The sequence below is a fragment of the Mammaliicoccus lentus genome, assembly GCF_947036595.1.
In the GTDB taxonomy this organism is placed as follows: domain Bacteria; phylum Bacillota; class Bacilli; order Staphylococcales; family Staphylococcaceae; genus Mammaliicoccus; species Mammaliicoccus lentus.
The window spans coordinates 1-43,666 of sequence record NZ_OX344835.1 but is presented as its reverse complement, the minus strand read 5'-3'; the positions used below and the strand labels follow the sequence as shown (position 1 = coordinate 43,666).

Sequence of the window (43,666 nt, the reverse complement as noted above, 5' to 3'; positions counted from 1 at the left end):
CATTTAGCTGGTGAATACAAAGACGGGCAATATGACCCTATAAAGCAAACCTGGAAAGGTACACAATCAATAATCAGATCTTACAACTGGGGATATAGAGGATATATCTATAATAAGTCACATTCTCTTGCCTGGTCATTAGGTGGCGATATGGAAACCCACAACCTAAACTTTAGGAACTAGAGCGCAAAATGTAGGTTCAAAATAAAGCATCTGATGGTGTGGAATGGATATCCTGAAACACAGGTAAGAAACGCAATATATGATAAACCTGAAAACTAATGTGTTTTATGAAGTTACACCTGTTTATAAAGGTGATGAATTGCTACCTAGAGGGTCGCACAGTTCGAGCCTATTCAATCAATGACAATGGAAAAACTGTAAACTTGAATGTATGGATAGCCAACAAAAAGGCGTAACAATCAATTATAGTAATGGTACATATACAACAACCTAGATGTCGCATGTCGTACCGCTTCACCTCTACCGCTTCATAATTTAAAGTAAAAAGAATACTATTATAAGCTTTTTCAATCGTTCATTAAAATCTTGACGTCACCTAAAAAATATCATTGGTTGACTTGTCCGATTTAAATTTTTTTCAGTTACGCCCATCAAGAAAACCACTTGATGAACTCACCGAAAAATTTTAAACCGACCACCCAACCAATGATATTTTTAGCTTCCTTACAAGATTTTAATGAACGATTGAAAAAGCTTTTTTTTAAACCCTCAAATTAGTAATTTATTACTAAAAAACTTTACAAGTCTACTAAATTTGATATACTTGTTAACAAGAAAGGAGGTAACGGGTCGTAAAACGCTAATTTATCAAGCGTTTAAACATCATAAAAGGGAGTTTTTTATATGGCAAATGTTTGTTTTTATCACATCAGATATATTAGTGGTGATAAATCTGCAATGAAAGAATTGGCACTATATTTTAAAGGAAAAAAAGATAAATTTTTAGGTGGCGTACGCACAGATGAAACGTATTTTGATGAAAATGAATTGTGGATAGACGGAGGTTGTAAGTGGTCGGCTTACGTTAGCATGTTAGAAGGAGGCTATTACTCAACACTTCAAGATTCAGATTTAACTAATCTTGAAATACTAACTAAAGAACTAGGGTTAAAAATAAGTCTAATAGCAAATGAATTTTCTTGCGAAGTAGAAGAAGATTATCACATCGATAATGGAATTGTTTACGATAATACAATATAAGGAGTTAGGAAAATGAGAGAAAACTATATAATTAATTTTGTGAAATTCACTGCATCTTATGAGGTGACAGAAGAAGAAAAATTTGAAGTATCAGAACCAAAGGACGTTAAAACGTTCTTAAATGATTTAACTGATATAGGGTTTTTACACACAGAACATTTTGTAATGATTGGTTTAGATAGTCAAAATGTTGTAACTTGTGTTCATACAGTTCATATTGGAGGACTAATGGCATCAATTGTTGATATTAGGGCATCATTTTTTGCAGCAATTCATAATAATTGTGCAAGTGTGATTTTTGCACACAATCACCCGTCACAATCAAAGGCAAAACCAAGTTTAGCAGATATTAAAACAAGTAAAAAACTAAGTCTAAGTGGTAACATTTTAGGAATTGAAGTTCTTGATAGTATTATTGTTTCAGGAAATGACTATTATAGTATGGCAGAAAATGGCGACATAGAAGGAAGCGAAAATATAGCAGAAATAATAGAAAACTTGTAAAGTCCAAGACCTCGAGAAATCGGGGTCGCCGGCTCGTCCGGTTTAAAATTTTTTCAGTTTCGCCCATCAAGAAAACCACTTGATGACCTCACCGAAAAATTTTAAACCGACCTCGCAATAAAGCGTTAGGGCGTGAGACCTCGTCCGATAAATATATCATTCAGTTTCGTCCATCAAGAAAATCACTTGATGAACTCATAGAATGATATATTTATCGACCTCACCCTCACGCCCTAACGCTTATACACACAATATAAGGAGTAGATATATATGAATAGAAAAAGAAAAAATGTGAATGTAACTGAATTAAAAGAATTAGGAATTGCGAATAATAGAGGTGTAATTGACTATAAAAAATATAGTAAGTTTAAAACAATGCAAAGAAGTTTAGGCTATAACGTCAGTTTATCATTAGATGAAGAACACACAGAAGAAGGGCGTTTAACTTTAGACAATGAACCTACTAAATATGGTGACAAGCTACACACACATAAAATAAACATTATAGAGTAAATAAAATATAATATAAGTTAAGAAGGTGATAACCTTAAATTAAGAAAGAAGGGATATTATGACGACTTTTATATTTATAATCATGTTAATTATATTCATCATGATATTGTTTAATATAAAGCGAAAACAACAGATTATAAAATACGTTGACGATATGCGAAACACCTCACTTAAAACCGTTACTATAAGAAATATCAATCATATACTTAAAAATCGTAGAAATAATTTTGTATTAGTGTATACTTTTGGAAAAATTGAATTATTACCAGGTCAAATAGTATTTGTCCGATCTGGTGAAAGAGAGGGTATTTCGATACCACAAGCCAAAGTAAATATTAGATATAAAAAGTTGGGTTTTATCCCTTTATATCCTATTAAAATTAAAGATAAAGATTTAATGAACTTCTATCAAAGAGAATTAAAGATTTATATTACTAAAGAGCGTTTTAAATCATTGCAAATTTAAATAAAGGGGTCTTTAAGTATGAATTTAAGAGGTCATGAAAATAGACTTAAATTTCTTGCGAAATATGATGTAACACCTATATCACATTTAAAATTATTAGAAGGTCAAAAGAAAGATGGTGAAGGTGGTACATTGACAGATAGTTATTACTGTTTTTCATACAGGTTAAAAGGTGATTCTGAAAAAGTTTTAGGTACGTTTAATTGTGGTTATCATATTGCTGAAGATTTACTAAAATTATCAAATCAAGATAAATTACCTTTATTTAACCCTTTTAAAGTAATTAATGAAGGTAATCAATTGCAGGGCGTAGCAAATAAAGGTAATTTAGATACTAATAGGCAAAGAAAACAGTATAATGAAGTGGCTTTACAGCTTTCAAATGCTATTAATTTAATCATATTTTGTTATGAGGGTAATATTAAAGAACCACTTTCAACGATAAAATATGAAACTGATAAATATTATTATAGCGCACCATATGATCGTAAAATTAAAGCAGTAAATACTATTATAGGTAATTTGTTTGATAAGAAATTAGTTGATAAGATATCCGAAATTAATGGAAGTCAGGAAATTAGAAATTTTGATTTTTCATTACTTACTGAAGTAATTGAAAAATATAATTTAGTTAATTATTTTGAGTAATAAAACATACAGTGGGAGTTGTTACAAGTGATAAATACAGATACACATGAACAGATCAAAAACAAATTGGTAGATGATATTTTAGAACTTTATAAATCATACAAAGATGAAGTGTTTTATTTGAATAAAAAAAGTTTTGACGATAGTAGAAGATATACGAATAGAAATAAAAAAATAAGTGATGATGTTTCAGCTAGACGATTTAATAGAGATAAAGATTTGGAAGAAGGTAGTTTAGAATATTTTAAATTCAAATTAGAAAATGTTAAAGAACATTTTAGTTATATAGATGATTATCAAGATAGATTAAACAGTCTATATAAGGCAAAGCATGAACTTATGCTTAAGATAGATGAATTAAAAGGGTTTAATAAAGTCACAAAGAAAAAATTTAATAGAAAAAAAGATGCTACCTCTTTATTTAACGAACTACTTAATCACGGTATGAGTAAAATGGTAAGTTCATATATACGTGATGTGGAAAGTATAAATAGAAGTATTGAATATTATTTAGAAGATGAATATTTGGCTCATTTGAGAGGAATAGCTTATAAAAAAGATGAAACATTTCATATAGAAGATAATAATTTAAAAGAAATTGAAAAAGCATTTTTTGAGTTTCTTTACGAATGGACAAGAAAAGAAAATAAGTTGCTTAACGATATAGATGAGTTTAATGAAAGTAAAAATTATTTAAAATATCATTTGTTGTTCAAATAAAAATTATAAGCATAAGAATACTTTTGAAATTAAGAACGTCAAAATTTGTCGCTCAATAAAATGTATAGGATATTCAATTTAACTTCCTCTAATGACCATTATGTCAACTAAATTCAAAGACCAAATGGCTTTAAATCAAGCTTTATCGTTTTATATTTGGTTTTTGAGTATACATAAAATATACAGGCTATATTTATCAATACTTTGCACATTTTCAAGACTTTCATAAACTGTATTTTTATTCAAAAAAAGAAGGTGCATAAAATGAGAAAAAAGTTAAAAAAACATAAGTATATTACAAAGACTGGATTGTTAATATTAAGTTTAATAGCAGTTGTTTTATACTTTCGATTTATCAATATTTTTTATACTGATATCTATCTTGATATGATATTTAAATTGATTAACAGTGTAGACAATGATGTTATTCATGAAACGGCAAGTATTTTGTTGGTATATCCACCAATCATTTTATTTTATCTAATTATTCCTATTCATATTTTTAGTATGGTTTATAAGAACTTTAGAAAGGATATTTTGGGATATTAGAAATTAAAGTGAAAATGTAAAATTTGTTTTTGTCAGGTTACCAGGAAAAATTTTAGTGGGTAATTACGCGTATTTGTTTTGAATAAGAAAAATATCAATTCAATTTGGTATTTTTCTAACACATGACATGACATGTCATAGGTGTTATAATATGTTTATAAAAGTAATAGTCACAAATAAACACCAAACCCCCTTACTATGTGGAGTAGTAAGGGGGTTTTTATGGTGCTGGCTGATCTGGTGTCACCTATTTTTTTCTACGATTCTCTAGCCAATGAGAAAAGTACGCGATTGCACAACCACAAATAATGGGTGCAATGATATGAATAAAAGTAATTGTCACTATAAACACCTCCCCTCTATGACAGATTACGCCATAGAGATAGGCGACTTTATAAGTATATCATCAAGTGAAATAACGCAAAACTCAAACGATAAAATGCACCTTAAACTTGCGTTTAAGTGTGTTTTTTATTATACTTTTATCGAACATACGTTCGTATATTAGAGGGTGAATTGAGGTGTTTATCATGTATGATTACCGTGTTTGTACAGAAAGGGATATATTATGTATTGATCTTAAAAGTTTTTTTGCTTCAGTATCTTGTATTGAAAAAGGGTTAGATCCAATGACAACTAAATTAGCTGTGGTAGGTGATACAAAACGACCAGGTTCAGTTGTGCTTGCTTCTACACCACCACTAAAAAAACTAGGTATTAAAACAGGTAGTCGATTGTATGAAATACCACAACGCAATGACATATTTATTATTAACCCTTCTATGAAAAAGTACATTTCAATTTCAACGCAGATCAGCAAAATAGCTTTAAACTTTGTTGCACCTGAAGATTTTTGGCAGTATTCAATTGACGAGCATTTTTTGGACATTACAAATTCCTATCAATTATTTTGTGAAACACCTTACGAGTTTGCGCGCCTAATTCAAAATAAAATTTACGAACAAACACAGATATTCAGTACAATAGGAATCGGATCTAATATGTTGTTATCAAAGCTATCAATGGACTTAGAAGCTAAAAAAACAAGTGAAGGTATAGCAGAATGGCGATATGAAGATATTCCACGTAAGCTATGGCATATTGAACCCTTAACAAAAATGTGGGGTATTAATAAACGTACTGAAGCAAAACTAAATAAGAAGGGTATTTTTAGAATTGGCGATCTAGCTAATTATCCCGTTGAATATTTAAAAAGGGACTTCGGTATTATTGGCGTAGATCTACATTTACATGCCAATGGTATTGATGAAAGCTTTATGAGAAAGCCACATATCACAAAGAATAAATCGTTAGGGAAATCTCAAATATTAATGAGAGATTATGAATTACATGAACTTAAAACAGTATTAAGTGAACAAGTAGATGAAGTATTTTATCGCGTGAGAAATCAACAATTATATCCCACAAGAATAACTGTTAGTGTTGGCTATGCTGATGCTGGGGGTGTAAGAAAACAGTTTACCAATAAAACAGGGTATCAAAATTCTTATGTAATCATTAATCAGTTATGGCGTTATTTATCTGATCGACTTGAAAATGATAGATTATATCGAACGATAGCAATTTCATTTGGTCATTTTATACCTAATCAGATTAAGCAATTATCTTTATTTGAAGATCCTAAACAAATTAAAGCAGAAATTATTGAAAATGAGTTAGATCCTATAAGGTTTAAATATGGAAAAGATATAGTCTTTAGAGGATCTAGTTTATCTAAAAGTGGTACTTTAATTTCAAGAAAAGATAAAATCGCTGGTCATCAAGCGTAAAAAATATGAGTTTTATAAAATTTAAGATACAATCAAATTGTTGATAGTAATAAATGGGAGGGTTTAATTATGTCAGAACAAGAAAAACATCCAAATATCTTTATATCATATGCACATACAAACGAAGAACATAAAAAAAGAGTTAAAGAAATAGGTACTGAATTAAGCTATTTAGGTTTTGATGTCATATTAGATCTTTGGTCATTTAAAAAAGGTGAAGACCTTAATAAAAAGATGGAACAATACGCTGATACAAGTGATAACATACTTATAATAGGTGATAAAAATTACGTGGAAAAAGCAAATAATCGGGAAAGTGGTGTAGGTAAAGAATCTGTAATTCTCACTGATGCATATATGAGAAATTCATCAAGAGATCAAAATAATATATATTATGCATTTACAGAAGTAGACGAAGAGGGACAACCAGTAATGCCTAGATATTTAAAAGGTAGTTTTGCTTTTGATTTCACAGATAAAATTCAAGATTTTGAAAAATGTGAAGAAATTGCGAGAACGATTTATGATGAACCATTAATACCAAAACCCAAAATTGGCAAGAAACCTGATTTTGCTAATATTGTAAGTTTAAGATCAGCAAAAAGAATAGAGCGTTCTGAAGAAATCAGTAAATCATTGTTGAAAGAGTATATTGAAGATTTAAAAATGGAATTAAATGAAATAGATAAATACTTCTTAAACCGTGATATTAATACAAAACCTGATTTTGAAAAACTTCAAAGTTTAATGAAAACATGGGGAAATGTAGTTAAAAAAGTGAGTAAACCTAATGACATTTCTAAAATTATTGAAAGTTTATTACAGACAATTGATGATTTTTCATCGCAAAGTAAAGATGGAACAAAAATTTTTACAAGAATAGCTTTTGTTTATACAGTTGCTTATGCTATAGATAATGAAGATTTTGACTATATTGAAGATTTATTTAAATATGATTATTTTTATGATAATCGAGATGCAGGTTTTTATATAATATCAATGTTATGTAACCCTAACTTTATTCATGTAGAATCTCATCAGTTTGGATACATGTATTCACCTAGATACTTAGAAATAGAAGATATAATAGTAAGGGATAATGAATATAATATAGCAAATGTATTTGAAGCAGATATATTTATTGAGTTTGTGTGTAAAATGCTTGGATATGACAAATGGTATGTATTAGATTCAGATATATATTCAAGAACGAACAAGTTTTCACCAGATCTTAAATTTATTAAAAGTTTAAAAAGAGAGAGAAAAGTAAAACAGTTATTCTCAATATTAAATTTGAATGATATGAAAGAATTTAAAGAGAAAATAAATAATCTAAATTATATTAAGTTATTTAGTGTAATTGAAAAAGAAAATATTGCTACTGAAAAATAACAGAAAGGACAAAATCTTTAAAAGGTTTTGTCCTTTTCTTTTACTATTAATAAAATAAGGTTCTGAGAAACGCCCTCAGGCGCTTCGAGATAAATTTTTGTGGGTTGTTATGCGTAACTGTTGTCAGAATCGTCCTCATAGAAGCCGAAAAACTAAAACTATGCTATTGATTTATTGATTTCGCTAATAACTGTATAATTTAGTCTATACTGTAAGCTATTCAATAAATCATAAGGGGTATTTTTATGTTAGAACAAGAAAAATTAAATCAATGGGAAAAAGAAGCAAAAGATTTTACACATTCCATTGCGCAGGCACTTAAACATGAACGGAAAAAGCAAGGTGTGACACAGACACAAATAGAAAGAGATTTAAATTATTCGCGTACCTGGTTATCAGCTTTAGAAAATGGTAACTATAAAGCGAGTACAATCAAACTAGAAAATTTATATATATTAAGTAAGTATTTAAATATATCGATTGTAGATTTAATGAATAAGATTAGCGATAAGTAATTTATTACTAAAAAACTTTACAAGTTTACTAAAAATATGTTATAGTATAATCATAGAAAAAGCGAAAGAGAATATCAAATTTGATGATCTATTGAAATAAGGAGGGAATTTGGATATGGCAATTAAATATACGATTTCAACAAATAAAGGTGGCGAAGGTAAAAGTACGTCAGTTACTAATATCGCTTCAGAAATAGCAAAGCAAGGTTATAAGACAGCTATTATAGGAATGGATGCCCAGGGTAACGAATCATTAAGTTTTGGTTATAGACCTGATGATTTTAAAGACACTATATATGATGTGCTTATGGGTGAAGCTAAAGCTGAAGATGTTATTTATAAAGTTTCAGATGTAACTGACAACTTATATATATTACCAGCCAATGATGATATGGATTATTTTACAATGGATATATTACAGGAACATGGGACGGGTGAAGAAATCTTACACGTACTTAAAAATCGATTAAAAAGTATTGAAGATCAATTTGATTATATATTTGTAGATGCCCCTCCTTCTATGGAAGTTGTGCAGATCAATATTCTAAACTATATAGATAGAATTATCGTACCTTATCACCCTAGTGTGTACTCAATGAGATCTATTCAAAGGTTTATCAATCGAGTAGAAAAAATTCAAAAGACTTCTAATCTAGGACTAAACATAGAAGGTATTTTGGTAACATTGTACAGAGAAAATACAAATCTTCATAAAATTAATTTATTAGATTTATATAAATTTGCCCAGCAACGTAAAATTGATGTCTTTGAAGAAAAAATACCTCATACTATTAAAGTTGGTGAAGCACCATTAATGTATAGACAACCAGCAGTTTTAGTTGATGAATACAAACATTTAGATGCTGTAAAAAACTATAAAGAAATCGCAAAAAAAATTATAGAAATAGATCATAAGCAATAACTAATATAGACACTCTATATATATAGTATATATAGAGTATATATTTTAACTATATAGAATATATATATGTACATATATATATTGATGTATATGTATCATTTGTGATACAATTAAGTCAATAACTGGATAATGGAGGTCGTTCAATATGGCTAGAGATGATAGAGTTCAAAATCGTATGAGTTTTGAAGATACTTTAGGAAAAAGATCTAATGATAGTGAAAATAATGACTTTAAAGAATCAAATGTTGCTAGTACAGTAAACCAAGAATCTAACACAGAAGAACATAAAAGCGTTGAGAATGTAGTTAATAATTCATCTAAAAATGATGTTGAATATAAAGGTGAATTGGCAAGTGTTTTAAACAGAGAAGAAACAGAGAAGAAATATAAAGGCTGGAACATTAAAGTTAGTTCAATTAAACGCTTGAGAGAATTATGTAAGGATCAGCCAAAAGGTGCTGAAACAAACCTAGTTAATTTAATAATAGAAAATGCTTTAGATAATATTGAAAGCAAAGGCAAGCTATAAAGAAAAAAGGTGGAATACATGAAAGTATCCACCTTTTATTAATATAATTATATAATTAGTTGTAAGCGTATTTAAATAGCGTTATAATGATTGTAATAAAAAAATAAAAGAAGCTAGAAATGTTTTGAAGGTGCTGGAAACACCTGACAAACAAACGATACGTTAAAGACCTAACGTATAGACCACTTCTAACCTCTTTGATTAACTATAATTATAACACGTATTGTAATTATAGTTAATCAAAAAGATAGAATTAATCTATAGACCAGGTAACGTTATCGTTGCCTGGTTTTTTGTTTATTAAGAAATATTGCTTTAAATCAGTGTTTTCGGTAGTATTTAAAGAGTAATAAGAAAACTCGCCCAATGGACGAGTTCACAAATTATTTAAAATTCCCGTTTTAAATTCATAGTTGAAAAACGATAAACATATCTTACTGACAATAAGATATTTTCTGTTAGCTAACTGACAATTAGCTGTTCGGTCAAATCATACTGACAATATGATTTGTACCACCTAACTTAATAAACACAACTCAATAACAAGCAACTTAATAAGAAGTAACAACATAATAGGAAGTTACAACAACTTAATAAGAAGAAGCTATATATTAAGAAGGAATTTATTTATAGGTATACATTACACCTATGATTATATAGCAGACGTTTACAAAAGTAAACAAATTAATATATATAAGTCCATATATAGAGTATATATTCAACATATATATTGTATATATAGACGATATATATATAAGTAAACAAATTTCTTCTTATTATGTTGTGAAACAAACACATTTTAAGGAGGAATTTTTTATGTTTAATCAAAGTAAAACTATAGATTTAGATAAAATATATGATTTTATTATGCATGGAAGCATAGAAAAATATAAATATAATCATTCAAAATATAGTAAATTAGAGCGTAATAATTGGAAAGCGACACGCCCAGCAAACTATAGATCAGGTAGAGTTGCAGTAACTAATAGTAAAGAAATGATGGTAGCTGGTAAAGGTCATGTGGTAAGTTCTGAAGAAACACTTGTAAATGGTGCTGAAAATTACACACATTGGACACCAAACCCTTATCATTCATTAAAGCTAGATAGAGATACAGGTTCATTATGTAAGCGTACAAAAGAGAATGTTAAACAAATTAATACATTTGTAATCGATATAGACAAAGATTATGAATTTGCTGAATTAGTTTTTCAATTATCAATTTGGAGTTGTACAAATAATACACAAAACTTTATGCCTAATATGTATGTGAAAACGCCTAGAGGTTGGCATTTGTACTTTGTATTAGATACGCCATTCTATCCTTCTAAAACCAATAAGAAAGCTTTGAACGTAGCTGAAAGTATTCATCAGTCATTAATACATTCATTAAATCAAAGCGAGTATTTAACTGTCGATAAACATTGTGTATCAACAGGCTTCTTTAGATTGCCTAATACTAACAATGTTAGACATTTTGAAAATAGATACATTTCAAGTAGTGAATTAATGAAATGGAGTAAAGAATATTCAAAGAATAATGATTTAAAATTTAATGGTTTAAAGTCTGTTTTAGGCGTTGTGAACAGTAATAACACGCCTGATTGGGTTAATTTCTTAATGAATGAAGCTGATATAACTTCAGTAGGCTATGGTATTGGTAGAAACAATACTGTATTCACTCTTGCGCTATATTATAAATCAATTGGTGATACTGCTGATCAAACGCAAGCAATATTAGAACCTTTAAATAGTCGTTTCGTTAAACCTTTATCAAATAATGAATTTAGTAAAACAATTAGAAGTGCATTTAGAGGTAATTATAAAGCGCCTAGTAGGTTTCACGTTGAAAATCTATTAGAAGCCTTTAGCAATGGTGAAGTAATGTATAACAATAGTTTTGTAGCTGTGAATGGCTTTTATAAACACGCAAAGCCTAGAGAAGAACGTAAACGCAGTCATTACTATGAAAGACTAGGAGATTTACAAGAGTATTTAGAAGAAAGAACAGACATTGATAAAGTATTTATGAAAGGATCAACTACAGCTATTGCTAAAGAATTAGGTATGGCTAGATCTGTATTAGATAAGGTTACTAAAAAGGCAATTAAAGAAGGTTTATTAGTTAAATACACTAAAGGTAAAGGAAGATATGCAGAAACGTTTATAGCGCTTAAAAAAGTGTTTATACAACGTGTATTTGGCATGGTCAAAAGTATTAAAGAACAAAAGGCTGGTTTCTCTAAAGCATTGAGAAGCCTATTAAACGTGTCAAAAGACTTAAGAACGACTGTAGCACAGAATAAGGGACTGTATGAAGAACTAACAACAATACTAAGCTATATAGATGATATACAATCAGATCCATTAAACTATGATAATTCAGTCACTATTGCAACCAGGAATATTAGTTAAATTTTAATTGTCCACTGTGCCATTACTTATATACTTCAGTTTCTCGACCAGGTAAATAAACTATTAGGAATATAGATAGATTAATATAGTTTGTATATATAGAAGTATAGATAGGAATATAGATAGATTAATATAGTTTGTATATATAGAAGTATAGATAGGAATATAGATAGATTAATATAGTTTGTATATATAGAAGTATAGATAGGAATATAGATAGATTAATATAGTTTGTATATATAGAAGTATAGATAGGAATATAGATAGATTAATATAGTTTGTATATATAGAAGTATAGATAGGAATATAGATAGATTAATATAGTTTGTATATATAGAAGTATAGATAGGAATATAGATAGATTAATATAGTTTGTATATATAGAAGTATAGATAGGAATATAGATAGATTAATATAGTTTGTATATATAGAAGTATAGATAGGAATATAGATAGATTAATATAGTTTGTATATATAGAAGTATAGATAGGAATATAGATAGATTAATATAGTTTGTATATATAGAAGTATAGATAGGAATATAGATAGATTAATATAGTTTGTATATATAGAAGTATAGATAGGAATATAGATAGATTAATATAGTTTGTATATATAGAAGTATAGATAGGAATATAGATAGATTAATATAGTTTGTATATATAGAAGTATAGATAGGAATATAGATAGATTAATATAGTTTGTATATATAGAAGTATAGATAGGAATATAGATAGATTAATATAGTTTGTATATATAGAAGTATAGATAGGAATATAGATAGATTAATATAGTTTGTATATATAGAAGTATAGATAGGAATATAGATAGATTAATATAGTTTGTATATATAGAAGTATAGATAGGAATATAGATAGATTAATATAGTTTGTATATATAGAAAGAAAGCTTATGACCCTCTACTTGATCATAAGCCCCTGGAATGTCTATTCCACTTTTTATTCTAAATGATTTTATAGTTAATGTGAAGTTAATATATATAAACTATATACAGAATATATATTGTGTATATATATATTGATATATCTATACATATTTATAAACAAATATAGTACATATATAGTACATATATATTGTAATAAGAGTGTAACCTTTTTTGTACCTTAATTGTAACCTTAAATGTAATTCGTAATATAGTTAAAACATAATAATATATTGAATTATACTACATTTTATGGTATAATTACATCATAGTTCCTAATAACATTGGGACTCACCAAAGATATATCATAAATAACCACCTTATTTATTTTTATGATATATCTATTTGGACGAGTTTTTAAAATGTCTCTCCAGACGGGGCGGCGACCTGTTCTTTTACAACTTAATATATGGAGGTGCATCTTATGGCAACCAAGAAACAAGATCCAGTATATTTATTTATCAAGGACAACTGGGTATTACTTTTACTTGTTTCTATTATTGGTACAATATATTTCTTTCGAAAGGAAATACTTATCACCTTCAAATCATTTATTGATTTCATATATATATCTAACCTATTAAACTATATATTTTATGTTTCAATTCTATTTATTCTGTTTTGTTTATTTAGACATTATATGAAAAAGAAAAGAATAATATGGTGTCGATTTATGCCACATTTATCTGATGATTTTAAATCAGATGATATACATTTTATGATGTCTCAAATGAATAAAATCAGATTGAAAAGAATTGAAAGATGGTTGCTGGGTAAAGATTGGAAATCATTTATGGTTAGAACTGATATTGAAGGAAATATTTATTATTATTTCGCCTTTGATAAATCTTTGTTTATTCAAATGAAAAGTGCTTTAAAAGTTGCTTACTTAAATTCTAAATTAGAAAAAGTGGAAAAAGATGATTTACCTTTTCCTTATAAAGATAAGAGGTATGTTGGAGGGCGTATGAACTCAACAAGAAAATCAAAAAAGAGAATGTTGAGTTATAAAAGATTTCATAATGATTACTTACCTAACATTATTAATCTTTTGCCTGCAGATGCTTTTTTGAAAATAGATTTTAAGCAAAGTTTAAAGAAAAAGGCTTTGAAAAAAATTAAAGATTCAGAAGGTGTTATAAAAGAAACACAAACGAAGGAACGAACAGGAAAGCAAAAAGAAGATTTAAAAAATCTTCAAGCTAGAATGAAAGGTTCTGAAGTTGGTTTTAAAACATTGATCAGTATGGCAACTAAATCTGAAAATGGTGTACAAAGTTTAAAATCAGTTGGTGAAGCAATTTCTACTTCAATGGAAGCTGGGGCAACATTATTTTATAAAAAATATAAAAATGGTATTTCTAAGTATCCTATATTGAGACCAACGATTGAAATGAGAGATGCAGGTCTGTTGTTTGTGACAGGTTCTGAATTATCTAATGTTGTACATGTTCCTAACTACGCTGAAGAAAAAAATGAATTAATAGAAAAGTTAAGAAAACAAACAGATATGCATGATAAGACTATTGATTTACTAGAAACAGGTGTTTTTAATAATGAAAACGGTGTGAAAGTTGGTTTTGTTAAATTAGCAGACGGTAGTGAAAGGGATATTAAAGTGGCTTTAGACTCTTTGAAAGACCATGCAGCGATTACTGGTAAAACTGGATCTGGTAAATCTTCGTTTATTGTATCTATTTTAGATGGTTTGTTAAAAGAACATTTTGATGAAGATAAAAGACATAAAGCTTCAGGCTTAACATTTTTTGATCCAGGACAAGATACGGTACTCACTTTATATAATCGTTTACTAAAGTATTACAATGCTGGTGGTGAAATTGATTGGAATAAAGTTAATTATTTGAGTTTAAAGGAAACTGATTATCCGTTGGCAATGAATTTATTGGATAAAGGTATTGATCAAAATGGTGATACTTCTTTAAGCTCAATAGCTGAATCAGTATCAGATATCATTGAAACAGCAATGCCCAATGAAGCGCCAGTAGCAAAAAGGTTGTTAGAAAAATGTATTGAAACATTACTAGCAGACGAAGAAGATCATAATATTTTAGATGTAAAGCTATTAGTAAAAAATGTGAACTACAGAACACAAGTTATAAAAAGAATAGAAAAGGATCCCTCTAATTACGCACTGATCGATTATTGGGAGACTGAAGCCGAAGAAAATTTAAAAACTTCTGAAATAGCTTTGATGAACAGATTAGAAGTCTTTAGTAAATCAACGGTGTTATCAAGAATGTTTGGACAAGATCATACTGAATTTAATTTTAGAAAGATACTTGATGATGGACATATTAATTTGATTGATATGACAGGGTTATCAAATTCTGAAATGCGTATTATAAGTGGTTATATGTCATATAGATTTTATAAAGCTTCTATAGGTCGCCGAAGTGATACACGTTTACACATTTTAGGTTTTGATGAAACAAAAGTATTAGGACATATGCCTTATTTAAGCAAAATTGTAGCTGAAACAAGAAAATTTAATTTAGCTTCTCTTGTAGGTGCGCAGATGTTTGGACAACTTGATACTGAATTGAAAAATAGTTTAAAAGAAGTTCAAGATAATTTTATAAGTTGTTTGCAGGGTGGCAAAGAAGCGAAAGAAGTATCTGAATTTATTAGTGATGAATCAGTACAAATCACACCTAAAGATTTAACAAGACTCAATTCTGATAAGCGTGAAGGTTATATTGCTTTAAAAGATAAAATTCCAGGTGAATCAGGATCTAAAAGATATACGTTAAAAGTTCAGATAGATCCACCTATTAAATTTGGAATGAACGGTTTAGCAGTTGAATATAAATCATCTGAAGAAACTGAAGCATTGAATACTTGTAAATTGATAGCAAATACAAGAAGAAAGTTTAAACCAGGTATAAAACATAAATTTGAAATTGATTTTGAAACAACAAAACGTATGCAACCGAATAAAGAATGGTCGCATTTAGGTGTTTTAGATATTGTGAAGTTAAATGATGATAAAAAAGAAGCCTTACAACAAGAATTAGACGAATTAGAAATGATTAGAAAAGGTGAAATTTTAGAGGGTCAGATTCCAATATTCAAACGCTTTGAGCAGGCAAAAGAACAAGAAAAACCAGAAATAACTGAAGTGATCAAAACTGATGAAGAAATTGAAGATGTTAAAGCTAACGCTATTGAAGAAAGTGAACAGTTACCGTTAGAACTTATTAATTCAAATTTAGAAGTTGATCAGCAAGTAGAACATGACAGACAACAAGAAAGTAATAAAGTTAGAAAAGTTAAGGTCAACGAGCAGGGGTTGTTTAATTTATCAGATTTCATTGATTTAGATGAACAAACAGTTCAAGCGCAAGAAAAGTCACAAGAACTAGAAGAACCATTAAATGAATCGAATGAAATAGACGAACCTGAACAAGATATAAGTGATTCAATTAAAGAAAATGAATCAGAACGATCAAATGATGAAGTTATAGAGAACTCTACGAATAAAAAATCTCGACGACGAAAAATCAAAGATATACGTTAATATATTTTGTTTGGTTGTGGCTCCTGGAATGTCTATAAAAAAATGACAGGGGTTGTTCGAATGGCACATATAACATTAAATGATGAAGATGTGAACGTTCTATTAAACGTTCATGATTATACGTTTATAGATTTAGACATGGCAGAAAAGTATTTTTATAGTTCATATAATAATGTAGGTAGAAAGCTGAATAGTCTTATAGATGGTGGATATTTGGAAAGTTATAATGGTTTGTTTGCTAAAAATCATAGACCTAAAAAAATATACACTTTGACAGCTAAAGGCTCAAAAATGGTAGAAGAACTACAGGGGTATTCAAACTTTACAACAATGAGAAAACTACCTATTAACTATCTACATACTATAAATGTAGCGCGTACTGTATTAGCTTTTAAAGATGCAGGCGACAAGTTAAGCGATAAAATGAAAGTTAAAGAATTTGAAAATGAAAAATCAGCCTTCTTTCAATATGGTACAAGTAAAGCCGAAGTGATAAGACCTGATGGCATGTTCGTAATCGGTTTTGAAGATAGTGAAGAAGAAAACATAGGCGTTTTATTAGAAATGGAAAACACAAAAACTAAACGATCTATCTTAAAAGGCAAAATGAAAAGGTATAGTGAATTTTTTAATGATCAGGCAATTCAGGATAGATATCAAGATAAATTATCAATGTATACAGAAGTTAGAGATTGGATTGTATTATTTGTAGGCGCTGATTCAGATTTAGAAATTTATACAAAGAATTTATTGTTAAGAGAAAAGCCTAAAGATAATCAGAAAACGAATGATCGACCTGGTATTGAATTTCCGACTTTACTTTCAAACCTAGAATATATTGAAAATGATGCTTATGCTGATATTTATTTTGCTATGAATGAAGATGATACAAGTACAAGATTTAGTATAGATGAACACTTGTAAATCGAAAGGACTTGATAATATTGGGGCGTATATTTAGTGGAATATTTTCAGTGATTTTTGTAATAGCCTTATTTAAGTTTTTGGGTTTGGATACACAGATTATATTTACAGCAATTGAGTATTTTAAAGAAGGCGCTATTGAATTATATCAGAACTTAAAAGGTTTATTTTTGTAAAAACAATCTATATCAGTTATCTGATATTAAGTAAGAAAGGGTGACGTTTTCTTTATGAAAATACTAAAAAATAGTTTTAAAGCTATTAAGTATTATTGGAATAAAGGTGCAGTTGATAAAAAACAAAAGGACGAAGAAAAGAAAGCGAAATCTCGCAACATGCCCCCACAATATCGTTACTATAGGATAGGGAAAATTGCGTTTTGGGGCTTTCAAGTATTTCTGTTACTACTATTATTTATTGTTATTTCTAGTATCCGTGAAGGAGGTGAGGGCGACAGCGAACAAAAAGTTGAATTACCTCCACCTAATCAAGCTACAATGCAACCAGCAGTTGAATTTGGAAAAGAGTTTGTTTCTAAGTATCTAACTTTTTCATCTAAAGATGATAGCAGTGATAGATCTGAAGCTTTAAAACCATACTTGATTAAAGAATTGAATGATACAACAGGTGTAAGTGTTGATGAAGGTAAAGAATTAGAATTAGCAGTTAAAAGTGTGGATCTAAAAAAAGTTGAAGAATCAGGTAAAAACAAAGGTTTGTTGACATATAAGGCTAAAGTTGAACAAACAGAATATGTCACTAAAACAGTTGATAAAAAAGTGAAAGATGGTAAAAAAACAAAAACTGTTAAAGAAGAAGTTAGAGAACCTAAGAAAAAAGAAGTTACAAGATTTATTACAATTCCAACCCTTTACAAAAACGGCAAGTATGCAGTATATGAGTTACCTAAGTTTACAAATGTAGATGAAGATGAAACTGTAAGTTATTCAGGCAACAATAAATTACAATCAACAAATGATAATAAAGAGAAAGTGAAAGACTTTTTAAACACATTCTTTGAAGTATACGCGAGTGAATCAACAGATAAGATTGAGTATATGTTAGATAACGATGTAGATGTTACAACGTTAAACGGTAATCTTAAGTTTTCAAGAATTTCTGATTTAGAGACATTTAAATCTAAAGATGGTAAGGAAACAGTAGTTAAAACTAACGTAGAATTTAAAGATGAAATCGGTGTAACTTATGTATCAACTTATCACATTAATTTAAAAGCGAAAGACAATAGATTTATCGTATCAAAATTTGAAGAACAATAAAAAATTTAGGAGTGGTTTAATATGCCAACATTAGACGGTTTTAAAACATGGTTTTTTGATCAAGCAGAAACAGCTTTTTTAATTATATTTGTATGTGCATTACTATTCGCAGCTTGGAAACGTTCTATTGCATTAGGTGTAACATTTATTGTAGTGGGTATTGTTTTAGCTATTTTCGTATTCAATCCTGCTATTATCAGTGATATTGCACAAGCATTTAGAAGTAGATTAGGTATTTAAACCAATATTTAGAAGGTGACAAATATGGCAGAAAACAAAGAAACATCAAATTTCTTTGAAAGTTATTATTTAAGTAATTTTAAAAAATACACAAGAAAAATTTATCGGTTTGGAAACGTTTCTCTACCACAACCGATAAATGCAAAAGTGTTTATCATATTTCTAGCAGTATTTTTTGCATTACTATTCTTTCGATTTATACCTTATTTAAATATCACGGTACTTTGGATACCAGACATGATTTATTTTGGTTTAATACCAGCCCTAGTTGCGTATCTATTAGCTGAATTTAGGGAAGAAGACCGTATGTTTTATCATTATTTTAGATCGTATATAAACTATCTAAGACGACAAAGAAAACATGAAGCATATCAAAAAGGACAAATTATTCAAATGAATAAGATGAAGAAAAAAAGCTAAAGATTGGGTGATTGTTATATGAAGCAAGTAACTTCTGAACTTACAAAATTTCCATTTAAACATGTTGATTCAAACTTGTTATTTACTTATACAGGCGAGGTATGGGCTTTTTATAGAATCGCTGGTTTTTCGTATGATTTAGAAGGCGACAATACAAAAATGAATGCTTTTTATAATCAAATGGACTTTTTAGAAAAAAATGTATTGGACTTACAATGGTTGGCTATTCCAAATCAATCAAATGCTACAAGCATCATCAATGAACAGATTGAAAGGTTAGCATTTAAAAAGGCTCGTCAAAAATATGAATTATTTGAAAACGGTGTGAAAATGCTAAATGCATGTAAAAAAGTATTTGAAAGAAATAGCCAAACTAAAGAAAGTAGAACCTATCAATATGTATTAGGTGTCCAACTTAACCCGAAGATGAACAAATTTAAAAAGGGTAATAGAGGGAATCAACTAATCACTAATTTTAGATCATTTATAAAAGGTTTAAATTCAGGTGTTGATTATGCTTTAGATCATTCAGGGCAAACAATATTAGATGAATTGATACAAGGATATAAGAAGCAATCTAAAAACATAGAATATAATTTATCAAGAGTATTTTCAGCAGGTAAAACAGCAAACTCAAAAGAGAATAATAATAGACCTGTATCATCTTTAAAAGATTATGAAGTAGCTTACATTGTAGAGTCAAACTATTCAGCTACACCAACAGCACGAGAAGTATTATTCAGAGATGATCTACCTTATGCAGAGGAAACGCAGATCGACCATGAAGGTACAAAATTAAAAGCCTTAAAGCTAGATAAAGAAAAATATATGTCATTACAAAGTGGTCTCATTAGAGAATATGACGAAAATACTTTATTAATTAAAAAACAAATCAACGGAAAAAATGAAACAATGTACGTACGCTGTATTGTAGCAACTAAATTTGAGGATAAAACTAAATTCCCAAGTCGAGAATGGTTTTATAGAATACAAAAACGTGTTTCATTCCCTGTAACTATCAGTATGAGAACACACTTTAAATCTAGTAATAAAACCGTGAAAGAATTATCAAACGTAGAACTTGAAATAGGGAATCAAAAAGAAGAAGCTTTTAAATCAGGACATATTATTGATAGACGAGTAACAACGAATCAAGGGAAGCTACAAACAGTTAAAGAAATGATGGAATCGCACAACTTACCATCTTATCAATTTAGTGTTGTTTATAAAATAACAGCAACTGATATTGAAACATTAGATAATAGACAAGAAGAATTACAAGAACAATTAAGGAAGTTTCAAATTGAAAGTGTCGCACCTTTGGGAGAACAGCCTAAATTATTTATGGAACAGTTACCAGGAGGACAACAATATCTTACAGATTATAAACATGAAGCTGAACCTGGTTTCTTTGCTTCAGCAATGTTTGGGGCTACAAATTCATTAGGTGACGATAAAGGCTTTCCAATCGGTACGACAACAGACGGAAAACCTGTATATATCTTACCTGAAGTGTCGGCGAAGGGTTATGACAATCAAGTTAGTAAAAGTATTGGTTTAGGAACAATGATAGCTGGTCAAACAGGTTTTGGTAAATCTGTTTTAATGAACTTTATATCATGGTGGGGTGCATTAACAGGATCTTATGTATTTATCCTAGACCCTAAAGGTGATAGAAAGAAATGGGAAAACGGTTTGCCAATGATACCTAAAGAATATATTAGAGTATGGACAGTCGGGAAGTCTAAAGATGATGTAGGTTCATTAGATCCATTTAAAGTAAATGAAAATGTAAATGAAGCTATAGAATCAGCATCTAATATATTTAATTATCTGTTAAAGGCAGAATACGGGAAACATAAAGCGAATTTACTTTCAGAAGCGATTATTCATGCTTCAGAACAAAAAGATAGATGTATGGCTCATGCCTATGAATATTTAAGAAGTATGAATGATAAGGCAAATGAACAAGAAGGTTATATGATACCTGAAAAACATAACGCTTTAACTGAATTAACTGAAGCGTTTGAGCAAATACAACGTAAAGATTTCACGTCACTTTTAATTGCACAACCAGGTCAAGAAACACAATCATTAAGCTTTGATAGACCTATCCAAGTATTAATGCTTGAAGAAATGACTTTACCTAAAAGTGATAAAGCACCTAAAGATTATACACAAGATGAACATATCGCAACTGCAATTATGTTGTCATTAGGTGGTTTCTTAAGAAAATTCATGATTACAGAATATAAAGGTGAAAGCGTTAAGAGACATAAAATCGCACTGTTTGACGAGACATCAGCACTTGAAGCCAATTCAAGTGGTTCGGCTATGCTAGATGATATTGTACGTCAGGGTCGTTACTTCAATATGACACTACTCAAAGGGTCACAAAATGCTACCGATCATGGACGTGATGCACCTAACATGTCAATGAAATTTAGTTTTAGACAAAAAACAGATGAAGAAGCTGAAACAATGCTTAAAACACTTAATTTAGAACCAACACCTACGAATATAACGAAAATAATGAATTTAGGACAGGGTACGTGCTTATTCCAGGATATAAACGGAAGAACAGATACTTTAAAAGTCGACTTATTATTTAAAGACGTATTTGATGCGTTCCAAACAGATACATCATCAGAAGAAGAACGAGAATTTGAACGTAAATTAAGTAAAGCAGGTGCTAACTAATGAAAAAATTGAGTTTTGTCTTATTGGCAATGCTGGTAATTGTATTATCAGCATGTGCTGATAATACAAAGAAAAATGAAGGTTCTAAAAAAGAAGAAAATAAGCTACTTGAAACAACAAAAAATAAAGAAGCTGATGAAATAGCGCAAAAAGTGTTAGATGATAATTTAAGACTAAATACTAAAGGCATGGTCGAATATTTTAATGATGATGCAGTAATAGATTTATGTGATGCTCATTATGAAAATGAAGGTAATAACTGCAATAGAAAAGTCATTGAAAATGATTCAGATGTTGAATTTGATCCGACTGGTGAATATCAAACAATTCTAGGTCAATATAACAAAGACAAAGTTTCTTATGTTGCTTCCTATGATGGAGATTATGATCAAATGAATGAAGAAGATATAAACCAACAATTTTCCAATAAAGTAGATACAAATTTGAAAATTTTAGAATTTGAAATTAAAAAAGAAAATGGAAAATATAAAGTAAGTCGTTATTATACGTGGGATAGTCCTAAAGAAGTATTGAAAAAATATAATAATAAAGACAATGTATATGAATTAAAAGGTAATTACTCTGATCTCTTTGAGGAGTGAGAAAATGAACAAGATTTTTAAAGTATTTTTGTTACTTCTCATATTAAATCTATCTTTACCTTTGAATGAAATAGCCAACGCTGATGAACCTGATGATGCAGTAGTAACGAATGGTCAAGATGCTGAAGCTGGTCAAGATCAAGGGTTAAAGATTGAGTCTAAAAAAATGGGTAAGTACAAAAATGATAATCCTAAATATTCAATTGAAACTTTAACATATGATGATATTAAGAAAATGCAAGATGCAGAAAAAGAGAAAAAAGAAAAAGATAAAGGTTTTAAAGAAAAACTTGCTAGTGGTATAGGTAGTGTTGTAAATGTAGTCCCTAATTCATTAGATGGCGTTAAAGACGATACGAGCCGAGCAATTAAAAATCAAGGGTTGTTCGTAATGTCAAAAGCATCTAATGGCTTGATGCAATGGAATGTAATTGCTACTAATTTTACTTTGAATTTGTTTGCATGGTCTAATGATGCCCCTTTATTTAACTATATTATATCTGGTGTAGAAGATAAGATAGGTCAAATTGCTGGTATAGATAGTGGGGGTCTTACGGGTGACGGTTTATTTGGTCAATTTTTAACCTTAATTTTAGGGTGTGTAGTTGTTGTATGTATGTACTTAGCATTCCTTAAACACGCGCCTATAGAAGCTTTAAAAGGACTATTACAAACAGTTATAGTATTAACTATAGCATTACTTTTAGTTGCTAATATGGGCAGTTATTTAAGAGGTGTTAATACTATAACAACGGGTGTTATGGACGAATTAGTTTCATTTGGTGCTGGTGTTGAAGGTGAGGCAGATATGGACTCTACTGAAGATGTATTGCACAGAGCGATGGTGTATACGCCTTATGTCAATATGATGTTTGGCACTGATGATGATTCAGTCGTATCACAAGAACGTGTTAAGAACCTTATGACGACAGATGATAGTAAGAAAAGGAAAAACTTATTAAAAGAAGAATACAATAAAGGTAATAATATGATTCACCCTGATAGTGTATCTACTCAAATACTTTACGGAATTATAACGGTGATAGGTAATAGTGTTTTAGGGACGGTTGTACTTGTTATTGCTGGTGCATTTCTTGTATTTCAATTATTAATTGTGATATGGGCTTTTATTGCCCCGTTTGCGTTACTATGGGCTTGTCTACCTGGTCAATTCCCAGTTGCTTATAAATATCTAGGAAAACTTTTTGAACCATTTCTTTATAAATTAGGTTTAGGAATTTTAGTAATGGTTCTAGGTATTCTAATCGGTGTAATAGCAAGTATTAATGTTATAGATGGCATTGTAGGTTATTGTTTGCAACTATTCCTGATTTTCTTAGTATTCATAGTGTTGTTCTTATTAAGACATAAAATTATGTCCGTATTTACAGTTACTAATGAGGGTAGAATGTTGAAGCAATTGATTAATTCAAATGATTATATACCACAAACATTAGGTGCTGGTGCAAATGCAGTTACAAATAACATACCAGGTGTTAATGCAGTGACTGGCGCTATAGGTGGTGGTGTTGTATATTCAGCTTCACAATTAGGCTCTATGATGGGACAAGACGAATATGAACCAGTAGAAAGAAAAGAAGTACAGTCTGAAATGCCACAATTAAATGATTATATGGGTGAAGAAAAATCAAGCCCTGAATATGACACTACACCATTAAATGCTACAGGTAATATAGGTTATTCAGGAAACAATAATTATGATGAAGTTGAACAAGATACTAATAATGATCAATTAGAAAGTATATCAGATCATATAGAAGATACTGAAGACATTGAAGGTATAAAAGGATCTAATGAACGTATACCTACTGAAATTAGGACAAACGGTTCTGAATCAGAAGGAAACAGTATAGATAATAAATCTACTGATGATTTACCTAGCCTTAATGAATATCTAGATGATGAAGGTGATTCTACTGAACATTTAGCATCAATAGATAAAATTGATTCTATGGATCGTGAATCACTAGATGATGAATTATCAGGTCAAAAAGGTAGCTTAAAAGAACATGCAGAAAATGAAATGATTTCAGGCGCTACAGGTTTAGATGCAGGCAAACTCAAAGACTTACAAGCTGATTATAATGAACATTTTCAAGATGATGCATTTCACAGAAAGTTACGTGAAACAGCCGACACTGATTATGAAAATAAAGGTTACGGTCACGGTGACAAAGAAGAAACTATTGAAGAAATTGAACGTAATGAAGATGATTCTTTTGAAAAAATCAATCGTGATGAAGATCGTTTAGATGATGAAAATGAAGAAAAATAACAAGATGCTAGGAGTGGGCTTATGAAATCTAAAAACAAGAAGTATGCATTTGCTGGTTTAGGTTGTTTTCTCATAATACCCTTCCTAGTCATTCTTCTTTTAATAGCTGGTATACTTGGATCTTTAGGTATAGGTGGTTTATATGAATCAACCAGGAAAGAAGAAGAATCAGGATCTAGTGAATCATATTGTATTGGTGGAAATGTTTCTAAAAACAAAATCGAATCATTTTTTGAAGAAAACGCTAAAGGTGGAGGTCTTGAAGGCAAAGGGGACTATATTGTGAAAAGCGCAAAAAAACACAAGATAGATCCTCAAATCTTCATGGCAATTATTATCCATGAAACAGGTTACGGAAAATCAGAAGCAGTTAAAACACATAATAATGTAGCTGGTATGATGGGATCTGGTGATTTATTTAAGTTTGATACTATTGAAGATGGTATAGATGCAGCAGCTAAAAACTTAAATGATTTATACTTTTCTAAAGGTTTGACTACAGTAGACAAAATACAAAAAAAGTACGCCCCAATAGGTGCAACAAATGATCCAACTGATTTAAATTCAAATTGGGCGCCTACTATTAAGAAATTAATTAAGAACTTGAATGATGGATCATCATCAAAAGCGAAATGTAAAAAATCAGGTGGCGAATTTAACGATTCAGGCAAAGACTATAAAGGTAAAATACCGAGTTGGTCAAATAGCAACCCTGGAAAAATGAATCTATACGATGCAGGTCAATGTACGTGGTACGCGTACGGTATACGTCAAAAAATGGGTAAACCAGTTTCTACACTATGGCATGATGCTCATAAATGGAATGAGCGTGCAAAAGCAGAAGGTTATAAAGTTGGAAGCAAACCCAAAAAAGGCGCGCTATGGATAGCAGAACAGGGCGCTGGTGGACATTCAAATGTAACAGGTCATGTTGGTGTTGTAATAGATGTTAAAAGCGATACAGAGTTTGTTGTGACTGAAATGAATGGTAAAGGTATACCATATCAAATTGATGAAAGAACTGTAAAAATGACTGATGGATATAGCTTTATTTATTAAAGGGGTGCTAAAAATTGACTAAAAAAATATTGTTAGGAATCGTTGTAGTAATTGTTTTAGGCTATATTTCAATTAATATGTATAGCCAGTACCAGCAAACAATTAAATATGGTAAAACAGCAGATAAGTATGAAGAAGATCTACAAGCAAAGAATAATAAAATTGATACTATGCAAAAAGATTTAGAAGATAAAGAATCGTTGATTGATCGACAGAGTAAAGAGGTTATAGCGAAAGAAGAACAAGAAATCAGAAAGAAAACAGATGAATTTGTAAGAGTATTATTAAAGCAAAAACCGAAAACAAGTTTTTTAGATAAAAAAGATAAACTTAAACCATTAGTAACTGAAGGTTATTACAAAGAATTATTTAGTGATAAAACATCACAAAGATATAATTTATATGTTGAGTCAGAAGTACAAGACTTGCGCGTTTATATAGATGAATTTAAACCTGAAAAAGATAAATACAGTGTGTTTGTAGAATTTAATGAATTACAAAATGATGTTGAAGATGATAGCGAAGAAATAGATCGTAAAGGTTCAGCAAAAGTAGATTTAGAACGAAAAAAAGGTGAATGGTTTGTGAGTGGTTATCAACGTTTTACATTAGAAAGTACAGCACCATAAAAACCGATTTAGATAGAGGTAGCCAATAGGTTATCTCTATTTTTTTATAATTTATTACTAAAAAACTTTACATGTTTACGAAAACGTGATATATTATATTTAACGAAAGGAGGTAAGCAATGGTAGGTATCGCATTAAGCATTGTTGCACTAGGTTTTATGGCAATGATATACAGTTTGATTATTTGGTTTCAAAAGCCTTCAGAACGAAAGGGGGAAAAATAGAATGGATATTAGGAATGTAGATAGTATGTATTTTAGGGACATACTGAATAATCAGGTAGTTTTATTTCAATGTAAAACCACTAAAGAAGTACATTGTTGGAAAGCAGGACTTTATATTGGAATGATAAAAAAAGCTTATATAAGTAAGTATAAAAAACCATTAGAAGATTTGAAAAACAGAATATTAACAGATCATGTATTTTTAGATAAAGCTATTGAAGTCTAGCATATAAAAAACTGGTGGAATACTCTCAATATTCCACCTCCTTAAAACTAATATAGGAGTGATTAAAATGAATGATAGAGTTAAGAGTGTAAAGTTTGAAGCGCATGGATCAGAATTTATATTTAGATTAGGTAAGACGTGCTGGGGTGATGAAGGAATAGCAGTATATCAAGATGGTTACTACATTGGCTTAATTGATGTTTTAATGTCTGATGATTATAAAGACCCTTTAGAATCTGTAGCAAGAAGATTTAAAAAAGACGTATCACTTCTTGATGAAGTGTACGCCTAGCATATAAAAAACTGGTGGAATACTCTCAATATTCCACCTCCTATTATAACATTTTTAGCATATAGAATGATACCTACCAGGCTTGCCAAACTATATAGGAGGTTTTAATCATGATAAAATCTATTGAATTTGAAAAGAATGGTCAACATTATGATTTAAGACTACAAGATATACCAGGTAAAACATTAAAAGTACGTGTTTATGTAAATTACATGTTTAAAGGCATATTAGAAAAGCAAAACAATGAAACAGATCAAAACTTGCTATTGAGTAAATATGAAATGATTATCAATTCACCTCAAAAGGAGGGGATCATATGATTCATTACCATACTGAAGAAGGACTAGAAAAGTTACAACAAGTTATTGATAAATTTATGATTGAAAAAGGGATAGGTAAAACAAAAGTAATTGATGAAAAATCAATGATAATACTTGGATCAGCTAAAAAAGAAAAAAACGGTTATACGCAATTTTCATCAGTCATTTTAAATGTACGTGATCTAGTAATTCATAAAGATATTTTTAGTGTAAAACATGATGTTGTTAAATCAAAACCGTTTAATTCTGTTGAGGAACTGGCAACATATCTTGAAAATATAACTTATGATGATTTAGTAGATTTTGAAGTGTTGGATAGTTAAATGAAATACAAAGTCGATAGAGAACAAGAAATTAAAGATATGTTGATCCAGTCTATATTATTAATTGATCCTATTCATTATTCAGAAAAAGCATTAGAAAACAAAAGCTTGGAAGAAATACAAGAAGCTTTTAATTTAGCAAGAAAGCAACAACTGGAGGAGTGATAAAGATGTTAGATACATTGTTTGAAGTACGTGGTAACAAGTATATGTTCTCAAAGATTATAAACCTTTGGGGTGACGAAGAAATTAGTTTATATGAAAATGGTGAAATTTTAGGCTATTTAAAGACGGAAAAATACAGTGTAGAAGAAGCTGAAAAAGAAATATTAGAAAATGAAAACTTTAAAGAAAGCGACTTAATAATATAAGTTACACAGTGGGCTTTACTGTTATGATTAAATAAAAAAAGCAATCACGAAATGTGATTGCTTAGATGGAATAACAGATCGCTATTCACATCATAAAAGGTGATTTAATTATAACATAAAGCGAGGGAATTAATATGGAATTTAAACAAATTAAGCAGATCTTAGAACATGACAAAACAATGTATGTCACAAAAGGAGGTATAGAAATGGCTATTAATGAAGAACTAGGCTTATATATATCAAAAAATGACGGTGTATTTGCAGTAAATCAATTAGAAAATAATGATATAGATTTTATAGAATCAAGTGATAGTTATGTTGAATTAATCGGTATTAAAGAAGTTAGTGAATTAACGAATACTGGTAGAATGACGATTAAATACAGAATCGAAAACAACGTATTCAAAAAGATGCCTAAACCATTTTTTGTATTAAGACAAAGTAGAGGTGATTCTCATTTTTGGTTAAGGTCTCAATTTGAAGATAAAAAGGAGTAGTTAAATGAAAACGGTCAAAATTCTATTATCTATAATACTTACCACTATTGTTTTAGCTGGTTGTGATATAGGTGAAGCTATAAAAGATGAAGCAACAAAAGAATTAAAGACACAGTCAAAAAAAGCATTAGAAGATTTGAAAAATGAAACCTTTAGTAAATCGACACCGAAAATTAAGAATAGTAATGACGATTTAGCGCTGATAAATGCTGAAACTAATGATGAAAATTATGCGTTTATTAATGATAATAAAACATCATTATCAAAAGCAGATCAGGAACTTATTAATAAAAAGGGTAATTCTGAATTTTGGGCGTTATATTCTGATTTAGACCAATTAGGACGGGGTGGAAAAGTTACTGCCTTAGTTACACATCAAGCAGTATTAAATAATTCATCAAGCGCTAAAGAAAGACCTCAATTTGATTCAAGTGTACATTTAGCTGGTGAATACAAAGACGGGCAATATGACCCTATAAAGCAAACCTGGAAAGGTACACAATCAAATAATCAGATCTTACAACTGGAAGGATATAGAGGATATATCTATAATAAGTCACATTCTCTTGCCTGGTCATTAGGTGGCGATATGGAAACCCACAACCTAACTTTAGGAACTAGAGCGCAAAATGTAGGTTCAAATAAAGCATCTGATGGTGGTGGAATGGGATATCCTGAAACACAGGTAAGAAACGCAATATATGATAAACCTGAAACTAATGTGTTTTATGAAGTTACACCTGTTTATAAAGGTGATGAATTGCTACCTAGAGGGTCGCATGTTCGAGCCTATTCAATCAATGACAATGGAAAAACTGTAAACTTGAATGTATGGATAGCCAATAAACAAAAAGGCGTAACAATCAATTATAGTAATGGTACATATACAACAACCTAGATGTCGCATGTCGTACCGCTTCACCTCTACCGCTTCATAATTTAAAGTAAAAAGAATACTATTATAAGCTTTTTCAATCGTTCATTAAAATCTTGACGTCACCTAAAAAATATCATTGGTTGACTTGTCCGATTTAAAATTTTTTTCAGTTACGCCCATCAAGAAAACCACTTGATGAACTCACCGAAAAATTTTAAACCGACCAACCCAACCAATGATATTTTTAGCTTCCTTACAAGATTTTAATGAACGATTGAAAAAGCTTTTTTTAAACCCTCAAATTAGTAATTTATTACTAAAAAACTTTACAAGTCTACTAAAATTTGATATACTTGTTAACAAGAAAGGAGGTAACGGGTCGTAAAACGCTAATTTATCAAGCGTTTAAACATCATAAAAGGGAGTTTTTTATATGGCAAATGTTTGTTTTTATCACATCAGATATATTAGTGGTGATAAATCTGCAATGAAAGAATTGGCACTATATTTTAAAGGAAAAAAAGATAAATTTTTAGGTGGCGTACGCACAGATGAAACGTATTTTGATGAAAATGAATTGTGGATAGACGGAGGTTGTAAGTGGTCGGCTTACGTTAGCATGTTAGAAGGAGGCTATTACTCAACACTTCAAGATTCAGATTTAACTAATCTTGAAATACTAACTAAAGAACTAGGGTTAAAAATAAGTCTAATAGCAAATGAATTTTCTTGCGAAGTAGAAGAAGATTATCACATCGATAATGGAATTGTTTACGATAATACAATATAAGGAGTTAGGAAAATGAGAGAAAACTATATAATTAATTTTGTGAAATTCACTGCATCTTATGAGGTGACAGAAGAAGAAAAATTTGAAGTATCAGAACCAAAGGACGTTAAAACGTTCTTAAATGATTTAACTGATATAGGGTTTTTACACACAGAACATTTTGTAATGATTGGTTTAGATAGTCAAAATGTTGTAACTTGTGTTCATACAGTTCATATTGGAGGACTAATGGCATCAATTGTTGATATTAGGGCATCATTTTTTGCAGCAATTCATAATAATTGTGCAAGTGTGATTTTTGCACACAATCACCCGTCACAATCAAAGGCAAAACCAAGTTTAGCAGATATTAAAACAAGTAAAAAACTAAGTCTAAGTGGTAACATTTTAGGAATTGAAGTTCTTGATAGTATTATTGTTTCAGGAAATGACTATTATAGTATGGCAGAAAATGGCGACATAGAAGGAAGCGAAAATATAGCAGAAATAATAGAAAACTTGTAAAGTCCAAGACCTCGAGAAATCGGGGTCGCCGGCTCGTCCGGTTTAAAATTTTTTCAGTTTCGCCCATCAAGAAAACCACTTGATGACCTCACCGAAAAATTTTAAACCGACCTCGCAATAAAGCGTTAGGGCGTGAGACCTCGTCCGATAAATATATCATTCAGTTTCGTCCATCAAGAAAATCACTTGATGAACTCATAGAATGATATATTTATCGACCTCACCCTCACGCCCTAACGCTTATACACACAATATAAGGAGTAGATATATATGAATAGAAAAAGAAAAAATGTGAATGTAACTGAATTAAAAGAATTAGGAATTGCGAATAATAGAGGTGTAATTGACTATAAAAAATATAGTAAGTTTAAAACAATGCAAAGAAGTTTAGGCTATAACGTCAGTTTATCATTAGATGAAGAACACACAGAAGAAGGGCGTTTAACTTTAGACAATGAACCTACTAAATATGGTGACAAGCTACACACACATAAAATAAACATTATAGAGTAAATAAAATATAATATAAGTTAAGAAGGTGATAACCTTAAATTAAGAAAGAAGGGATATTATGACGACTTTTATATTTATAATCATGTTAATTATATTCATCATGATATTGTTTAATATAAAGCGAAAACAACAGATTATAAAATACGTTGACGATATGCGAAACACCTCACTTAAAACCGTTACTATAAGAAATATCAATCATATACTTAAAAATCGTAGAAATAATTTTGTATTAGTGTATACTTTTGGAAAAATTGAATTATTACCAGGTCAAATAGTATTTGTCCGATCTGGTGAAAGAGAGGGTATTTCGATACCACAAGCCAAAGTAAATATTAGATATAAAAAGTTGGGTTTTATCCCTTTATATCCTATTAAAATTAAAGATAAAGATTTAATGAACTTCTATCAAAGAGAATTAAAGATTTATATTACTAAAGAGCGTTTTAAATCATTGCAAATTTAAATAAAGGGGTCTTTAAGTATGAATTTAAGAGGTCATGAAAATAGACTTAAATTTCTTGCGAAATATGATGTAACACCTATATCACATTTAAAATTATTAGAAGGTCAAAAGAAAGATGGTGAAGGTGGTACATTGACAGATAGTTATTACTGTTTTTCATACAGGTTAAAAGGTGATTCTGAAAAAGTTTTAGGTACGTTTAATTGTGGTTATCATATTGCTGAAGATTTACTAAAATTATCAAATCAAGATAAATTACCTTTATTTAACCCTTTTAAAGTAATTAATGAAGGTAATCAATTGCAGGGCGTAGCAAATAAAGGTAATTTAGATACTAATAGGCAAAGAAAACAGTATAATGAAGTGGCTTTACAGCTTTCAAATGCTATTAATTTAATCATATTTTGTTATGAGGGTAATATTAAAGAACCACTTTCAACGATAAAATATGAAACTGATAAATATTATTATAGCGCACCATATGATCGTAAAATTAAAGCAGTAAATACTATTATAGGTAATTTGTTTGATAAGAAATTAGTTGATAAGATATCCGAAATTAATGGAAGTCAGGAAATTAGAAATTTTGATTTTTCATTACTTACTGAAGTAATTGAAAAATATAATTTAGTTAATTATTTTGAGTAATAAAACATACAGTGGGAGTTGTTACAAGTGATAAATACAGATACACATGAACAGATCAAAAACAAATTGGTAGATGATATTTTAGAACTTTATAAATCATACAAAGATGAAGTGTTTTATTTGAATAAAAAAAGTTTTGACGATAGTAGAAGATATACGAATAGAAATAAAAAAATAAGTGATGATGTTTCAGCTAGACGATTTAATAGAGATAAAGATTTGGAAGAAGGTAGTTTAGAATATTTTAAATTCAAATTAGAAAATGTTAAAGAACATTTTAGTTATATAGATGATTATCAAGATAGATTAAACAGTCTATATAAGGCAAAGCATGAACTTATGCTTAAGATAGATGAATTAAAAGGGTTTAATAAAGTCACAAAGAAAAAATTTAATAGAAAAAAAGATGCTACCTCTTTATTTAACGAACTACTTAATCACGGTATGAGTAAAATGGTAAGTTCATATATACGTGATGTGGAAAGTATAAATAGAAGTATTGAATATTATTTAGAAGATGAATATTTGGCTCATTTGAGAGGAATAGCTTATAAAAAAGATGAAACATTTCATATAGAAGATAATAATTTAAAAGAAATTGAAAAAGCATTTTTTGAGTTTCTTTACGAATGGACAAGAAAAGAAAATAAGTTGCTTAACGATATAGATGAGTTTAATGAAAGTAAAAATTATTTAAAATATCATTTGTTGTTCAAATAAAAATTATAAGCATAAGAATACTTTTGAAATTAAGAACGTCAAAATTTGTCGCTCAATAAAATGTATAGGATATTCAATTTAACTTCCTCTAATGACCATTATGTCAACTAAATTCAAAGACCAAATGGCTTTAAATCAAGCTTTATCGTTTTATATTTGGTTTTTGAGTATACATAAAATATACAGGCTATATTTATCAATACTTTGCACATTTTCAAGACTTTCATAAACTGTATTTTTATTCAAAAAAAGAAGGTGCATAAAATGAGAAAAAAGTTAAAAAAACATAAGTATATTACAAAGACTGGATTGTTAATATTAAGTTTAATAGCAGTTGTTTTATACTTTCGATTTATCAATATTTTTTATACTGATATCTATCTTGATATGATATTTAAATTGATTAACAGTGTAGACAATGATGTTATTCATGAAACGGCAAGTATTTTGTTGGTATATCCACCAATCATTTTATTTTATCTAATTATTCCTATTCATATTTTTAGTATGGTTTATAAGAACTTTAGAAAGGATATTTTGGGATATTAGAAATTAAAGTGAAAATGTAAAATTTGTTTTTGTCAGGTTACCAGGAAAAATTTTAGTGGGTAATTACGCGTATTTGTTTTGAATAAGAAAAATATCAATTCAATTTGGTATTTTTCTAACACATGACATGACATGTCATAGGTGTTATAATATGTTTATAAAAGTAATAGTCACAAATAAACACCAAACCCCCTTACTATGTGGAGTAGTAAGGGGGTTTTTATGGTGCTGGCTGATCTGGTGTCACCTATTTTTTTCTACGATTCTCTAGCCAATGAGAAAAGTACGCGATTGCACAACCACAAATAATGGGTGCAATGATATGAATAAAAGTAATTGTCACTATAAACACCTCCCCTCTATGACAGATTACGCCATAGAGATAGGCGACTTTATAAGTATATCATCAAGTGAAATAACGCAAAACTCAAACGATAAAATGCACCTTAAACTTGCGTTTAAGTGTGTTTTTTATTATACTTTTATCGAACATACGTTCGTATATTAGAGGGTGAATTGAGGTGTTTATCATGTATGATTACCGTGTTTGTACAGAAAGGGATATATTATGTATTGATCTTAAAAGTTTTTTTGCTTCAGTATCTTGTATTGAAAAAGGGTTAGATCCAATGACAACTAAATTAGCTGTGGTAGGTGATACAAAACGACCAGGTTCAGTTGTGCTTGCTTCTACACCACCACTAAAAAAACTAGGTATTAAAACAGGTAGTCGATTGTATGAAATACCACAACGCAATGACATATTTATTATTAACCCTTCTATGAAAAAGTACATTTCAATTTCAACGCAGATCAGCAAAATAGCTTTAAACTTTGTTGCACCTGAAGATTTTTGGCAGTATTCAATTGACGAGCATTTTTTGGACATTACAAATTCCTATCAATTATTTTGTGAAACACCTTACGAGTTTGCGCGCCTAATTCAAAATAAAATTTACGAACAAACACAGATATTCAGTACAATAGGAATCGGATCTAATATGTTGTTATCAAAGCTATCAATGGACTTAGAAGCTAAAAAAACAAGTGAAGGTATAGCAGAATGGCGATATGAAGATATTCCACGTAAGCTATGGCATATTGAACCCTTAACAAAAATGTGGGGTATTAATAAACGTACTGAAGCAAAACTAAATAAGAAGGGTATTTTTAGAATTGGCGATCTAGCTAATTATCCCGTTGAATATTTAAAAAGGGACTTCGGTATTATTGGCGTAGATCTACATTTACATGCCAATGGTATTGATGAAAGCTTTATGAGAAAGCCACATATCACAAAGAATAAATCGTTAGGGAAATCTCAAATATTAATGAGAGATTATGAATTACATGAACTTAAAACAGTATTAAGTGAACAAGTAGATGAAGTATTTTATCGCGTGAGAAATCAACAATTATATCCCACAAGAATAACTGTTAGTGTTGGCTATGCTGATGCTGGGGGTGTAAGAAAACAGTTTACCAATAAAACAGGGTATCAAAATTCTTATGTAATCATTAATCAGTTATGGCGTTATTTATCTGATCGACTTGAAAATGATAGATTATATCGAACGATAGCAATTTCATTTGGTCATTTTATACCTAATCAGATTAAGCAATTATCTTTATTTGAAGATCCTAAACAAATTAAAGCAGAAATTATTGAAAATGAGTTAGATCCTATAAGGTTTAAATATGGAAAAGATATAGTCTTTAGAGGATCTAGTTTATCTAAAAGTGGTACTTTAATTTCAAGAAAAGATAAAATCGCTGGTCATCAAGCGTAAAAAATATGAGTTTTATAAAATTTAAGATACAATCAAATTGTTGATAGTAATAAATGGGAGGGTTTAATTATGTCAGAACAAGAAAAACATCCAAATATCTTTATATCATATGCACATACAAACGAAGAACATAAAAAAAGAGTTAAAGAAATAGGTACTGAATTAAGCTATTTAGGTTTTGATGTCATATTAGATCTTTGGTCATTTAAAAAAGGTGAAGACCTTAATAAAAAGATGGAACAATACGCTGATACAAGTGATAACATACTTATAATAGGTGATAAAAATTACGTGGAAAAAGCAAATAATCGGGAAAGTGGTGTAGGTAAAGAATCTGTAATTCTCACTGATGCATATATGAGAAATTCATCAAGAGATCAAAATAATATATATTATGCATTTACAGAAGTAGACGAAGAGGGACAACCAGTAATGCCTAGATATTTAAAAGGTAGTTTTGCTTTTGATTTCACAGATAAAATTCAAGATTTTGAAAAATGTGAAGAAATTGCGAGAACGATTTATGATGAACCATTAATACCAAAACCCAAAATTGGCAAGAAACCTGATTTTGCTAATATTGTAAGTTTAAGATCAGCAAAAAGAATAGAGCGTTCTGAAGAAATCAGTAAATCATTGTTGAAAGAGTATATTGAAGATTTAAAAATGGAATTAAATGAAATAGATAAATACTTCTTAAACCGTGATATTAATACAAAACCTGATTTTGAAAAACTTCAAAGTTTAATGAAAACATGGGGAAATGTAGTTAAAAAAGTGAGTAAACCTAATGACATTTCTAAAATTATTGAAAGTTTATTACAGACAATTGATGATTTTTCATCGCAAAGTAAAGATGGAACAAAAATTTTTACAAGAATAGCTTTTGTTTATACAGTTGCTTATGCTATAGATAATGAAGATTTTGACTATATTGAAGATTTATTTAAATATGATTATTTTTATGATAATCGAGATGCAGGTTTTTATATAATATCAATGTTATGTAACCCTAACTTTATTCATGTAGAATCTCATCAGTTTGGATACATGTATTCACCTAGATACTTAGAAATAGAAGATATAATAGTAAGGGATAATGAATATAATATAGCAAATGTATTTGAAGCAGATATATTTATTGAGTTTGTGTGTAAAATGCTTGGATATGACAAATGGTATGTATTAGATTCAGATATATATTCAAGAACGAACAAGTTTTCACCAGATCTTAAATTTATTAAAAGTTTAAAAAGAGAGAGAAAAGTAAAACAGTTATTCTCAATATTAAATTTGAATGATATGAAAGAATTTAAAGAGAAAATAAATAATCTAAATTATATTAAGTTATTTAGTGTAATTGAAAAAGAAAATATTGCTACTGAAAAATAACAGAAAGGACAAAATCTTTAAAAGGTTTTGTCCTTTTCTTTTACTATTAATAAAATAAGGTTCTGAGAAACGCCCTCAGGCGCTTCGAGATAAATTTTTGTGGGTTGTTATGCGTAACTGTTGTCAGAATCGTCCTCATAGAAGCCGAAAAACTAAAACTATGCTATTGATTTATTGATTTCGCTAATAACTGTATAATTTAGTCTATACTGTAAGCTATTCAATAAATCATAAGGGGTATTTTTATGTTAGAACAAGAAAAATTAAATCAATGGGAAAAAGAAGCAAAAGATTTTACACATTCCATTGCGCAGGCACTTAAACATGAACGGAAAAAGCAAGGTGTGACACAGACACAAATAGAAAGAGATTTAAATTATTCGCGTACCTGGTTATCAGCTTTAGAAAATGGTAACTATAAAGCGAGTACAATCAAACTAGAAAATTTATATATATTAAGTAAGTATTTAAATATATCGATTGTAGATTTAATGAATAAGATTAGCGATAAGTAATTTATTACTAAAAAACTTTACAAGTTTACTAAAAATATGTTATAGTATAATCATAGAAAAAGCGAAAGAGAATATCAAATTTGATGATCTATTGAAATAAGGAGGGAATTTGGATATGGCAATTAAATATACGATTTCAACAAATAAAGGTGGCGAAGGTAAAAGTACGTCAGTTACTAATATCGCTTCAGAAATAGCAAAGCAAGGTTATAAGACAGCTATTATAGGAATGGATGCCCAGGGTAACGAATCATTAAGTTTTGGTTATAGACCTGATGATTTTAAAGACACTATATATGATGTGCTTATGGGTGAAGCTAAAGCTGAAGATGTTATTTATAAAGTTTCAGATGTAACTGACAACTTATATATATTACCAGCCAATGATGATATGGATTATTTTACAATGGATATATTACAGGAACATGGGACGGGTGAAGAAATCTTACACGTACTTAAAAATCGATTAAAAAGTATTGAAGATCAATTTGATTATATATTTGTAGATGCCCCTCCTTCTATGGAAGTTGTGCAGATCAATATTCTAAACTATATAGATAGAATTATCGTACCTTATCACCCTAGTGTGTACTCAATGAGATCTATTCAAAGGTTTATCAATCGAGTAGAAAAAATTCAAAAGACTTCTAATCTAGGACTAAACATAGAAGGTATTTTGGTAACATTGTACAGAGAAAATACAAATCTTCATAAAATTAATTTATTAGATTTATATAAATTTGCCCAGCAACGTAAAATTGATGTCTTTGAAGAAAAAATACCTCATACTATTAAAGTTGGTGAAGCACCATTAATGTATAGACAACCAGCAGTTTTAGTTGATGAATACAAACATTTAGATGCTGTAAAAAACTATAAAGAAATCGCAAAAAAAATTATAGAAATAGATCATAAGCAATAACTAATATAGACACTCTATATATATAGTATATATAGAGTATATATTTTAACTATATAGAATATATATATGTACATATATATATTGATGTATATGTATCATTTGTGATACAATTAAGTCAATAACTGGATAATGGAGGTCGTTCAATATGGCTAGAGATGATAGAGTTCAAAATCGTATGAGTTTTGAAGATACTTTAGGAAAAAGATCTAATGATAGTGAAAATAATGACTTTAAAGAATCAAATGTTGCTAGTACAGTAAACCAAGAATCTAACACAGAAGAACATAAAAGCGTTGAGAATGTAGTTAATAATTCATCTAAAAATGATGTTGAATATAAAGGTGAATTGGCAAGTGTTTTAAACAGAGAAGAAACAGAGAAGAAATATAAAGGCTGGAACATTAAAGTTAGTTCAATTAAACGCTTGAGAGAATTATGTAAGGATCAGCCAAAAGGTGCTGAAACAAACCTAGTTAATTTAATAATAGAAAATGCTTTAGATAATATTGAAAGCAAAGGCAAGCTATAAAGAAAAAAGGTGGAATACATGAAAGTATCCACCTTTTATTAATATAATTATATAATTAGTTGTAAGCGTATTTAAATAGCGTTATAATGATTGTAATAAAAAAATAAAAGAAGCTAGAAATGTTTTGAAGGTGCTGGAAACACCTGACAAACAAACGATACGTTAAAGACCTAACGTATAGACCACTTCTAACCTCTTTGATTAACTATAATTATAACACGTATTGTAATTATAGTTAATCAAAAAGATAGAATTAATCTATAGACCAGGTAACGTTATCGTTGCCTGGTTTTTTGTTTATTAAGAAATATTGCTTTAAATCAGTGTTTTCGGTAGTATTTAAAGAGTAATAAGAAAACTCGCCCAATGGACGAGTTCACAAATTATTTAAAATTCCCGTTTTAAATTCATAGTTGAAAAACGATAAACATATCTTACTGACAATAAGATATTTTCTGTTAGCTAACTGACAATTAGCTGTTCGGTCAAATCATACTGACAATATGATTTGTACCACCTAACTTAATAAACACAACTCAATAACAAGCAACTTAATAAGAAGTAACAACATAATAGGAAGTTACAACAACTTAATAAGAAGAAGCTATATATTAAGAAGGAATTTATTTATAGGTATACATTACACCTATGATTATATAGCAGACGTTTACAAAAGTAAACAAATTAATATATATAAGTCCATATATAGAGTATATATTCAACATATATATTGTATATATAGACGATATATATATAAGTAAACAAATTTCTTCTTATTATGTTGTGAAACAAACACATTTTAAGGAGGAATTTTTTATGTTTAATCAAAGTAAAACTATAGATTTAGATAAAATATATGATTTTATTATGCATGGAAGCATAGAAAAATATAAATATAATCATTCAAAATATAGTAAATTAGAGCGTAATAATTGGAAAGCGACACGCCCAGCAAACTATAGATCAGGTAGAGTTGCAGTAACTAATAGTAAAGAAATGATGGTAGCTGGTAAAGGTCATGTGGTAAGTTCTGAAGAAACACTTGTAAATGGTGCTGAAAATTACACACATTGGACACCAAACCCTTATCATTCATTAAAGCTAGATAGAGATACAGGTTCATTATGTAAGCGTACAAAAGAGAATGTTAAACAAATTAATACATTTGTAATCGATATAGACAAAGATTATGAATTTGCTGAATTAGTTTTTCAATTATCAATTTGGAGTTGTACAAATAATACACAAAACTTTATGCCTAATATGTATGTGAAAACGCCTAGAGGTTGGCATTTGTACTTTGTATTAGATACGCCATTCTATCCTTCTAAAACCAATAAGAAAGCTTTGAACGTAGCTGAAAGTATTCATCAGTCATTAATACATTCATTAAATCAAAGCGAGTATTTAACTGTCGATAAACATTGTGTATCAACAGGCTTCTTTAGATTGCCTAATACTAACAATGTTAGACATTTTGAAAATAGATACATTTCAAGTAGTGAATTAATGAAATGGAGTAAAGAATATTCAAAGAATAATGATTTAAAATTTAATGGTTTAAAGTCTGTTTTAGGCGTTGTGAACAGTAATAACACGCCTGATTGGGTTAATTTCTTAATGAATGAAGCTGATATAACTTCAGTAGGCTATGGTATTGGTAGAAACAATACTGTATTCACTCTTGCGCTATATTATAAATCAATTGGTGATACTGCTGATCAAACGCAAGCAATATTAGAACCTTTAAATAGTCGTTTCGTTAAACCTTTATCAAATAATGAATTTAGTAAAACAATTAGAAGTGCATTTAGAGGTAATTATAAAGCGCCTAGTAGGTTTCACGTTGAAAATCTATTAGAAGCCTTTAGCAATGGTGAAGTAATGTATAACAATAGTTTTGTAGCTGTGAATGGCTTTTATAAACACGCAAAGCCTAGAGAAGAACGTAAACGCAGTCATTACTATGAAAGACTAGGAGATTTACAAGAGTATTTAGAAGAAAGAACAGACATTGATAAAGTATTTATGAAAGGATCAACTACAGCTATTGCTAAAGAATTAGGTATGGCTAGATCTGTATTAGATAAGGTTACTAAAAAGGCAATTAAAGAAGGTTTATTAGTTAAATACACTAAAGGTAAAGGAAGATATGCAGAAACGTTTATAGCGCTTAAAAAAGTGTTTATACAACGTGTATTTGGCATGGTCAAAAGTATTAAAGAACAAAAGGCTGGTTTCTCTAAAGCATTGAGAAGCCTATTAAACGTGTCAAAAGACTTAAGAACGACTGTAGCACAGAATAAGGGACTGTATGAAGAACTAACAACAATACTAAGCTATATAGATGATATACAATCAGATCCATTAAACTATGATAATTCAGTCACTATTGCAACCAGGAATATTAGTTAAATTTTAATTGTCCACTGTGCCATTACTTATATACTTCAGTTTCTCGACCAGGTAAATAAACTATTAGGAATATAGATAGATTAATATAGTTTGTATATATAGAAGTATAGATAGGAATATAGATAGATTAATATAGTTTGTATATATAGAAGTATAGATAGGAATATAGATAGATTAATATAGTTTGTATATATAGAAGTATAGATAGGAATATAGATAGATTAATATAGTTTGTATATATAGAAGTATAGATAGGAATATAGATAGATTAATATAGTTTGTATATATAGAAGTATAGATAGGAATATAGATAGATTAATATAGTTTGTATATATAGAAGTATAGATAGGAATATAGATAGATTAATATAGTTTGTATATATAGAAGTATAGATAGGAATATAGATAGATTAATATAGTTTGTATATATAGAAGTATAGATAGGAATATAGATAGATTAATATAGTTTGTATATATAGAAGTATAGATAGGAATATAGATAGATTAATATAGTTTGTATATATAGAAGTATAGATAGGAATATAGATAGATTAATATAGTTTGTATATATAGAAGTATAGATAGGAATATAGATAGATTAATATAGTTTGTATATATAGAAGTATAGATAGGAATATAGATAGATTAATATAGTTTGTATATATAGAAGTATAGATAGGAATATAGATAGATTAATATAGTTTGTATATATAGAAGTATAGATAGGAATATAGATAGATTAATATAGTTTGTATATATAGAAGTATAGATAGGAATATAGATAGATTAATATAGTTTGTATATATAGAAGTATAGATAGGAATATAGATAGATTAATATAGTTTGTATATATAGAAGTATAGATAGGAATATAGATAGATTAATATAGTTTGTATATATAGAAAGAAAGCTTATGACCCTCTACTTGATCATAAGCCCCTGGAATGTCTATTCCACTTTTTATTCTAAATGATTTTATAGTTAATGTGAAGTTAATATATATAAACTATATACAGAATATATATTGTGTATATATATATTGATATATCTATACATATTTATAAACAAATATAGTACATATATAGTACATATATATTGTAATAAGAGTGTAACCTTTTTTGTACCTTAATTGTAACCTTAAATGTAATTCGTAATATAGTTAAAACATAATAATATATTGAATTATACTACATTTTATGGTATAATTACATCATAGTTCCTAATAACATTGGGACTCACCAAAGATATATCATAAATAACCACCTTATTTATTTTTATGATATATCTATTTGGACGAGTTTTTAAAATGTCTCTCCAGACGGGGCGGCGACCTGTTCTTTTACAACTTAATATATGGAGGTGCATCTTATGGCAACCAAGAAACAAGATCCAGTATATTTATTTATCAAGGACAACTGGGTATTACTTTTACTTGTTTCTATTATTGGTACAATATATTTCTTTCGAAAGGAAATACTTATCACCTTCAAATCATTTATTGATTTCATATATATATCTAACCTATTAAACTATATATTTTATGTTTCAATTCTATTTATTCTGTTTTGTTTATTTAGACATTATATGAAAAAGAAAAGAATAATATGGTGTCGATTTATGCCACATTTATCTGATGATTTTAAATCAGATGATATACATTTTATGATGTCTCAAATGAATAAAATCAGATTGAAAAGAATTGAAAGATGGTTGCTGGGTAAAGATTGGAAATCATTTATGGTTAGAACTGATATTGAAGGAAATATTTATTATTATTTCGCCTTTGATAAATCTTTGTTTATTCAAATGAAAAGTGCTTTAAAAGTTGCTTACTTAAATTCTAAATTAGAAAAAGTGGAAAAGATGATTTACCTTTTCCTTATAAAGATAAGAGGTATGTTGGAGGGCGTATGAACTCAACAAGAAAATCAAAAAAGAGAATGTTGAGTTATAAAAGATTTCATAA

The 43,666-nt window shown here is 29.1% G+C and carries 45 protein-coding genes; 43 read left to right on the top strand and 2 right to left on the bottom strand.

The window, feature by feature from the left end:
- Nucleotides 1–867: 867 nt before the first annotated feature.
- The 6 genes from ACNMOQ_RS14300 to ACNMOQ_RS14275 all read left to right on the top strand — a co-directional run bounded on the left by ACNMOQ_RS14300 (nt 868) and on the right by ACNMOQ_RS14275 (nt 4,075).
- Nucleotides 868–1,224, top strand: coding sequence for a hypothetical protein (locus ACNMOQ_RS14300; RefSeq protein ID WP_204190914.1), 357 nt, complete (start codon nt 868–870; stop codon nt 1,222–1,224).
- 12 nt (nt 1,225–1,236) lie between these two features.
- On the top strand, nt 1,237–1,728 hold the full coding sequence (locus tag ACNMOQ_RS14295; RefSeq protein ID WP_416350412.1) for a JAB domain-containing protein: 492 nt from the start codon (nt 1,237–1,239) through the stop codon (nt 1,726–1,728).
- A gap of 270 nt (nt 1,729–1,998) precedes the next feature.
- The gene (locus ACNMOQ_RS14290; RefSeq protein ID WP_204175191.1) at nt 1,999–2,241 is read left to right on the top strand and encodes a hypothetical protein; all 243 of its coding nucleotides are present in this window, start codon (nt 1,999–2,001) and stop codon (nt 2,239–2,241) included.
- Between the two features lie 58 nt (nt 2,242–2,299).
- Nucleotides 2,300–2,707: a hypothetical protein gene (locus tag ACNMOQ_RS14285; protein ID WP_198054591.1), complete on the top strand. Its 408-nt coding sequence runs from the start codon at nt 2,300–2,302 to the stop codon at nt 2,705–2,707.
- A gap of 18 nt (nt 2,708–2,725) precedes the next feature.
- Nucleotides 2,726–3,355 carry a hypothetical protein gene (locus ACNMOQ_RS14280; RefSeq protein ID WP_204175189.1) on the top strand — a complete coding sequence of 210 codons (630 nt, stop codon included), beginning with the start codon at nt 2,726–2,728 and terminating at the stop codon, nt 3,353–3,355.
- A gap of 27 nt (nt 3,356–3,382) precedes the next feature.
- Nucleotides 3,383–4,075 (top strand): hypothetical protein, encoded by a 693-nt coding sequence (locus tag ACNMOQ_RS14275; RefSeq protein WP_204175187.1) that lies wholly within the window; start codon nt 3,383–3,385, stop codon nt 4,073–4,075.
- Between the two features lie 796 nt (nt 4,076–4,871).
- On the opposite strand, the gene ACNMOQ_RS14270 is transcribed toward ACNMOQ_RS14275, so the two are convergent.
- Nucleotides 4,872–4,967, bottom strand: a complete 96-nt coding sequence (locus ACNMOQ_RS14270) for a type I toxin-antitoxin system Fst family toxin (protein WP_142390956.1) — start codon at nt 4,965–4,967, stop codon at nt 4,872–4,874.
- Between the two features lie 187 nt (nt 4,968–5,154).
- Here ACNMOQ_RS14270 and ACNMOQ_RS14265 point away from each other — a divergent pair, with 187 nt between their 5' ends.
- From ACNMOQ_RS14265 to ACNMOQ_RS14120, 30 genes are all read left to right on the top strand, one after another.
- On the top strand, nt 5,155–6,414 hold the full coding sequence (locus tag ACNMOQ_RS14265) for a Y-family DNA polymerase (protein ID WP_204175021.1): 1,260 nt from the start codon (nt 5,155–5,157) through the stop codon (nt 6,412–6,414).
- Nucleotides 6,415–6,483: 69 nt separating this feature from the next.
- Nucleotides 6,484–7,806 carry a toll/interleukin-1 receptor domain-containing protein gene (locus tag ACNMOQ_RS14260; RefSeq protein WP_416350411.1) on the top strand — a complete coding sequence of 441 codons (1,323 nt, stop codon included), beginning with the start codon at nt 6,484–6,486 and terminating at the stop codon, nt 7,804–7,806.
- Between the two features lie 245 nt (nt 7,807–8,051).
- A complete protein-coding gene (locus ACNMOQ_RS14255) occupies nt 8,052–8,321 on the top strand; it encodes a helix-turn-helix domain-containing protein (RefSeq protein ID WP_198054566.1) in 270 nt (89 codons plus the stop codon).
- A gap of 115 nt (nt 8,322–8,436) precedes the next feature.
- Nucleotides 8,437–9,243: a ParA family protein gene (locus ACNMOQ_RS14250; protein WP_198054567.1), complete on the top strand. Its 807-nt coding sequence runs from the start codon at nt 8,437–8,439 to the stop codon at nt 9,241–9,243.
- Nucleotides 9,244–9,388: 145 nt separating this feature from the next.
- The gene (locus ACNMOQ_RS14245; protein ID WP_198054568.1) at nt 9,389–9,772 is read left to right on the top strand and encodes a hypothetical protein; all 384 of its coding nucleotides are present in this window, start codon (nt 9,389–9,391) and stop codon (nt 9,770–9,772) included.
- Nucleotides 9,773–10,588: 816 nt separating this feature from the next.
- The gene (locus ACNMOQ_RS14240; RefSeq protein ID WP_198054569.1) at nt 10,589–12,187 is read left to right on the top strand and encodes a primase C-terminal domain-containing protein; all 1,599 of its coding nucleotides are present in this window, start codon (nt 10,589–10,591) and stop codon (nt 12,185–12,187) included.
- Nucleotides 12,188–13,554: 1,367 nt separating this feature from the next.
- Complete coding sequence (locus tag ACNMOQ_RS14235) at nt 13,555–16,668, top strand: helicase HerA domain-containing protein (protein WP_416350410.1); 3,114 nt, start codon at nt 13,555–13,557, stop codon at nt 16,666–16,668.
- Nucleotides 16,669–16,728: 60 nt separating this feature from the next.
- Nucleotides 16,729–17,592 carry a replication-relaxation family protein gene (locus tag ACNMOQ_RS14230; protein ID WP_198054571.1) on the top strand — a complete coding sequence of 288 codons (864 nt, stop codon included), beginning with the start codon at nt 16,729–16,731 and terminating at the stop codon, nt 17,590–17,592.
- A 230-nt stretch (nt 17,593–17,822) separates the two neighbouring features.
- The gene (locus ACNMOQ_RS14225) at nt 17,823–18,872 is read left to right on the top strand and encodes a conjugal transfer protein (protein WP_416350409.1); all 1,050 of its coding nucleotides are present in this window, start codon (nt 17,823–17,825) and stop codon (nt 18,870–18,872) included.
- A 21-nt stretch (nt 18,873–18,893) separates the two neighbouring features.
- Entirely contained in the window at nt 18,894–19,112 is a 219-nt protein-coding gene (locus ACNMOQ_RS14220) for a hypothetical protein (RefSeq protein WP_198054573.1), read from the top strand.
- 24 nt (nt 19,113–19,136) lie between these two features.
- Nucleotides 19,137–19,532 carry a TcpE family conjugal transfer membrane protein gene (locus ACNMOQ_RS14215; protein WP_198054574.1) on the top strand — a complete coding sequence of 132 codons (396 nt, stop codon included), beginning with the start codon at nt 19,137–19,139 and terminating at the stop codon, nt 19,530–19,532.
- 18 nt (nt 19,533–19,550) lie between these two features.
- Complete coding sequence (locus ACNMOQ_RS14210; RefSeq protein ID WP_204190919.1) at nt 19,551–22,232, top strand: ATP-binding protein; 2,682 nt, start codon at nt 19,551–19,553, stop codon at nt 22,230–22,232.
- Nucleotides 22,232–22,834 carry a hypothetical protein gene (locus ACNMOQ_RS14205; protein ID WP_204190918.1) on the top strand — a complete coding sequence of 201 codons (603 nt, stop codon included), beginning with the start codon at nt 22,232–22,234 and terminating at the stop codon, nt 22,832–22,834. The genes ACNMOQ_RS14210 and ACNMOQ_RS14205 overlap by 1 nt, the downstream gene beginning before the upstream one ends.
- A gap of 4 nt (nt 22,835–22,838) precedes the next feature.
- Complete coding sequence (locus tag ACNMOQ_RS14200) at nt 22,839–25,130, top strand: CD3337/EF1877 family mobilome membrane protein (protein WP_416350415.1); 2,292 nt, start codon at nt 22,839–22,841, stop codon at nt 25,128–25,130.
- Between the two features lie 21 nt (nt 25,131–25,151).
- Nucleotides 25,152–26,189, top strand: a complete 1,038-nt coding sequence (locus ACNMOQ_RS14195) for a CHAP domain-containing protein (RefSeq protein ID WP_416350414.1) — start codon at nt 25,152–25,154, stop codon at nt 26,187–26,189.
- Nucleotides 26,190–26,203: 14 nt separating this feature from the next.
- Nucleotides 26,204–26,818 (top strand): hypothetical protein, encoded by a 615-nt coding sequence (locus tag ACNMOQ_RS14190; RefSeq protein WP_198054579.1) that lies wholly within the window; start codon nt 26,204–26,206, stop codon nt 26,816–26,818.
- Between the two features lie 225 nt (nt 26,819–27,043).
- Nucleotides 27,044–27,268 (top strand): hypothetical protein, encoded by a 225-nt coding sequence (locus ACNMOQ_RS14185; RefSeq protein WP_204190916.1) that lies wholly within the window; start codon nt 27,044–27,046, stop codon nt 27,266–27,268.
- 67 nt (nt 27,269–27,335) lie between these two features.
- Nucleotides 27,336–27,560: a hypothetical protein gene (locus ACNMOQ_RS14180; RefSeq protein ID WP_198054581.1), complete on the top strand. Its 225-nt coding sequence runs from the start codon at nt 27,336–27,338 to the stop codon at nt 27,558–27,560.
- A 110-nt stretch (nt 27,561–27,670) separates the two neighbouring features.
- A complete protein-coding gene (locus ACNMOQ_RS14175; protein ID WP_198054582.1) occupies nt 27,671–27,880 on the top strand; it encodes a hypothetical protein in 210 nt (69 codons plus the stop codon).
- Entirely contained in the window at nt 27,877–28,203 is a 327-nt protein-coding gene (locus ACNMOQ_RS14170; RefSeq protein ID WP_198054583.1) for a hypothetical protein, read from the top strand. The genes ACNMOQ_RS14175 and ACNMOQ_RS14170 overlap by 4 nt, the downstream gene beginning before the upstream one ends.
- A complete protein-coding gene (locus ACNMOQ_RS14165; RefSeq protein WP_198054584.1) occupies nt 28,204–28,368 on the top strand; it encodes a hypothetical protein in 165 nt (54 codons plus the stop codon).
- A 5-nt stretch (nt 28,369–28,373) separates the two neighbouring features.
- Nucleotides 28,374–28,574 (top strand): hypothetical protein, encoded by a 201-nt coding sequence (locus ACNMOQ_RS14160; protein ID WP_198054585.1) that lies wholly within the window; start codon nt 28,374–28,376, stop codon nt 28,572–28,574.
- A gap of 134 nt (nt 28,575–28,708) precedes the next feature.
- Nucleotides 28,709–29,071 (top strand): hypothetical protein, encoded by a 363-nt coding sequence (locus tag ACNMOQ_RS14155; protein WP_198054586.1) that lies wholly within the window; start codon nt 28,709–28,711, stop codon nt 29,069–29,071.
- A 4-nt stretch (nt 29,072–29,075) separates the two neighbouring features.
- Nucleotides 29,076–29,969, top strand: coding sequence for a DNA/RNA non-specific endonuclease (locus tag ACNMOQ_RS14150; RefSeq protein ID WP_204190915.1), 894 nt, complete (start codon nt 29,076–29,078; stop codon nt 29,967–29,969).
- Between the two features lie 412 nt (nt 29,970–30,381).
- Nucleotides 30,382–30,738 carry a hypothetical protein gene (locus ACNMOQ_RS14145; RefSeq protein ID WP_204190914.1) on the top strand — a complete coding sequence of 119 codons (357 nt, stop codon included), beginning with the start codon at nt 30,382–30,384 and terminating at the stop codon, nt 30,736–30,738.
- 12 nt (nt 30,739–30,750) lie between these two features.
- Entirely contained in the window at nt 30,751–31,242 is a 492-nt protein-coding gene (locus tag ACNMOQ_RS14140) for a JAB domain-containing protein (RefSeq protein WP_416350412.1), read from the top strand.
- Nucleotides 31,243–31,512: 270 nt separating this feature from the next.
- On the top strand, nt 31,513–31,755 hold the full coding sequence (locus ACNMOQ_RS14135) for a hypothetical protein (protein ID WP_204175191.1): 243 nt from the start codon (nt 31,513–31,515) through the stop codon (nt 31,753–31,755).
- A 58-nt stretch (nt 31,756–31,813) separates the two neighbouring features.
- Nucleotides 31,814–32,221 (top strand): hypothetical protein, encoded by a 408-nt coding sequence (locus ACNMOQ_RS14130; RefSeq protein WP_198054591.1) that lies wholly within the window; start codon nt 31,814–31,816, stop codon nt 32,219–32,221.
- Nucleotides 32,222–32,239: 18 nt separating this feature from the next.
- Nucleotides 32,240–32,869 carry a hypothetical protein gene (locus ACNMOQ_RS14125; protein ID WP_204175189.1) on the top strand — a complete coding sequence of 210 codons (630 nt, stop codon included), beginning with the start codon at nt 32,240–32,242 and terminating at the stop codon, nt 32,867–32,869.
- Between the two features lie 27 nt (nt 32,870–32,896).
- A complete protein-coding gene (locus ACNMOQ_RS14120; protein WP_204175187.1) occupies nt 32,897–33,589 on the top strand; it encodes a hypothetical protein in 693 nt (230 codons plus the stop codon).
- A gap of 796 nt (nt 33,590–34,385) precedes the next feature.
- Here the strand turns inward: ACNMOQ_RS14120 and ACNMOQ_RS14115 are convergent.
- A complete protein-coding gene (locus tag ACNMOQ_RS14115; protein WP_142390956.1) occupies nt 34,386–34,481 on the bottom strand; it encodes a type I toxin-antitoxin system Fst family toxin in 96 nt (31 codons plus the stop codon).
- A 187-nt stretch (nt 34,482–34,668) separates the two neighbouring features.
- Here ACNMOQ_RS14115 and ACNMOQ_RS14110 point away from each other — a divergent pair, with 187 nt between their 5' ends.
- The 7 genes from ACNMOQ_RS14110 to ACNMOQ_RS14080 all read left to right on the top strand — a co-directional run bounded on the left by ACNMOQ_RS14110 (nt 34,669) and on the right by ACNMOQ_RS14080 (nt 43,614).
- Nucleotides 34,669–35,928, top strand: coding sequence for a Y-family DNA polymerase (locus ACNMOQ_RS14110; protein WP_204175021.1), 1,260 nt, complete (start codon nt 34,669–34,671; stop codon nt 35,926–35,928).
- A 69-nt stretch (nt 35,929–35,997) separates the two neighbouring features.
- Nucleotides 35,998–37,320, top strand: coding sequence for a toll/interleukin-1 receptor domain-containing protein (locus ACNMOQ_RS14105; RefSeq protein WP_416350411.1), 1,323 nt, complete (start codon nt 35,998–36,000; stop codon nt 37,318–37,320).
- Between the two features lie 245 nt (nt 37,321–37,565).
- Nucleotides 37,566–37,835, top strand: coding sequence for a helix-turn-helix domain-containing protein (locus ACNMOQ_RS14100; protein ID WP_198054566.1), 270 nt, complete (start codon nt 37,566–37,568; stop codon nt 37,833–37,835).
- A gap of 115 nt (nt 37,836–37,950) precedes the next feature.
- Nucleotides 37,951–38,757: a ParA family protein gene (locus tag ACNMOQ_RS14095; RefSeq protein ID WP_198054567.1), complete on the top strand. Its 807-nt coding sequence runs from the start codon at nt 37,951–37,953 to the stop codon at nt 38,755–38,757.
- 145 nt (nt 38,758–38,902) lie between these two features.
- On the top strand, nt 38,903–39,286 hold the full coding sequence (locus ACNMOQ_RS14090) for a hypothetical protein (RefSeq protein WP_198054568.1): 384 nt from the start codon (nt 38,903–38,905) through the stop codon (nt 39,284–39,286).
- Nucleotides 39,287–40,102: 816 nt separating this feature from the next.
- On the top strand, nt 40,103–41,701 hold the full coding sequence (locus tag ACNMOQ_RS14085; protein ID WP_198054569.1) for a primase C-terminal domain-containing protein: 1,599 nt from the start codon (nt 40,103–40,105) through the stop codon (nt 41,699–41,701).
- Between the two features lie 1,367 nt (nt 41,702–43,068).
- Nucleotides 43,069–43,614, top strand: coding sequence for a hypothetical protein (locus ACNMOQ_RS14080; protein WP_416350413.1), 546 nt, complete (start codon nt 43,069–43,071; stop codon nt 43,612–43,614).
- Nucleotides 43,615–43,666 lie beyond the last annotated feature (52 nt).

Excerpts from the sequence above, each read along its gene's own strand:
- ACNMOQ_RS14150 (WP_204190915.1), top strand. The coding sequence starts at position 29,076 with ATGAAAACGGTCAAAATTCTATTATCTATAATACTTACCACTATTGTT.
- ACNMOQ_RS14165 (WP_198054584.1), top strand. The coding sequence starts at position 28,204 with ATGAAATACAAAGTCGATAGAGAACAAGAAATTAAAGATATGTTGATC.
- ACNMOQ_RS14125 (WP_204175189.1), top strand. The coding sequence starts at position 32,240 with ATGAATTTAAGAGGTCATGAAAATAGACTTAAATTTCTTGCGAAATAT.
- ACNMOQ_RS14245 (WP_198054568.1), top strand. The coding sequence starts at position 9,389 with ATGGCTAGAGATGATAGAGTTCAAAATCGTATGAGTTTTGAAGATACT.
- ACNMOQ_RS14265 (WP_204175021.1), top strand. The coding sequence starts at position 5,155 with ATGTATGATTACCGTGTTTGTACAGAAAGGGATATATTATGTATTGAT.
- ACNMOQ_RS14080 (WP_416350413.1), top strand. The coding sequence starts at position 43,069 with ATGGCAACCAAGAAACAAGATCCAGTATATTTATTTATCAAGGACAAC.
- ACNMOQ_RS14100 (WP_198054566.1), top strand. The coding sequence starts at position 37,566 with ATGTTAGAACAAGAAAAATTAAATCAATGGGAAAAAGAAGCAAAAGAT.
- ACNMOQ_RS14210 (WP_204190919.1), top strand. The coding sequence starts at position 19,551 with ATGAAGCAAGTAACTTCTGAACTTACAAAATTTCCATTTAAACATGTT.
- ACNMOQ_RS14205 (WP_204190918.1), top strand. The coding sequence starts at position 22,232 with ATGAAAAAATTGAGTTTTGTCTTATTGGCAATGCTGGTAATTGTATTA.
- ACNMOQ_RS14160 (WP_198054585.1), top strand. The coding sequence starts at position 28,374 with ATGTTAGATACATTGTTTGAAGTACGTGGTAACAAGTATATGTTCTCA.
- ACNMOQ_RS14235 (WP_416350410.1), top strand. The coding sequence starts at position 13,555 with ATGGCAACCAAGAAACAAGATCCAGTATATTTATTTATCAAGGACAAC.
- ACNMOQ_RS14250 (WP_198054567.1), top strand. The coding sequence starts at position 8,437 with ATGGCAATTAAATATACGATTTCAACAAATAAAGGTGGCGAAGGTAAA.
- ACNMOQ_RS14145 (WP_204190914.1), top strand. The coding sequence starts at position 30,382 with ATGGCAAATGTTTGTTTTTATCACATCAGATATATTAGTGGTGATAAA.
- ACNMOQ_RS14230 (WP_198054571.1), top strand. The coding sequence starts at position 16,729 with ATGGCACATATAACATTAAATGATGAAGATGTGAACGTTCTATTAAAC.
- ACNMOQ_RS14110 (WP_204175021.1), top strand. The coding sequence starts at position 34,669 with ATGTATGATTACCGTGTTTGTACAGAAAGGGATATATTATGTATTGAT.
- ACNMOQ_RS14225 (WP_416350409.1), top strand. The coding sequence starts at position 17,823 with ATGAAAATACTAAAAAATAGTTTTAAAGCTATTAAGTATTATTGGAAT.
- ACNMOQ_RS14180 (WP_198054581.1), top strand. The coding sequence starts at position 27,336 with ATGAATGATAGAGTTAAGAGTGTAAAGTTTGAAGCGCATGGATCAGAA.
- ACNMOQ_RS14140 (WP_416350412.1), top strand. The coding sequence starts at position 30,751 with ATGAGAGAAAACTATATAATTAATTTTGTGAAATTCACTGCATCTTAT.
- ACNMOQ_RS14295 (WP_416350412.1), top strand. The coding sequence starts at position 1,237 with ATGAGAGAAAACTATATAATTAATTTTGTGAAATTCACTGCATCTTAT.
- ACNMOQ_RS14130 (WP_198054591.1), top strand. The coding sequence starts at position 31,814 with ATGACGACTTTTATATTTATAATCATGTTAATTATATTCATCATGATA.
- ACNMOQ_RS14095 (WP_198054567.1), top strand. The coding sequence starts at position 37,951 with ATGGCAATTAAATATACGATTTCAACAAATAAAGGTGGCGAAGGTAAA.
- ACNMOQ_RS14280 (WP_204175189.1), top strand. The coding sequence starts at position 2,726 with ATGAATTTAAGAGGTCATGAAAATAGACTTAAATTTCTTGCGAAATAT.
- ACNMOQ_RS14240 (WP_198054569.1), top strand. The coding sequence starts at position 10,589 with ATGTTTAATCAAAGTAAAACTATAGATTTAGATAAAATATATGATTTT.
- ACNMOQ_RS14285 (WP_198054591.1), top strand. The coding sequence starts at position 2,300 with ATGACGACTTTTATATTTATAATCATGTTAATTATATTCATCATGATA.
- ACNMOQ_RS14155 (WP_198054586.1), top strand. The coding sequence starts at position 28,709 with ATGGAATTTAAACAAATTAAGCAGATCTTAGAACATGACAAAACAATG.
- ACNMOQ_RS14215 (WP_198054574.1), top strand. The coding sequence starts at position 19,137 with ATGGCAGAAAACAAAGAAACATCAAATTTCTTTGAAAGTTATTATTTA.
- ACNMOQ_RS14300 (WP_204190914.1), top strand. The coding sequence starts at position 868 with ATGGCAAATGTTTGTTTTTATCACATCAGATATATTAGTGGTGATAAA.
- ACNMOQ_RS14085 (WP_198054569.1), top strand. The coding sequence starts at position 40,103 with ATGTTTAATCAAAGTAAAACTATAGATTTAGATAAAATATATGATTTT.
- ACNMOQ_RS14255 (WP_198054566.1), top strand. The coding sequence starts at position 8,052 with ATGTTAGAACAAGAAAAATTAAATCAATGGGAAAAAGAAGCAAAAGAT.
- ACNMOQ_RS14105 (WP_416350411.1), top strand. The coding sequence starts at position 35,998 with ATGTCAGAACAAGAAAAACATCCAAATATCTTTATATCATATGCACAT.
- ACNMOQ_RS14175 (WP_198054582.1), top strand. The coding sequence starts at position 27,671 with ATGATAAAATCTATTGAATTTGAAAAGAATGGTCAACATTATGATTTA.
- ACNMOQ_RS14090 (WP_198054568.1), top strand. The coding sequence starts at position 38,903 with ATGGCTAGAGATGATAGAGTTCAAAATCGTATGAGTTTTGAAGATACT.
- ACNMOQ_RS14290 (WP_204175191.1), top strand. The coding sequence starts at position 1,999 with ATGAATAGAAAAAGAAAAAATGTGAATGTAACTGAATTAAAAGAATTA.
- ACNMOQ_RS14200 (WP_416350415.1), top strand. The coding sequence starts at position 22,839 with ATGAACAAGATTTTTAAAGTATTTTTGTTACTTCTCATATTAAATCTA.
- ACNMOQ_RS14220 (WP_198054573.1), top strand. The coding sequence starts at position 18,894 with ATGCCAACATTAGACGGTTTTAAAACATGGTTTTTTGATCAAGCAGAA.
- ACNMOQ_RS14195 (WP_416350414.1), top strand. The coding sequence starts at position 25,152 with ATGAAATCTAAAAACAAGAAGTATGCATTTGCTGGTTTAGGTTGTTTT.
- ACNMOQ_RS14170 (WP_198054583.1), top strand. The coding sequence starts at position 27,877 with ATGATTCATTACCATACTGAAGAAGGACTAGAAAAGTTACAACAAGTT.
- ACNMOQ_RS14135 (WP_204175191.1), top strand. The coding sequence starts at position 31,513 with ATGAATAGAAAAAGAAAAAATGTGAATGTAACTGAATTAAAAGAATTA.
- ACNMOQ_RS14185 (WP_204190916.1), top strand. The coding sequence starts at position 27,044 with ATGGATATTAGGAATGTAGATAGTATGTATTTTAGGGACATACTGAAT.
- ACNMOQ_RS14260 (WP_416350411.1), top strand. The coding sequence starts at position 6,484 with ATGTCAGAACAAGAAAAACATCCAAATATCTTTATATCATATGCACAT.